Genomic DNA, 57,671 nt, shown 5'->3' on the forward strand with positions numbered 1-57,671 from the left:
TGGGGTCTCCCCATGCGAAAGTAGGTCATCGCCAAGCGCCTAATACGGAAAAACCCTGTAGACTCTGTCTACAGGGTTTTTTTCGTTTAGGGCCTTTGGTGGTGATGTCCTGCTGAGCAGGGGATAAATAAAGCGCCACGCAGTGGCTTCCTTCAGCGCGATAGATAGGGGCGAATGATGCGACAGCATCGTTTTATGAGCGGGCTAAGCTCTGCGTGCCCTGGTGATATCGCGACAACGATGGGTCATGAGCAATGTTCACCCATCGACAAGCTTGCATAGTATTTAGAACAATCCCTGTTGACTGACGTCAGCAGGGATTTTTTCGTTTAGGGCTTTTGGTGGCCAGTACTTTAAATTTTCAAACGTTTCGCGACGTTTTTCTATCGCCAACAGCTTAATCAGCGCTATTCCAATGATACGAATATTAACAATCTGTATACGCGTTCAGGAAAATCGCGATCAAATACCTATAAGTCTTAACATCAAAGAACATTGACCATTGGCTAAATGCCAGTATCAATTGCATTAATTAACTGAACAAGGCTAGAGAATTTATGCTTTAACTCGAACTTTGACGCATTATCAAATATTTCTCTGGATCATTGTTTTGTTTTTGATAGCATAAAAACTCCCTTTGTTAGAGAAAATATCATGTCCAAAAAAATTATCCGTATTGCAACTCGTCATAGTCCATTAGCAATGTGGCAGGCTAATTTTGTTAAAGCCGAATTATTGAAGCACCATCAAGATTTAACTGTTGAATTATTACCAATGAAAACAAAGGGCGATATCATTTTAGATACGCCATTAGCTAAAGTCGGTGGGAAAGGTTTATTTGTTAAAGAGTTAGAAGTCGCTATGCTTGAAAAGCGTGCTGATATTGCAGTGCATTCGATGAAAGATGTTCCTGTAGATTTTCCAGAAGGTTTGGGGTTAAGTACTATTTGTGAGCGTGAAGACCCACGTGATGCATTTGTTTCTAATAACTACAAACAATTATCTGATTTACCCGAAGGAGCTGTCGTTGGTACTTGTAGTCTAAGACGTCAATGTCAAATAAGTGAATTACGACCAGATATAAAAATTAAAGACTTACGAGGTAATGTCAACACTCGTTTGCGCAAGTTAGATGACGGTGAATATGATGCGATTATTCTTGCTGCCGCTGGTTTAATCCGTTTAGAGATGGCATCGCGCATTGCTAGTTATATAGAGCCAGAAGTTAGCTTGCCAGCTGTTGGCCAAGGTGCCGTTGGTATTGAATGTCGACTAGATGATGCAGACACCATTGCTTTACTTGCCCCATTAGAACATCGTGATACTCGTATTCGAGTGACTGCTGAGCGAGCAATGAATTTAGCACTTGAGGGTGGCTGCCAAGTCCCTATTGGTAGTTTTGCTTTGTTACAAGAAGATGACCAAGTGTTTTTACGTGGTTTAGTTGGGAGTGTTGATGGTAAGCATATTATTAGAAAAGAATTAATTGGTCATATTGATGATGCACATCAGTTAGGTGAGCAATTAGCACAGCAATTATTAGACGCAGGTGCAAAAGAAATTTTAAGTGAAGTTTATAAGTGAAACTTGCTCCACGACTATTAGTGACTCGTTTTGCGCCTCATGCACAGGAGTTGGTTGAACATTTAAGTCATGTTGATTGCTTTGCGATTGCTCAACCTCTATTAATGACAACACTATTAAAGGAGCGTCAGGCTCTCGATATGTTTTTAAGTGGTTATTATGACTTGGTGATTGTCGTCAGTGGTAATGCTGTTAAATATGCACAACAACAAATTAATGGTGACTGGCCAAGAGCAACTTATTTGGCTGTAGGTAAATCGACACAAATACAATTAAGCGAAGTGACTAAGCAAGATGTTATGTGTCCTTTAACAAGATTTGATAGTGAAGGTTTATTAGAGCTTGCAGCACTACAATCAATTAAAAATAAGCATGTTTTAATCTTACGCGGTGAAGGCGGAAGAGACTTATTAGAAAATGCATTGATTGAACGTGGCGCAAAAGTAGATTTCTTACAAACATATAAACGTGTCAAGATTGTCTTGGATGGTCACGAATTAGCTAATAATTGGCAACAAGCCTCTATAAATGGTGTTATTATCAGTAGCGTAGAGATCTTAAATCAATTATTTGCTTTGGTACCAATGAATGATAAAAATTGGTTATGTGGTTTGGTTTTTTATGTTCCAAGCCAACGAGTCGCTAAGGAAGCTACTTTGTTAGGGGTGAAAGATGTTGTTCTCTTACCAAGTTTACGTACCGAGCAGCTAGTAGAATTTTTCAAAGCAGATGATGGCAACTGTATAGCCCATTAGTTTTTAAATAGGAAAGTTATGACTGATACTAATACTGAAAATCAAAATATATCGGCGACTGTTGAGCCTGAAGTTGTCAATGATAAACCCAAAAAGTCTTCTCGACTTGTTGCGATCCTCGTTGTTATTTCTATTTTACTGTCTTTATTTATCATTGTATTCGGTTGGTATCTCTATAAGAACAACTCAGTGAATAACAATATATACAAAGAAAAAATTGAAGTGTTAGCTAGTCAATTAGCAGAGCAAGTGGAACAGCAAGAGAAGCAATTCCAACAAAGCAAATCATTAAATAACAGCTTTAAAACACAAGTTGAACAATTAAATATTCAGTTGTTAGATGCACAAAATAAAAGCAAATTGTTTAGTTCGGACATGCAAGCGTTGCAACGTAATATGGCGGAAACGAATATTCGTCATCCAAGTGATTGGATTTTGTCTGAAGTGGAATACTTGATCAATTTAGCTGGGCGAAAATTATGGCTAGAGCATGATTTGACTACTGCTACATCTTTATTGAGTGCTGCTGATCAACGTATTGTTGAAATGGGTGATCCAAGCCTGAATCCATTACGACGTGCGGTACTTGAAGATATTAATATGCTGGAAGCTTTACCTCAACGCGATCCTGATAGTGTTGTATTAGCTTTATCAAGTTTAGAGCGACGTATTGACCAACTTGTAATGGTTGGTTTGGATATGCCTGAAGTAAATAAAGCAACAGATGGTGCTGTATCTTCAGATATCGCTGATTGGGAGCAAAATATTAACAAGTCTTGGGATGATTTTGTTGCTAGTTTTATCGTTATATCTCATCGAGATAAACCCGTTGAAGCTTTATTAGCGCCTGAGCAAGCTTGGTATTTACAAGAAAATTTAAGAAACCATCTTGCTAAAGCTGAGTTCGCAGTTTATAGAGAGCAGCAAGACATTTACGATTTGTCCATGACAAATGCAATGAAGCTAATCGAGCTTTATTATGATATGGAAGATAAAGGAACTGAACAATTCCACACTTCGATCAAAAGACTTAGTAAGCAAAAAGTTGCTATTACTTACCCAGATCAATTCAAAAGTGCGCCGTTGCTTTCTCGTATTCTTAAACAACGCATTAGCAAGTCATTTACTATTGAAAGTGCGGAGTAATTATTATGATACGAGTTTTAATTATTGTTCTTATCTTATTAGCCGCATTAATCTTTGCGCCTGAAATAAGTGCCTACAAAGGTTATATTTTAATTTCATTTGATAGCTATACCACCTATGAAACAACAATAATCAATGCAGCACTTATTGCGGTTATTTTTTACTTTTTATTACTTTTTGTAGAATGGGTATTACGTAAATTACTGTCTATGAGTAGTGTTACTCGTGGGTGGTTTGGGCAGCGTAAAACACGTAAAGCACAGAGAAATAGTTTATTAGGTATGCTTGCTTTGTTAGAAGGAAATACCAAACAAGCTCAAAAATTATTATCTAAATCTGCCTCTCGAAGTGAAGCTCCTGCATTGACTTATATTGCAGCAGCTCGAGCATCGCATAAAAATGGTGACTTTAACCAGCGTGATGATTATCTGCAATCAGCTAATCATCACCCTGGTTGTAAACTAGCTGTTGGACTTGTTTGGGCTGAGTTACAACTTGATGCACAGCAATATGAAAATGCATCTGCAACATTAAACGAGTTAAATCAAAATTTTCCTAAAAATAAGCAAGTTTTACAACATTATATGACGCTATATCCAGCGCTTAATCAATGGCAAGAGTTGATCACATTAATTAATGCTCAACGAAAATTAACAGGCTTAAATGATCAACAGTTTGCTGAGTTAGAGCTTCATGCACATCAACAATTATTTAAACAATTAGCACAGGAAAGTGGTCAGCTGCTTAATGATTATTGGCATAAAGATGTTGCTCGTTGGATGCGTAAAGAATTGAGCTATCAGGAAGCGATGCTAGCCGCATTAGTTGAACATGATCGAGGAAAAGTCGCGCAAGAATTTTTGTTAGATAAATTACACCGTCAATTCTCATTGCCACTATTACCTTATTTACAAAAAATACAAGTAACCGATTATTATCCTATTATTATGTTTCTAGAGAAGCAGCTAAAGAAATCAGCACATGTCGATTATATCCATCAGGCTTTAGCGCACTTAAAACTGAAAGAAGGTCAGAATGAAGCTGCTATTGAACATTTGACTGAAAGTCTTAAAACGCTACCCAATATTGCTGATTATAAATTACTGGCTTCGCTATTAGAGCAAGAAGGTAAGCAGGAGCAAGCTAACCTTTGTTATCGAGAAGGGCTAACCTTTGCTGCTAAACCAACCTCTACAAATTTAATACATATCGATAGCTGATAGGTCATAATTTCGTCATTATTAGCGAGTATATTTTAAAAGTAAGTTTCGGCTTACTTTTTTTATTTTTGCTTTTTATAGTAATTATTTTAATAAGCTTAATCACTATATTTGATATTAGTAGGTAGTTTAATGAGTTTACACCCCATCTTTCCTCTTAGTGTTGAACACAGTAATGCTAAGTTGTTATTAACTCCATGCCCCGGCACTAAAGAACTTCCATTGAAATCCGCTTTACAGGCTTTAAAAGAATATGGTGCTAATGCGGTGATCACCTTGATGACTGAAAAAGAGTTACAAGCACTGGTATTAAATGATGTTGGCATAGCAGTCAAATCCTTAGGTATGTCATGGTTTCATTTACCGATCTGTGATGATCAAACCCCAGATAAAGATTTTAGTACCTTGTGAGAAACTGCTGGTCCAGCTATCCATCGCCTATTAGAAAATGAAAAGAGTATTGCGATCCATTGTAAAGGAGGCTCGGGGCGGACGGGTATGATCGCCGCTCAAATATTACTAGAGCGAGGAGAGGTACTTCATAAAGTGGTGAAGAAAATTCAAGTATTAAGACCTAATGCTTTGAATCTAGCGGAGCAGCGTGAATATATTGAATCAATCGAAATTAGATTAGCAAAACAATAAAAATTGTTTTTATTACGCTATTTTTATAGCGAGTTATTTCTGGCTGTTATAGTATAACATCTTTTGCTAGCTGGTTTTTTTATGTTACTCACTCTAAGCATTTTGGCCTTATTTTTAGGTCCTGTCACTTATCGTCTATTACAACGTCAACCTGGTTGGTTAGATTTATTGGATGCTTTCATTTTTGTGAGTATTTCAGGGTTAGTACTCTTCCACATTTTGCCTGAGCTGCTTTTTGAAGGAGGCTTATTAGTTTTAGTACTAACCAGTCTCGGTTTGTTAATGCCTTCGTTAATCGAGAAGTACTTTCATAAAGCCGCCAATAAAGCACACAACACAACCTTACTGCTTGGTGTCTTAGGATTAGTATTGCATGCCAGTATTGATGGTGCCGTATTATTAGTAGATCAAGCCGATCACACTGGCTGGTTATTAGCATTGGGAGTATTACTGCATCGTTTTCCTGTAGGGTTAACTATCTGGTGGTTATTACGCCCTCAATATGGTGTTATTTTACCCTTTGTAGTGTTGATTAGTATGGCGACTGCGACTCTAGTTGGAGCGTCCTATGCTGAATTCTCAATGGCACAGTTAGACGGACAATATTTAGCTTGGTTCCAAGCCTTTGTTATGGGCTCTATTATGCATGTTGTAGTACATAGACCTTATTTACATCACCATAAAAAGCATCAAACAGGCGACCTGAAAGAACATAAGTATGCCGCTGGTATTGGTAGTTTTATTGGCTTAGTTGTCCTAGGGTTTGTATTGCTACCGCATTGGTTGGGCTATATTCAGCACAATCATGATCATGGAGTAGAAACAAACTCTATGACTGAGTTGCATATGGAACATGCAGGACATGCACATGATGAATTAGTGGATGAACATGCAGGTCATGCACATGATGAATTAGACGATGAACATGCAGGACATGCACATGATGAATTAGTGGATGAACATGCAGGTCATGCACATGATGAATTAGACGATGAACATGCAGGACATGCACATGATGAATTAGTGGATGAGCATGTAGGCCATGAACACGATGAATTATTGGATGAACATGCAGGGCATCAACATGATGCTGAAAATGAGGTTAGCCACCAACAACATAATACAGCGTTAACATTAGTAAATTTCACTAAGTTAGCTTTATATAGCGCGCCTATGCTGCTACTCGCTTATCTTTTAAGTGGCTTAATGCATTACTTTAAACCGACCTTAAACGTATTACCAACACTGCATAATAAAGCCTACTTTAAAGATGCGATCAAAGGTGTTGTTTATGGTTTACCACTACCTATTTGCTCTCCGGCGGCAAGTAAAATGCATCAGCAATTATTAGGTTTGGGTGCGAATCAAACCTTTGCGACTGCTTTCTTAATTGCAACGCCAATTATTGGCTTTGATGCGATTTTAATTTCTATTCCATTATTAGGCGAACAGCTAGTTTTATTACGCATTGTTTTTGCAGTGGTATTTGCTACTGTCATTGCATGGTTATTAGGGCGTCATTTTAAAAATCCAATTTCAGCTGTTGTCGCACAAAAGTGTGAAGGCGGAAAACCTACTTCTCGCTTTATCACTGCGATTAAGCAGGGTTATCAACATCAATTAGATCATACTGCACCTTGGGTTATATTCGGCTGGGCTTTAGCTGCAACCTTATCTGCAACACCCGCATGGGCATTCTTTGAACAAGCATTATGGTTGCAAGTATTAGTAATGGTAGTCATCGCATTTCCTTTTGCATTATGTGCAACTGGAATGACACCCGTTATTGCGGTGATGTTAATTGCAGGTTTATCTCCTGGTGCCGCGATTGCTTGTTTATTGATTGGGCCGAGCATTAGTTTAGATTTGTTGAAACAGTTGCGATTACAACAGGGGTATTTTGCCGCTTTTGCTTTTGCAATGGTGATGTTAGTAGGGGCTTTCTTAATAGGATTATCGTTAAACCAATATATAGATGCCTTTCCTCTGCCATGGTTAGCTGAGTTAGATTCAGATTTTTCTTGGTGGCATATACTAAGCTTAACAGTTATTTTGGTGTTGTACTTTGCTTCATTATTACGCAGAGGTGCGCGCGCTTTTATTGCGGAGTTATTGCCTAAGAGTTTATTAGAACACCGCCATGATCACGGGCATCATCATTAATATACCCATTACCAATCAGATGTGAAAATTATCAAACCATTATCTGAATAAGCTGAAAGTATAAAAATGAAGATATGACGGGTTAAAGCGATACTTTAAATAAATATTAACAACCTCTTTTAACGCATTAAAAGAGGTTGTTTACTAGGCAAACCTGTTATCTAAATAAGCAATGATATCTGAAGATTCATACATCCAAGTGACTTTGTTGCCTTCTTCAATACGTAAACAAGGTACTTTAACCTTACCACCTTGCTCTGCGAGTTGTTGTTGATTATCTGTTTGCTTTGCATCGACAAGTTGAATATTGAGCGCATTACGGCGCATTGCTCGACGTACTTTGACGCAAAAAGGACAAGCTTGAAATTGATATAATTGTAAGCTTTGTGTTTCTTGGTCAACGGTTTGTTGTTGCTCCAGTGTACGCTTTCGTTTTTTCGGTGCAAAAATGAAATTCAACGTTAAAATTAAACGACCTAATAGCCAGCGAATTATTTTCATTTAGTTCTCTTTGTTATTAAACTGATAAGACAAAATTGTAACTGATCCGTACGCTACAGAAAAGAAATGTTAAAGCGACATATGATCAATTAAGGAAAAAAGATGCAAACTCCCGCTTCTCCCTGTGTTAGTAACTGCTGTTTAAATGAGAAAGATATTTGTACAGGATGCTTTCGTAGTTTATCTGAAATTAAAGAATGGTCTCAAGCTTCAGCTGTGCGTAAAGAAAGTATTATTATTAGTACTAAGCAACGTCGTGCACAACCACTTTAATGCAACCTTTGTTTTTATGTTTACAGCTTATTAATAAGGAAAAAATGTGAATAATACAACAAGTACTATCAGTATTTTAGGTAGCGGCTGGCTAGGTTTACCATTGGCTAAAAGCTTGCAACAAGATGGCCAACAGATCCGCTTATCCACGCGATCATTAGAGAAAGCCAAACAGTTAAGCGAGCAAAACTTAAAATCATATGTTGTTGATATTGAAAAAGAGTTAACTAACGTACCTGATTTTTTGCAAGCAGACACATTAATTATTAATATTACTAGTAAACAACTCAGTGGCTATCAGGCTTTATTGACTGAAATAGAAAATAGCCCTATTCAACATGTGTTGTTTATTAGCTCCACCTCTGTTTATGGTAATGATCAAGGCTTATGTAAAGAGAGTGACTCGTTAACTCAAGAAACAAACTTACGGTGTATTGAGAAGTTATTCACTGACAGTCCTAATTTTGAGTGTTCGGTGATCCGTTTTGCTGGCTTAATTGGCCCAAAGCGTCACCCAGGACGTTTCTTTACAAACGGTAAAAGCATTAAAGATGGCCATGCTAAGGTTAACCTTATTCATCAGCTAGATTGTATTAAACTGATTAAAACGGTAATAAAGCAAGGTGCTTGGGGTGAGATTTTTAACGGTTGTGCAGATAACCATCCCAGTAAAAGTGCCTATTATTCTACAATGGCAAAATCATTGGGTTATCCTGAACCAAGTTGTCAATTTTCTGATAACGCTGTTAGTAAAGTTGTATGTAATGAAAAAGTTAAAGCGCAGTTAAACTATCAATTTATCTTTCCAGATATTTATAAAGTCACCTGTTAGCTTCCTATTGTTAATAACCTTAGCCATGGCATGATCATGGCTAATTGTTTAATTCCCTCCTCATTCACTATAAAAATACGACAAAAGCCACAATAACCTTAAAATAATAATGGTTTTTGTTGATTTTTGTAAAAAAATTACTTTTAAATTTTCATTTTTAACACTTATGCAACTTCTCTTGATATCTATCAAGTTCCATTTATGAAGTTAGGTTATCTTTCACTGGAATTTAGTTTTAGCTGGTGAATGAGGAAATTATGAGTAAACAAAAATTAGTAATTATTGGTAACGGAATGGTTGGTCACCGTTTTATTGAAGACTTTGTTGAAAAGGCTGATCTTGAAAAATTTTCTATTACAGCTTTTTGTGAAGAACCACGCGTTGCCTATGATCGCGTGCATTTATCTTCTTACTTTTCTCATCATACAGCCGAAGAACTTTCTTTAGTGAAAGAAGGTTTCTACGAAAAACATAATATTGAAGTTTTAATTGGTGAACGCGCTTTAACCATTGATCGTCAGAAAAAAATAGTCCTTTCTCAAACTGGGCGTGAAGTTGCTTACGATAAATTAGTAATGGCAACGGGCTCTTACCCTTGGGTACCTACGATTAAAGGTAATGAAAGCCAAGATTGTTTTGTTTATCGTACCATTGAAGATCTAAATGCCATTGAAGCAACTGCAAAACGTAGTAAAAGCGGTGTTGTTGTCGGTGGTGGTTTATTAGGTTTAGAAGCTGCAGGTGCATTAAAAGCACTTGGCGTAGAAACGCATGTTATCGAATTTGCGCCTGTACTGATGGCTGAGCAACTCGATCAACAAGGCGGACAGATGTTACGCCAGAAAATCGAAAGTATTGGCGTTAATGTCCATACGGGCAAAAATACGCAGGAGATTATTGCATCGGGTGAAACGGCGCGTAACACGCTAAAATTTGCCGATGGCACTTCATTAGAAGTTGATTTTATAGTTTTCTCAACGGGTATTCGTCCACAGGATAGACTTTCTAGACAATGTGGTTTTGAAATTGGACCGCGCGGCGGGATAGCTATCAATAACCAGTGTATGACTTCTGATCCGGATGTTTATGCTATTGGTGAATGTGCTTCTTGGAATGACAAATTCTTTGGGTTAGTAGCGCCAGGTTACAATATGGCAAAAGTCGCTGTAGATAATATTCTTGGTCGCGAAAATGAATTCGAAGGCGCTGATATGAGCGCGAAACTAAAATTACTAGGTGTAGATGTAGGTAGTATTGGTGACGCAAATGGACGTACTCCAAACTGTAAAAGCTATGTTTACGTTGATGAAAACGCATCGGTTTATAAACGCATTATTGTTTCTGAAGATGGCAAATCATTATTAGGTGCAGTACTGGTTGGCGATACAGAAAGCTATAGTGATTTACTGCAATACAAACTTAATGGAATTGAGCTACCGAAACACCCTGACACGTTGATTTTACCTGCTCATGCAGGTGGTGAAAAAGTATCACTGGGTGTTGATTCATTACCTGATACAGCACAAATTTGTTCATGTTTTGATGTTAAGAAAAGTGATATTGCTGATGCAGTTGCAGCGGGTCACCACACGCTTGATGCAATAAAAATGGAAACCAGTGCAGGTACAGGTTGTGGTGGCTGTATTCCTTTAGTTACTCAACTATTAAACTCTGAATTGTCGAAACTCGGTGTGGAAGTTAATGATTATGTTTGTGAACATTTTGCTTATTCTCGTCAAGAGTTATTCCACCTGATCCGCGTTGAAGGCATTAAAACATTCTCTGAGTTATTATCAAAATACGGTAGCGGTTACGGCTGTGAAATCTGTAAACCAACGGTAGGATCTATTCTTGCGTCTTGTTGGAGTGAGTATATTCTTTCTAGCGATAATAATGGTCTGCATGATACCCATGATATTTTCCTCGGTAATATGCAAAAAGATGGTACGTATTCTGTTATCCCACGTATGCCCGGTGGTGAAGTAACGCCTAAAGCTTTGTCTGCTTTGGCAAGTGTGGCGGATCAGTATGAGCTTTATACTAAAGTAACAGGCGCACAACGTATTGCTTTATTCGGTGCGCATAAAGGTGATTTACCTGATATTTGGTCGCAATTAATTGCAGCTGGTTTTGAAACGGGGCAAGCCTATGCCAAAGCACTACGCATGGTTAAAAGCTGTGTGGGTAATACTTGGTGTCGTTTTGGTGTGCAGGACAGCATCGGTCTCGGTGTTGAACTGGAAAACCGTTATAAAGGCTTACGTATGCCGCATAAAATGAAATTTGGTGTATCAGGTTGTACACGAGAGTGTTCAGAAGCACAGGGGAAAGATGTTGGTTTTATCGCAACCGATAGTGGTTGGAATATGTACGTGTGTGGTAATGGTGGTATGAAGCCGCGCCACGGAGATCTATTCGCCACTGACCTTGATAAAGAAACAATGCTTAAATACCTAGACCGTTTTGTCATGTTCTATGTACGTACTGCAGATAAAGCAACACGTACTTCAGTTTGGTTAGAGAACCTAGATGGCGGTATAGATTATCTGAAAAAAGTGATTATCGATAATAAACTAGGTATTAATGATCAACTTGAAATGGATATGGCTGCAGCAATTGGTCGCTATAAGTGTGAGTGGACAGAAACACTCTCTGATAATAATCAATTAAAACGTTTTGCGCATTTTATTAACAGTGATTTACACGATGAAAATGTTGTATTTACGCCGATACGCGATCAAAAACGTCCTGCATTCATTGAAGAAAAAGCCCCAACATACAAAATCAATTTGGAGGAAGTGTAATGAGTAAATGGATCCCAGTTTGTGCGTTTAACGACATCTATATAGGAACCGGTGTTTGTGCATTAATTGAAGGTAAGCAAATTGCCATATTTCGTCCAAGCGAAAAAGAACAGGTCTTTGCCATTGATAATATGGACCCATTTTCTCGCTCAAATGTATTATCTCGCGGCATTGTATGCGAGCACAAAGAGCAGTTGTGGGTTGCTTCTCCACTTAAAAAACAACGTTTTAATCTAGCTGATGGATCATGTTTAGAAAATGAAGATGTCTCCGTCGCAACTTATAAAACGCGTGTTAAAGAAGGCAACATAGAAGTTCAGCTTTAAAGATTAAATAGCTTAAATGCTTCTTACTTATGGACGTGATGATCGTTATTCATAAGGTAAGTAGGGAGCCTTTCACTATTCAATTTTAACTTTAAACTTTAACCTATAGGGACAATATTATGTCTTACATTAAACCTACTGACTTCGTACAAACGATGATCGACGCTGGCGAAGCTAAAACAAAAACAAGCACTGGTGATCTGCTTTTACGTGGCACCATGGCAGGCATTATTTTGTCACTTGCCGTTGTTGTTGCTATCACAGCTATTGTACAAACAGGCGTTGGTCTTGTTGGTGCACTTGTCTTTCCTGTTGGCTTTTGTATTTTAAGCCTGATGGGGTTTGACTTAGTAACAGGTGCTTTTGGTTTAGCGCCGTTGGCTAAATTTGATAACCGCCCTGGAGTTTCATGGGCGAGTATTTTTCGTTGTTGGGGACTGATTGGATTAGGTAATTTAATTGGTTCATTAATAGTGGCTTACTTGGTTGCTATTTCATTAACGATGAATTTTTCAATTGACCCTAATGCTGTGGCACAGAAATTTATCGCAGTCTCAACAGCACGTACCGTTGGTTTTGAAAACCTAGGCATGGATGGCTGGATAACTTGTTTTGTACGCGCTATTTTTTGTAACCTGATGGTCTGTTTAGGTGTTATTGGTGGTATGACTTCACGCTCTGTTGCAGGTAAAGTGGTCGCGATGTGGTTACCTATCTTTATCTTCTTCGCGTTAGTATTTGAACATACAGTGGTAAACATGTTCCTTTTCCCTCTCGGTATGATTTTAGGTGCTGATTTTGGTATTGCAACATGGTTAAACTTTAACTTGATCCCTACCATTTTGGGTAACATTGTAGGTGGAGTAGTCTTTGCAACTATCCCACTTTATTTAACACATAGAAAAAATACAGCACCAGTAAATGTTGCATCTGAAGTGAAGGCAAAAAATGAAGCTTTTTCAGAAGAAGTATTAAACGCAAAATAAAACTTAATTTTTATTTCGGAATAAAGAGCCTAGTATTAACACGCTGGGCTTTTTTATACCTGCTACCTAAATGATAGCAGCCCTTATAAACACCAGATCAATATTGCTGATTAAAATTAATGAAAACTTCTTTGTTCTCAATCCCAATAGCTAACTATTACTCAATCAAACGCCTTGCCCTCATTGATTTTTTCTTCGCAATTTTTGGCCATTTAATTAAGTGGAATGGTATGAATAATAAAAATGCACCACAATCGGGTTGAGTCATTATTAGCTATACACCGCAATTATTGATTGAGGGATTCAAAATGGGCTTAGCAAGTTTTACACGGCTAGACCCTGTAAATAATGTTGGCTGCTATTTTGGGAAGATCATTCTGATTTATACATCTCGACGCCAGAACACTTGGACTTATTGGCTTATTAATAGAAGGGTGGGTACTTTTTGCAGCTTGGCGCTGCTTAGTCATTATGTACTTCAATGTTGAATCGGCTAAGTACTTTATTAACCATGGACAATTTTATTGTCATTTTTGGCTTTTACTTTTTAAAGCAAAAAAGGCGCTAAAATATATCTTTAGCGCTTTTAAATTTTAATTTTTTGTTTGAATTAAATTAACACTAAACAACCGTTTCAATTAGCTCAGTGTATAACCAAAACATATAGCCGATATAACCGGCTAATAATAAACCACCTTCAACGCGCGCTAAAACGCCAGTAGTTCCTCTACGCCAAGCAATAGAGAATATCAGTAAGGCGATCGTTAAACCTAACATCACTGGATAGTCTCGGGTTAATACTGCGCTATCAAATGTGCCAGGACGAATAAGCCCTGGTAATGCCATTACACCGAGTATATTGAAGATATTAGACCCAATAATATTACCCAGTGCGAGATCATATTCTTTTTTACGCGCAGCTGTGATGGTTGCAGCCAATTCAGGCAAACTGGTTCCAATGGCAACGATCGTTAAGCCAATAATTAAATCACTGACTTGGTAATACTCTGCAATCTCAACGGCTCCCCAAACTAAAATGCGTGAAGATGCAATCAAAATAAGGATGCCTATCAGCAACCATTTAATGGCTTCTCCTTTACTAACTTGTTCAGGTAATTCCTCTAATATTTCCTGTGAGAGGGCATCATCAGGTTGATTTTTAGCTTCCCAAATAGTGAAAGCTAACATCAATAACATTAGTGTTAGCAATAATAAACCATTCGCAAAACTGAGTTCCATATCCCAGAGAATAAAATAGCTTAAGCCAATAATAGCGAGCAAGATTGGCATTTCACGTTGCAGCAGTTTTGAGTGAATTTGCAATGGATAAAGCATTGCAGTGATCCCTAACATTAAACCAATATTAGTGATATTAGAACCGATAGCATTACCAATTGATAAACCGGTATTGCCATCAGCGGCTGCCATTGCAGAGACTAGCATCTCAGGGGCAGAGGTGCCTAAGCCAACAATAACAACACCGACTATGAGAGGAGAGATAGAAAAGCTGCGTGCAGTATTAGACGCGCCTAAGACAAACTTATCAGCACTCCATATAAGCAACACAAAACCAATAATAATAGCGAGAGCGGGGAGTAATAAAGTAAACAAAATTTTTTCCTGATTATACTAATTACATCAATTAGAATAATTAAGTGAATTATTTCGCGGGTTAAAATCAGGTATTTTTTATTGTAAGTTCGTTAAAGGAAATAACATTTACATCAATCTATGCTTCAACCTAATTCATTTCCAGCAGTAAATTTAAGCCACCTATTTAATACAATCGATAGTATTTTTTTAGCCATAAAAAAACGCTGAACATTTACATGATCAGCGCTTCTTCATTTTATAAGGTCAGTTAGTATTTAACCACGACCTTCAGCAATTGCAGCAACAGCAGCTAATTCAGCAGCTTGTTTTTCATGTCTTTCTTGACGATCTTGAATATCCATTAACTCATTAGTAATTAAGTTTTCTTCAATTTCACGTAAAGCAATCACGGTTGGTTTGTCATTCTCTGGATCAACTAAAGGTGTTTTACCTCCAGTAGCAAGCTGACGAGCTCGGCGAGAAGCCATTAAGATTAGATCAAAACGGTTGCCTACTACATTTACTGCATCTTCAACGGTTACTCGTGCCATTGTTGAACTCCAAAAGTTAATTACATAAAAAAGGGCGGTTATTATATGTGCAAAATAGGAATTGATCCAGCACCTTAGTATAGAGTTTATACTTCTAATAACTCTTTGATGGTTTTACTGTGTTTTATCGCTTGTTTTTCTTGCTCATTACGCAGTGCGCGTACAATAGCAGAAAACTCACGTATAGCTGTATCAAAATCGTCATTGACGATTAAATAATCATATTCATTATAGTGTGACATTTCTGATTGTGCTTTTTCCATACGCTGTGCAATCACTTCTGCACTATCTTGGCCACGCTTGTTCAAACGTGCTTCTAACTCAGCGCGGCTTGGAGGTAAGATGAAAATACCTTTAGCGTTTGGCATTACTTGATGTACCTGCCGAGCACCTTGCCAATCAATATCTAGCATGATGTCGATGCCTTGTTGCAAGGACTCTTCAATGGTGATGCGAGAGGTTCCGTAATAATTACCAAACACTTCAGCCCATTCAAAAAATGCATTTTCAGAAATTAACTGTTCAAACTCTGCTTTACTAACAAAATGGTAATGCTCGCCATCTACTTCACCTGGACGCGGCAAACGTGTGGTATGTGAAATTGATACTTGAGCAGGGTGATCGCTGTTTTCTGCTAATAAAGCCTTAATAAGGCTAGATTTCCCTGCGCCACTTGGGGCAGATACAATAAAAAGAGTGCCAACTTGGGACATAAATAAATTTCCTGAAGCTATATTTTTATAAATGGATGCTAGATTGGTGGATTTTTGAGCACCTGAAATTTTGTAAGCGCGGATTATCGCCTATTTTGTTCATGAAGTCTGTTTATTGATCGATTATTTTTTAAATAATAACCTCCTTTAACAAGCTTTATCGTTAGCACTGAAAGGTGCTATCGCTTATCAAAAGACTTTCATTATCTAATCTTTCCAGCGATTTTTTATCTCTACAATTTTGTTTAGCTTACTTACAAATAAGTCAACTAGCTCTGGGTCAAAGTGTTTATTTTTTTGCGAAGTAATAAACTCAACGGCTTTTTCAACCGTCCAAGCCTCTTTATAAGGGCGTACACTGGTTAACGCATCAAAAACATCTGCTAGGGCGACGATACGTCCTTCGATAGGAATATTTTCTCCCTTTAATTGCTTAGGGTAGCCTGTACCATCCCATTTCTCATGGTGTGTCATAGAGACAATTTTAGCTAACTCAATCAAATCAGAGTCAGACTCTCCGAGTATTTCAGCCCCTATTTCCGGATGCTTTTGCATGATACTGAACTCTTCACTAGTTAACTTGCCCGGCTTAAGCATGATGCTGTCAGGAATACCTATTTTCCCAATATCATGCATCGGTGCAGCATGAAATAAAGCATCCGCTTCTTTCATTGAATGACCATAAGCTAAAGAAATTATTTTAGAGTAATGGCTCATCCGCATTACATGCATACCCGTTTCATTATCTTTGTATTCTGCTGCTCGACCTAGACGTTGTATTATTTGTAATCGAGTACGCTTTAATTCATTAACATCAACTAATGATAGGTGTGTTTTTACGCGAGCTTTCACTACAGCGGGTGTGACTGGTTTTGAAATATAGTCTACGGCGCCCATATTCAAACCTTTAGCTTCATCTACTGCATCATTTAAAGCAGTGACAAAGATAATAGGAATAGACTTATATAAAGTAGTTTTTTTTAAGTGTTCACATACCTGATAGCCTGTCATTTCTGGCATCATTACATCAAGTAATATTAAATCAGGTTGTTCTTTTTCAATTAAGCGTAAGGCTTCCTCACCACTTTTTGCAAAAGTCAGTTTATAGGTATCCTTAAGAATATTGTTCAACACTTTTAAGTTAATAGGCTCGTCATCGATAATAAGCACATTTTGTTTACTATTTGGCATTCAATTCACCTGTTAATCATTTAACCATTGGAGCGTAACGTGTCGATAAATGTCTTGATACGGCTTGAAGCTAATTCAAAATCAAAGTCATTACATGCAGTAATGATAGGTGTAACTTGGTTATCGTAACCCGCAGCATTGGCTTGAAGTGTATCTAATAAGTCATCATCGAATTCATTATTGGTAACATATTTCTGTAAAGCTAACAAAGTGTTAAGCAACTGTTCTTTAGAGGTCGCATTAAGTTTACTTTGTATTTTTTTATGTGTTTTACTACTCATCTTTTGTGCGCATTTACTAATAGCATCAACTTCATTTTGAATCGTTTCAATCAATAATAAAGCATCGCTTTGTTTGTGTTTACGGGTTATTTGCTCTAATTCAGTAAACGTGAGCATCAGTTGGTTCAGTGCTAAATTGCCAGCAACCCCTTTATATTTATGTGCGATATTTTCTAGCGTGGCCCATTCATTACTTTGTACTAATGACACGAGTGAACAGAGTTCCTGATCTGATTTGTTTAAAAAGTTTATGACTTCATTGAATAAAGTCGTTTTAGATCCCCACAAATCAATACCCTTCTCAAGGTCAATCGTTGCTTTTTGTGTTGAAACTGAATCTTTAGGTAGAGTGTCTACTTGATCAATAATAATAATATTTGCAATTTCACCGATTAACTGTCGAATATCGATCGGTTTATTAGCGAAACCATCCATACCTGCAAGTTGTGCAGATTTTTTATCTTGAGGTAATACGCTCGCTGTTAAGGCAATGATCGGTAATCGTGGCAGCCCATTTTCTGTTTCATAGATTCGTCTTTTTTTGGTCGCTGTTAAACCGTCCATAACTGGCATTTGTATATCCATTAATACGACATCAAATCCTTCACTTTCCATTTTCAATAACGCTTGCTCACCATTTCTTGCAACGGAAATTACATGCCCGTGTCGTTTTAAGATCAAGCTTAATAAATCAATATTTTGCTCGATATCATCGACAATCAACACACTTAATTGCGGTAGCACAACTTGATCTTGTTTTTTGTCTAGGCTTGCAGATGCTGTCGTAATTTTTACAGGAAGAGTAAATGTAAAAGTAGAGCCTTTATCAAATTCGCTGCTTGCCGAAATTGTGCCTCCCATCAGTTCAACTAGTTGTTTACTGATAGTAGTACCTAACCCTGTGCCTCCAAAACGACGACTCATGGATTCATCTGCTTGTGAAAATGCATCAAAAATAGCTGCTAGTTGTTGCTGAGTCATACCGATGCCAGTGTCTGAAATAACAAAGGTTAAAAAACCATCCGCTTCACTTTTTATAGTAATATCAACGTGTCCCTTTTCGGTGAATTTGATTGCATTTCCAACTAGGTTAGTAAGTACTTGCCTTAATCGATCAGGTACACCATGGTAGAAGCGTTGAATATTTTTCTCTATATTAAGATTAATATCTAAATTTTTATGTTGTGCTTGCAACCATAATGTTGATACCACTGAATCTACTTCTTCGACTAGCGAAAAATCCCGATATTCAAGCTGAAATTTACCTTTATCCAATTTTGCGCTATCCAAAATATCATTTAAAATATGTAATAAGGACTTGGCTGATTGGTTAATGGTACTTAGTTGTTTTCTTTGATGAGTACTTAATTCTTCATCCAATAAAATATCACTAAAACCAATAATCGCATTCATTGGAGTGCGAATTTCATGGCTCATATTTGCGAGAAAAGCTGCTCTAGTTGCTGCTGCTTGCTCAGCTTTTTCTTTTTCTGCAATTAAGGCGGATTCCATTTTTTTACGGTCGGTAATGTCCATGATGAAACCATCAAGGAAATAATCCTCTGAGTTTTCATCCTTTGTTGAGCGACCGTAACCCAGTACCCATTTTATTTTGTTGTTACGGTCAATGACTCTAAATTCAAGCTGAAAGCCGTTTGCGTGACGAAAATTAGTCTGTGCGATAGTTGGCATATCTTCAGGATGTACAAAGTCTGCAATACTACGTTTAGGGTGAGGTAGTAAGAAGTCTTCAGCTGGGTAACCCAACATTTTTTCAACTTCGTCATTAATGAAAATATTTGGCCAACCCGGTCTATCGATACAACGATAAGCAATACCGGGAATATTAGTGACCAAGGAACGGATCTTAGATTCTTTTTTACGCAGAGTGTTTTCCATCGCTTTACGCTCACGTAAGTCAGAAATAAAGGCTACGAACATATGTTGGTTATTAAGTTCTACATGCCCAATTCCCAAGCGTACTGGAATTTTTTCACCGTTTTTACAAAGCGCTTCTACTTCTCGGCCTTTGCCGATTATTTTTGCTTCTCTAGTTTGTAGATAATTATTCACATATTGATCATGATTATGCTGGAAAGGCACAGGCACTAACATTTTGACATTATTGCCAATTAACTCTTCTGGTTGCCATCCTAATAATGTTGATACTGCATTGTTGACGCTAATAATAATACGCTCTGCATCAATCGTAATAATGCCATCAATAGCGGTGTCCATAGTGGCAAGCAGTCGTCTTTCATTATTAGTTGCAGTGGCTGAAATATCTTTATAGCGAATAATTAAGTTAATACCTAACACTAGAAAGATGATGACCACAGTAATGGTTGTGACACCCAGCGCTAACAACGTGGATACATTGCTGGTTTGTTGTGATAGTTCGATGCCAGGTGGTAATACAAAGCGCGCTGCAAGCATTCCTGTGTAATGCATACCAGCAATGGCCGCTCCCATAACACAACTTGAGATGGCTAGTTTTGTATTTTTACTGAATGGTAGCGATGTCTTTTTATCTAAACCAAAGCTTATCCACAGTGCTAATATTGCCAAGGTAACGGCGATAATAATAGAAACGATAAACAAAGGTAGGTCATAACGAAGCAAAGGGGCCATCTCCATTGCCGACATACCCACATAATGCATAGTCCCTATGCCTGAGCCAACCAGAACACCGCTATAAACTAACTGTTTTCTTTGTATTTTCTTGTTGGTGAGTAAATTAAGAGCCACCCAAGAAGCAGCTACTGCAGGTAAAATAGAGAGTGTCGTTAATTCAAACTGATAGGAAATACTGGTGCACAGCTCTAGAGCGAGCATACCAATGAAGTGCATTGACCATACTCCTCCACCTAAAGCAATACTGCCAATTAATAGTAATAAATTTTTACGGGCAGGCGTTGCATGCTTTGCTTGAGAAGCAACTTGAAACCCCATAAAAGAAGCAAGAATCGCAATCAATATTGATAAAATAACTAATACTGGGTTGTGCGTAGAAACAATGAATAAATTATAATCACTATATTCAAAAAAATTTGAAATTTGTTGTTGCATATCTATTAAACACTGCTTTTGAAGAGGGTAAATATCGTACTTTTAAAGTACAGGTTGATTTATCTGTATCGGCAAGTGTTAATTAAAGTTTAATTATTTTGCTGATAGTTAATGATTTTTACATTAACAGTAATGATGATGTATCTTTTTGATTTTATATTGTTTGTTAGTTGCTCAATAAAATACTCGTTTAACCTTAGCACCTTTCAATAATTTAGTAGGACCTTTGTGTATTTTTTTGTTCCTTAACTAATTCTAAGGTCTGTCTAACTCTTTTATTACTTATTAATTCCACCCAGTGGACAGGGTTTATTGAAAAAAAATAAGTAGTATCAAGTAAAAGGGTACGAGTGGTCTTAACTCAAAGATCAACTTTGTTTACTGGAGTAGGCTCTTTTCTTATGGATATTCAATTAAAACGTAGTTTTTAAGCGAAACCTGTTAAAAAGAAAGTGATTGAGTGATTGCGGGAAGGGCTCATTAAATTTGAATAAGTTGATATCAACAGCGATCACTCGCCGTTGATATTTTTGATCGTATAATTTATACGCTGGTGCGTTGCTGCATTTTTACTGCTTGTTTTTTTGCTCTATTTTCTTCTAATTGTGTTAAAGCATCTGAGCCAATATGCGCTTGACCACGTTCCTGTGAAAGGCGGATTTGCTTTTCACGCTCTAAAAAACGTAATTTTTGTTGCTCAGACAAACTGTCATGACATTGATGACAGCTTACGCCTTGCATATACTTTTCAGATTTTTTGTCTTCTTCAGTAATTGGTAAACGACAACCATGACATTGGTCATATTGACCTTTTTCAAGCTGGTGGTTAACTGATACGCGATTATCAAAGACAAAGCACTCACCTTCCCACATGGTTTCTGATTCTGGCACTTCTTCAAGATATTTAAGTACACCACCTTCAAGGTGATAAACTTCACCAAAACCTTGCTCTTTTAAGTAAGCAGTTGATTTTTCACAACGAATTCCACCAGTACAAAACATAGCTATTTTTTTATGTTTTTTAGGGTCTAAATTTTCTTTAACGTATTGTGGAAATTCACGGAAATTAGTTGTTTTTGGATCAACAGCATTTTTAAAAGTACCAATGCTAATTTCATAATCATTTCGAGTATCGACCAATAATACCTCTGGATCACTGATTAGGGCATTCCAATCTTTAGGTTTAACGTAAGTCCCGACGACACGATTCGGATCAATACCTTCAACACCCAAAGTTACAATTTCTTTTTTTAGTTTTACTTTTGTGCGGTAAAATGGATTTTCTGTATCAAATGAAAATTTTGCTGTTAAATCGGTTAAAGAAGGGTTTGATTTTAACCAATTAAGTACATTATCAATACCCTCTTGATCACCAGCAATAGTGCCGTTAATACCTTCGCTTGCTAATAACAAAGTACCTTTTACTTGATTGGCATTCATGATGTTAAGTAAAGGTGTTTGGATCTCTTCATAATTTACTAGATCAACGAATCGGTATAGCGCACAAACCACTGTATTTTGCATATTTTTATTCCTCTGTTTGCTAACTGAAACGTAAATTCAGCGCATTAATTGTGCGGGGCATTATACGAATAGAAATCATTTAAGCAATTTTTATATTCCTTAATAGTTAGCAATTACTATGCCCTGTAAGCTTGTTGTTTGTAGCCTACATGTATTAACGCTTGAAACGTAAGATATTTTCAATATAAAAGGTAGCCTGTTGAGCGCTAAATTTTTGTTGGAAAATTTGTTCATTTGCGATTACACCTTCTTTTAATAAGGTCAACAAATCAACAATCAAACAATTTTTTTGAGCATCTTTTTCGAAATCATTAACCTGTATTTTAAAAATATTCTGAATAGTTTGTTTATGGTGCAAGCACGAGGCAACTATCTCGGGATTTAGCATAGAAAATTCTTTATGTGCTTGGGTGAAGTAACAACCATTGAAAGTCGGTAATTGAATCACTTTCCCATTAAGCCAAGCGTCTAATTGCTCAAAAATAACCAAGATACTATCTTTGCCCGGTACCGCTAAGGCAATACTTTTTTGTAAGTGCTCTATGATCTGTTGATGATGCCATTCTAACGTAGCAAGGATCAGCGCATCCTTATTTTTAAAATGATTATAGAGCGTCTTTTTTGCAACCTGTGATTGTTTAATAATTTCATTGATACCAACGGCATGGAATCCCTTTTGATAAAAAAGTGTAAAGGCAGCTTCGATTATTTGTTGTTGTTTCATATTGCTCATTTTTCTACACACCCTTACAAAAAATACAAATTATCATACATGAAGACCAATCGGTCTCATTAGTTTTGTAAAAACTTTGAATTAAATACTCTTTTTGAGGTATTTTTTAGCGCATAAATTTTATATGTGCATATACTATTTTGATTACTTTAGGTTTAGTTATTAAAAGTAAATACATCATTTTATCAATATGAGGTGTTATATATGCCCACAACCTTACATTTAATTAGAGCAAGTCACTTAAATGCAGTGATTGAAAACCTGCATGCATTATCGCTTCCCGTTGAATCTTTATTGGAAAAAGCAGGGTTATATTTTGCTACTCCAATACAACCGAACCAACTTATTATAGAAAAGAAAATTTGGCTCTTTTTAAAGCTTGCTGCTGATTATAGCAACATGCCGCATTTAGCTACTTGGTTAACAGAGCAAAGCGATTTATCACACTATGGCGAATTTACTAAACATTTGGTGAGTGCTGATAATCTTCATCAAGCTTTACTGCTATTAACTCGTTATACGAGCTTTCACAATAGCAATAACATTTTTTTATTAAAGGAAGACAAGCAAAATATTTGGATCTGCCAGCCGCATTCACGACATGTCAAACAAGGAAGCTGGCAAGTTGAACAGCATGTAATAACGTTTATCTGCATGTTAATTGAGCATTATTTAGGACATGGCTGGCAACCTAAACAGATTAAATTAAAAGATGCACAGGCAGTTGGTATTGAACACTCTCGATTTTTTAAAGATACAGATATTAAATTAGGACACAGCTATTCGGCGATCGCGATAGAAAGACGTTTATTAAGTAAACACTGCCTAGTTATTGATTTACCACAGTTAGCTGGGATTGACCCTATACCTAATGATTTTTTACAAGGCTTCAAGCTATTATTAAAGCAGGGGTATTTTGGTCAGGATTGGTTAGCGGAGAATATTGCCGCTTCATTAGAGATAAGTGTTCGTACTTTAAAAAGAAAACTGCAAGCGCAGGGCACGTCTTTGCGCCAGGTCTTCGATGAGGTCCGTTTTCAGCAGGCTTGTGAACTTATTGATCAAGATGTGCATGAATATGAAATATTAGCGGAAAAACTGATGTATACGCATCCTAATAACTTTGTACGTGCTTTTAAGCGTTGGAGTGGCATTACGCCGCGAGAATTTATTCGCCTTCGTAATCGTGAATTGTCATAGTTACGGGGGGATATTCATCTACTATAACAAGCAATGATCTTTGTTTACTTTAATGGCGTATAATTCCAGACTGTTTTATGTGGCTCATCCTTAGTCATAAAATGAGAGTAAATGAGGGATCAAAATGAAAATTTTATTAATACTGACAGCTATTTTGTTACAAACTGCATGTACTGGTGTACCGGAAGGTATGCAGGCAGTTAAACACTTCGAAAGTGATCGTTATTTAGGTACTTGGTATGAAATAGCGCGTTTAGACCATTCTTTTGAGCGAGGTCTGGAGCAAGTTTCTGCCACTTACTCAATGCGTGAAGATGGTGGTATTAAAGTCATTAATAGAGGTTATTCCAAAGAAGATAATGAATGGCAAGAAGCGGTTGGAAAAGCTTATTTTGTTGATGATAAAAATACAGGTCATTTAAAAGTTTCTTTTTTTGGTCCATTTTATGGGTCTTATATTATTTTTAAGATGGATCAAGTGGACTATCAATATGCTTTTATCAGTAGTTATAACCATGATTACTTATGGTTGTTGTCACGAACTCCACAGGTCAGTGATGCCGTGAAGCAGGATTTTATTAATACGGCTGCTAAATATAGTTTTGCCACTCAAGATCTTATCTTTGTAGATCAAAAATAGCTGTTGATTAAAAGGTACGGCACATCAATCAAGTTTGATGTGCGTTAACAAAAAAGTTAAGTATTTACTTGTTCTTTATGTTGTTTAAGGTGCGTTAATACATGATCTAGTGAAGGCTCTATATGGTGGCCTAATGCAATCATTTGTTGATCTGGAATAACCAGATCAGGCACTTGAAATACTTGCATTTTTGCGGCCATTGCAGAGATAACACCATTACTTGAATCTTCAAAGGCTAAACATTGCTCAGGGGCAACATTTAAGCGTTGTGCCGCGAGTAAGAATATCTCGGGGTCAGGTTTACCTCGAGTAACTTCGCAACCACTACTAATATGTTGAAAATAATGATCAAGTCCCGCCAACTTTAATTTTGTTGTCGCCAATTTATTATGTGTTGATGTGGCGACGGCAACCGGAATATGTTGTGATTTAAACCATTCAAGTAAATTGATCACTCCAGATTTAACCGGAATCGCTTGATTCTCAACAATTGGCCAATAACCATCCATCCAAGCCTTACGTAATGGAGCATACTCAATATACTGTGCATAATGCGACATGATCGCTTCTTCAATACCTTGAGCATTACGGCCAATAATTTTTAAGTAAGCGCTTTTTACAAAAGGCAGTGATAATTGTTGGCAGGCCTTTTCGAAGGCTTGCATGCAAACTCGTTCAGTATCCAGTAATAGACCATCCATATCGAAAATAGCAGCTTGGTAGGGCATAAAGTATCTCTGTGATATTAATAAGGTGATAAAGCGGATCTAGTTTACCTGTTTTTTATAGTAAATCCGTTAATTCTTTAATGCTCGAGGCTTTGTTAAAATCTTATCAACAGGTCGTTTATTTTAGTCAGTGAAATGCTTCAATATAATGTTTCAGCTGAAGTGACTTAAATATATCGCGATTTCAGTTTAGTGAGCATTTTAGTATTCACAAAACCAATCAAAATTCCGCTGATCACACATAAACAAGCAATCAACTTAATCAGACCTACCGTCTCTTGGTAAAACAATACACCTCCTAATAATCCAAACACCGGCACTAATAAAGTGAGAGGAGCAACCGTTGTTAATGGATAAGTCACTAATAAACGATTCCAAATCCAATACCCTAATAAAGTAACCGGATACGCTTGAAATAATACAGAGAAAATGACCCGCTCATTGAGTTGTTCTGGCAATTGTAAATAAACATCGCTACCTGATTGTAAATAGACGATAAGAAACAAAGGAATAGGTGCAAAAGCCATCGCCCATAAACTAAAGGCAAAGATTTGTTTAGTTGCTGCTTTCTTGACTGTGATACTCGCTAAACTCCACGATATAGCTGCGAATAATATTAACATTAACCCTAGCTGAGTTACTGAACCGTCAGTGACGGTTAAGCTTAATAATAACCCTGCTAAAGCAATACCACTACCAATGACTTTATTAATTGGCAGTTGTTCTTTTAGTAAAAAATAACCTAAGAATAAACCGAATACTACATTCATTTGTAGCAATACTGATGCCATGCCTGCACTTAAGCCCGCTTCGATTGACCATGTCGCCATACCCCAAATACCAATTGCGAATAACCATCCATAGATGATCAGATACCACCATGAAACATTTGGTTTTTTAACAAAAAATATAGCCGGTAATGTTGCGAGTGTGAACCTTAATGCTGTTAACAATAAAGGATCAATTTCGCTGACACCCAATTTGATGACAGAGAAGTTTAATCCCCAGACAATCATTACTAAGATACCTAGTATCAAATCATTCTTTTTCATCATCTACCCTTTATTTTAAATGTGGTGCGCTTGTGAGTATTATCAAACAAACTAAAAAAGATAACAGATACAAAATTTAACTTTATGGGCGGTACAGTTTTATGCGTTATATACAATTAGCGGCACAGTGTGTGCAACAGATCGAATCTGGGCAATTAGAATTACATGCTAAAATGCCGTCATTACGTAAATTTAAACAATTACACAATGTCAGTATGACGACGGCTTTAAACTGTTACCAACATCTTGAATCATTAGGTTGGTTGGTTGCTAAACCTCAATCGGGATATTACGTTGCGCAACAATCTCCATTAATGAACCCGTCATCTAGGCCGAGTTTTGTCTCTTTTACGAGTAGCATTACTAAACCGCAGTTACCTGCTATCTATAATCCTTTTGTTGATCCTTGCCCTTTAGGTATTGCACGTTACGATCCTGCGTTAATTCCTGTCGGTAAATTACAGGGATCTTTTCGGCGAGCGATGAAACGTCAAGGTAATCATCTCAGTCACTATCCTGCTCCGCAGGGAGAACCAGTATTGAGAGAAAGCTTAAGTGATCATTTCAAAAGAATCGATTTTCATTTTTCTGCTGAAGATTGTGTGATCACTCACGGTTGTATGGATGCAATACGTAGTGCAATTGAAATAACCACTGAAGAGGGGGATGCCGTCGCAATTAGTTCGCCTTGTTTCTCTGGTTTATTGGAGCTATTAGGTGTTATGAAGCGTCGAGTGGTTGAAATCCCTTCTGTGCAAGAGGGGATTGACCTTGATCAGTTACAGAAACAAATGCATTTAGGGTCAATAAAGGCGGGGTTATTTTGCACTTCACATATGAATCCGCAGGGAACCTCAATGACACCATTGCAAAAGCAAAGGTTAGTTGAGCTGGCAACTCATTATAAAATCCCTATTATTGAAGATGATGTGTATCTCGAATTAGGTTATAAAAAAGTCCTTCCTTTACCTGCAAAGCATTGGGACACAAAGGGTTATATCCTATGGTGTGGATCTATCTCTAAAACTATTGCTGCTGGTTATCGGTTAGGATGGTGTTTACCAGGTCGTTATTTACAAGCTTATTTACAACAACGATTATTTGCAAATCAAGGTATTACTTCACCTTTACAATTTGCAATAGCAGATTTTATTCAACGTGGTGATTACCTTAACCATCTCAAAAAGATACGTTTACACCTCGATCAACAAACATTACAGTTTACTACCTATTTGCAAAAAAATTTACCGCTTAATAGTAAGATAAGCCAACCGGCTGGTGGGTTTGTTTTATGGATTGAAGTGGATAATTTAAATACGTTTAGACTAAGAAAGCTAGCGGTTGAAAAACAATTAGATGTACGCATTGGTGAAAGCTTTAGTACGTTGGGTTTATATAAGCATTGCTTTCGCCTAAATATTGGCTTTAAGATCAGTGCTTCAGAGATTGAATTAAAATTAAAACAACTCATTACCTTAGTCAACACCTGCTCAAAGGAATAATATGTTAGATAACCCTAGTGCATTAAGCGATGCAATTAATCAAACCATGCCATTTGGTAAATACGCAGGCCGTAAGTTAATTCATTTACCTGAGCCTTATTTAGTGTGGTTTCACGGTAAAGGCTTTCCAGAAGGTAAATTAGGTGAGCAGTTGGCGTTAATGTACGAAGTAAAATTAAATGGATTAGAGAAAATGCTTGCCCCACTAATCAAATAATTTGCTCATGATCTTGTTTGGCTTCTTTAAAGCAGAGAAAAATAACGAATATTAAAAAGTATTACGTATTCGTTTTATTGCTACAGGTAAACATATTAATAAAGCAGTACAGTAAGCAAAAACTTCAATAGGGATAAAGATGATGTTAAAAGCAATAGGCGGTTTAACCGCGGGTATTTTGATAAGTTGTTCTGTTGTCGCTCAACCACTCACTAAAGAAGCGGGCTGGGAGTTTACATTAAGCGTTAATGCCGGCTACAGCGGAGGAGAATCACAATTTGATACTGACCATGATAATGAAATCACTAACGATTTAAATAATAGTGGCCAATCTAACTCATCAGTACTTGTATATCCATTAGGGCGGATCCAATACACCTTAGAAAACCTTAACACCCAATTCTATCTAGGTAATAGCCGCGAACAAGTTAGTACTGCAAAATTTCAATACGAACTTGGCATGATCCATCAGTTTGAGGATCAAAGTAAATTAACGGTTGCCGTTTTTCCTAAATTATCTTTATTCAATGAAACTTGGGAAGACCCTTTTGTTACTAATGCAAAAAGGCAAACCACTGATCAAAAAGTCGGTGGGGCTCGAATTGCTGTCGATAATATTTTTGGTACTGGATTAACTTTCAAATACGCGATAGCTAGCAGTAGTATCGACGATGAATTAAGTGGTCAGAGCCAATTAAGTGATACCTCTGAAATAGCCTTGTTAAAACGTGATAGCTTATATCAACGAGTTGAGGTTGGAAGCTCATTTCCTATTTCTCAAGGTGTATTGCTGAAGCCCGCTTTTCAATATACCAATCGCAATGCCGATGGTGATGCAAATAGTTATGATCAATATACGGGGCAACTGTCGCTTTTATTATTCAAACAAAGACATACTTTAATCACCACTATTAATGCCGGTGTACGTCTTTATAAACAAGAAAATCCTCTTTTTAATGATAAACAAGATTTAACACATGCAGGTATTTTCAGTATTTATTCCTATCAGCGTCCATTTGATTGGCAGCATTGGAGCTGGACCATGATGCTTGGATATAACCAAGAAAATTCAGATATAGCTTTCTATGATAGCAAAGGCGTTATTATTTCAACTGGAATGGTTTATCGCTATTAATGTGCTTGTTTTTCAAGCATGTGGTTTAATTTGATAAAGAAATGCTTTAATAAATTATTTTATATGATGTGCGGTAGATCACAAAAAAACTTTACAACGAGCTGATTTACACTTAAATCTGATTTTAAATCCGCTAAAGTAAATTATTCACAGGCTAATTTGTTAAGGTATTGTTATAAACAACATTTAAGGAATGATTGTTGTTTGGAAATACAAATTATCACAGGAAGTGTTAAGGAGTTTAAATCTTATGATAGAACAAAATTTTGCAGTGATTGGAACCTTCATCCTTTATTTAGCGATGATGATGGGGATTGGTTATTGGGCTTTTCGAAAAACAGTGAATTCTTCGGATTATTTTTTAGGTGGACGTCAACTCGGACCTTGGCCAACGGCAATATCTGCTGGCGCATCTGACATGAGTGGTTGGTTGTTATTAGGTTTACCTGGGTATGCATTAGTTGCTGGTTATGGCTCTCTTTGGTTAGCTGGTGGTTTATTAGTGGGTAGTTGGTTAAATTGGATTATTTGTTCAAAGCGTTTACGTACTTATACCATTATTACTAATGATTCATTAACCTTGCCTGATTATTTTGCGCGTCGCTTTGAAGATAAAAGTAAATTATTACAAACGATGTCTGCGTTCTTTATTCTGCTATTTTTCCTTTTTTACACCAGCGCAGGTTTAGTAGCTGGCGGTAAATTATTCCAAACTGTTTTTGATCTCAACTATCAATTAGCTGTGATTATCGGCACAGTTTGTGTTGTTTCTTATACCTTGTTTGGTGGTTTCTTAGCGGTATCTTGGACTGATTTAGTGCAAGGTCTATTGATGGCTGCAGCATTGCTACTGGTGCCTATTCTTGCACTTGATGGTTCTGTGAGTGATTTAGCGGCAACATTAACGGCTAAAAATCCTGAATTATTAGATGCTTTTACTAACAATGACGGTACGCCTATGAGTGCAATAGCTATCATTTCATTGGTAGCATGGGGCTTAGGTTACTTTGGACAACCGCATATTTTAGCGCGTTTCCAAGCTGCGAGTAGTAATAAATCGTTAACTACCGCTCGTCGTATTGCAGTGATCTGGACTGCTCTTTCAATTATGGGAGCTATTGCTGTTGGTCTGATTGGTATCACCTATGTGGATGCTAATTTAGGCGGTGTATTGGAAGATAGCGAAACTATCTTTATGATTCTAGTGAATGGTATGTTCCACCCAGTGATCGCAGGTATTTTATTAGCAGCAATCCTAGCTGCTATCATGAGTACAGCGGATTCACAGTTACTTGTTTCTTCTTCTGCATTAGCCGAGGATTTCTATAAGCAACATATTAACCCTGAAGCTAGCTCTGAAAAAATAGTATTAGTTGGACGCCTAGGTGTAGTTGGTTTATCACTTGTTGCATTAGCTTTAGCTTTTAATCCTGAAAGTTCAGTACTTGGTTTAGTGTCATATGCATGGGCTGGTTTTGGTGCCGCATTTGGTCCAGTAATTGTGTTAAGTTTATTCTGGTCTCGCATGAATCGTTTGGGTGCGCTAGCAGGTATTGTTGTAGGTGGCGTAACAATTGTTGTCTGGAAACAATTAAGTGGCGGTTGGTTTGACGTTTACGAGATTGTCCCTGGTATTATTTTCGCTACTATTTCAATCGTAGTAGCTAGTTTAATGACAGCAGCGCCAAGCACAACGATGTTAGCTAAACACCAAGAAATGAAAGATAAATTATCAGTGTTATAAGTGTAAGGTTAGTTTACACATAACATAACGCTTATGATTCAAAGCCCACTTAATTAAGTGGGCTTTTTTTTGCCTGTTACTTTTAGAAAAGTTATTGATTGTAGTTTTTCGCATTAACACATTGATTAGTATATTTATTAATACCTAGAGTTAACCAAATGAGTGTTTGAAAAAGTCATTAACTTTTATCTTTTCATACATGTCATTTATATAATTTGTATTTTTTTAATAAAAGAAGCAATAAAATTAGGGTCTTTCAGGTCTTGTAGATTATATTATTTTAAAATGGGTGGAACTGAACATGAAAAAAATACTCTCAATCCTACAAGTCGTTGCATTAATGAGCTTTGCACTTTTTCAAAGTGCGAATGCCGCTGATGCAATTCATACAAGCTTCTTTAGTAATAAAGCGGTTTCAGGATACGATGTTGTTGCTTATTTTACTGAGCAAAAACCAGTACAAGGCAACAGTAAGTACCAGCTTGAATACAAAGGTGCCGATTGGTATTTTTCAAGCCAAGAAAATTTAGCTTTGTTCAAAGGTGATCCGGAAAAGTATGCACCACAATATGGTGGTTACTGTGCATGGGCGATAGCAGGCAATGAAACTGCACCTGGTAATCCGCCATTTTGGACAGTTTATAATGATAAACTTTACTTAAACTATGATCAGTCTGTGCAAGATACTTGGACTGCTGATAAAGACAAATTTATTAAACAAGCCGATCTTAACTGGGCTAAATTGGACAAGGAATAACCATGAGAATATTACCTATTTTTAGCTGGATAGTGGTGCTGTGGACGGCAAAAGTTTTTTTACTATCGCTACCTTATAAGTTTACATTGCATCCTGATACGCAGCATATATTTGGTATGATTGGCGAATGGATGAAAGGTATTTTAGGTGATTCAATGGGATCGTGGTTTGCTAATTACGGGTCTTATGCTGTAGGTGGTGTTGAACTAGTTACTTCACTTATTTTGTTATCACCAGCCGCCTTTTGGTTACTTAAAAAAATGAACCTATTACAATCTGCTCCAAGCCGAAGTGTAATGCATGCCATTGGTGGTTTAATGGCTTCAGGTGTGATGGTTGGCGCTGCTTTCTTTCATCTTGCCACACCGTTAGGTATTGAAGTTATTCATGAAGGGAAAAGTGATGGTGGAAGTTTATTTTATGCTGCTGTCTCCATTGCTATATTAGGTTTTGTTCTGTTTATTGTTAACTACCGAGCTTACAAAAGTACTGTAACTCAATAAGGACTGACATTGTTAATACGTATACTGCTGGTACTTTCTTATATTGTATGGTGTTGTCGATTTTTGATCGCGCCATGGAAGTATTTCCAACTTAATGCAAATTATTTTAATGAGCATCGTCATCTCTTTTCTAAGCTAGATATGGATTTGCTGATACCTGAAAAATGGCGTCTCACGCAGTTTGTTGACCAAGGTGCAGGGCAAGGGCATAAACAGCCTGAACATTTTCCTGTATTCCTTAAGCCTGAGTGGGGGCAGAACTCTCAGGGAGTTTGTCGTATTGATAGCCTACAGGCTTTGCAGGAACATCGTAAACAGCGAACTGCTAATGGTCCACGTTATTTAATCCAAGCGGCTGCAAAAGCTAAGCGTGAGTTTGAAATATTTTATATACCTGGTGCTAAAAGCAATCAATCAACTGCGATTATCTCGGTAACGGAAACTTGCAATAATAGCGATGACGAGATGCCAGTAAATGGTATTTATAATCAAAATACTTATTATCAGTCCTGTATGTCGTTATTAAGTACAGAGCAAATACAAAAAATAGAAGCGATGTTTGCATCAATAGGGCCCTTTAGAATTGCCCGCTATTGTGCTCGAGCAGATTCGCTTGAAGCGTTACTTGAAGAGCAGTTTTCTATTGTTGAAATTAATGTCTATGTGCCAATGCCACTAATATTGTTGACTCCAGACATGAGTTTTAAAGCACAGTTAAAATTTGTATTTTCAAGCATGAAACAATTGGCTTTAGTGACCAAAGATATCCCGGCTTCTCAAGCGGTTAAATCTGTTTTCTTTCAAAAATTACAATGTGCTCGGTTATTAAAATCAATCACAAAAAAAGAGCTTTCTTAATGAAATTTAAAAAAATGATATATGCATGGATCAGCAAAAAATTCATGGGCGGTTGCAGTAATTATAATAGCTTAGAAGTGCGAAGAAGCTGTCGCAGTAAAGAGCAAGCACGCGATAAATTTAAACAAGGTAATATTCCACATGCGCAGGGGTTAATCTTTTTCAATCCTTTCAGCGCGATACGTTTTGCTAAACAGCATGGTTTCCCACTCGTTATCAAACCAAATGTGAGTGGTTTTTCGCGTGGTAGTCATTTCCCTATTCGCAACTATAAAGAGTTATGGAAAGCTATTTTTTTTGCTAAATGCTGGTGGCCATTTACTGTTGTAGAGCAGTTTCTTGAAGGTAATAATTATCGAGTTGTTGTCGCCAATGGTGAAATAGTATCGGTACTACAGCGTTATGCGCCAAGCGTAAAAGGTGATGGTATTTTAACTATTCGTGAATTAATGCAAAAAGAAAATGCAATTCGTGAAGATATGAAATTATATCCTGTTATCTATCCACTAAAAGAGAGCGCACAAACTCGATCATTTCTAGCTAAACAACGTTTAGACTTTGATTCTGTGCCTGCTGCTGAGCAACGTATTACTTTATTTTATCGTATTTCCCTGGCCCCTGGTGGTGTGGTGGAAGTGATTAATAAACAGTTACTACCTGAAGCTAATAATCAGTTATTTAAACAAGTACTGACGTTATTTGATGCGAATATTTTAGGTATCGATGTAATTTTAGAAAAGGGCATTGAATACGATTATCGCGAACAGAAGTGTATTTTCCTTGAAGTCAATTCGCGCCCTTATTTAAAAATGCATGCTTATCCTCGTTATGGCGAGGCTGAAGATTTAAGTGAACAATTCTCTCAATTAGATGCGCTAGATATTAAACAGTCTGATACCTTTTAAATGTCGCCTTTAGCACGCACATTTTATCTTTTTACTGGGTTTCACTCTTTTCTATTAGGGCTATTGCCCTTGTTTATCCCTGTTATTTTATGGGATAAAGGGTTAAACATTAGTGATATTGCCTATTTTGTGGTGCTGACTTCGGTGGGCTTTTTATGCGCATTATACTGTTGGGATAGGTTACGTGCCCAGCAACAGTGGCGTAAGTTAATAAGCTGCTCGTTTATTTTTCAGGGGTGTTTTGTTGCGCTACTGGTATGGGAACAACAACATATACTGGTGACGTTGGGAGCATTTATTAATGGAATGGCGGGTTGCTTTTATTGGTCCACTCAGCGTCTTTTATTTCAAGCGATCACTGAAGATAAAAACACAGGTAATACGTTTGGTAACTTTCAAATACTTGTCGTTTTTGCACTAAAAATTGGCGTGTTAGTAGGAAGTTATTTGCTCGGTATGGCCTATTTTTCTGGTTTGCTGACTCTGTCTTTTGTCTTGTCATTAATAGGCTTTTATTGGGTTAATAAAAGTTTACAAAGTAACCGCCAGTTATATGCCTTAAAGCAAGTTCCTGCATTTACGTTAAAACAAATAATCCAATTTAAAGACAAGAATAAATCGACACTTATTTTTGTCGTTGATGGTTTATTTCTGTTTTTAGAAAGTTATTTTTGGGTATTAACGATTTATTTGCTGACGCAAGCTAATGTGATGAGATTAGGTTTAATTATTGTGGCGCTGAGTTTGTTATTAGCACTCATTTTTTTCTTTATAAAAAAACATATTGATCGTGTAAATGCTCAGCTAATCTATAGTTTTGCCGTTATTGGTTATGCCTGTTCCTGGTTTATTAGAGCAGAGCTAAGCCAAGATATAAATAATGTTATGTTATACACAGGCTTATTATTAGTGGCTTTTTTGAGTAACTTTTTCCGACTTGCCTTTAATAAACGCTTTTATGATATTGCTCGTCAACATCAACCCACTCGTTACATCATTTGTAAAAGTTATTACTCGCAATTTATGTTGGTTTTATTTTTCAGCTTAATTGCGTTATTTGTTCCTCTTGAAAATACTGCAGTAAATCAATTACAAATACTTTATTACTTATCTATTCCTCTGGTCTTTATCTATTTCGTATATGGCCGCCATAAAGCAATATCAGGGCTTAAGATTCAATAAAATAAAAATCTGAATAGCTGTTGTTCATGCAATGATTAATTTTCAGCATTTTGATTTAAATAGACTATCCTGATAGTTGGAAATTATTTTTATCTATTTAAGGAATGAACATGCCTATTAAATATCGACTGATATTAAGCCACTCAATGATTCTTATTTTTATGTTAGGCATGTTGATATTTTCTGGTTTACGCTTTGACCACACGGCTTCTCAAGTGCGTAATATTGTTGAAGGTGATGTGTTACGTGCTGAGTTAGCTGGAGAAGTTAATATACAGGCAGAGAGCGTTGCTGGCAGCTTGTTACTATTGTTTATATTAGAAGAGCAGGTACAGCGAACAGAAGTATATAAAGAGATTGATAGGAAAAATAAAAAAATAGATGAAGTAATACTAAAAATTGAAGCATTATTAATTTCAGAAGCTGATAAAACCTCACTCAGCACCATTATGGGCTTGAGAAAAAAATACCATGATCAGTTTTTTGCCACGGTAGATGAAATTGAATTTGGCGATCCAGAACAAGCTCGTTCTATGATGGCAGGGTCAACACGTGATGCGCTTAATGCCTTATTGTCAGCAATGTCATCGTTTAAACAAAAACAACAACAATCGATGAATGACCGCCAAGAGAGCATTTTAACAATGACTGAGAATGCGCTATTTATTATGTTGCTATTAGGCGGTGCAGCATTATTTGTAGGTGTGTTGATGACTTACAAAATAATCAGAAGCGTTACCTTACCTTTAAATCAATCGGTAACTGCTATTGCCAGTATTGCTGCTGGAGACCTTTCAAAGTTGATTCCACGAGGAGATAACAATGAATTTGGTCGTTTATTATCAAGTATGTCGCATATGCAAAATCAGCTCAAAGCAATGATCTCTAATGTTGATAGTGATGCAAAATCGGTGCATGAAAATGCTAACGATATTTTGTTACAAGCTGCCGATATGAAAAGTGCCCTGACTGAACAATATCAGCGTTCAGGCCACATCAACGACAGTATTGTTTCTTTGTCCGTAGGTATTAAACAAACCTCTGAAGATGTGAAACACATCGAATCACAAGCCGTTAAAACACAGCAACTCTCTGAACAAGGTGTCAAATCTATCACTGAGGCGAGTCATTCTATTAAAGATATTGCCGTTTCTATTTCTCAGTCTACCGCTTCAGTTGCTCGTCTTAGCGAGAGTTCACTACAAGTTTCTAATGCGATTAACCATATTCGAGAAATTGCCGACCAAACTAATCTACTTGCGTTAAATGCTTCTATTGAAGCCGCGCGAGCGGGAGAGTTTGGTCGAGGTTTCTCGGTTGTGGCTGACGAAGTACGTGTGCTCGCTAGCCGTACTGCTGAAGTGACGATGAATATTGATGAAGTGATCAGCACCATGAAGAAACAAACCAACCAAGTGGAAACTGAAATCACTGAAAGTGAAACGCGGATTGAAAAAGGTGTGTTATTAATTGAAAGTATTATCGTTCCTTTAGAAAATATGCAGCAAGAAGCAGAACAGTCGAAGCAAAGTTTACGCTCATTAGCAGACCTAACTATCCATCAGTCACAGGAAAGTGATTTGGTTGCTAACAATGCGACTGAGATAATGAATATTGCACGTCAGAACGAACTTGCGAGTGATCGCCTAATGGCCAAGAGTGATGAGTTACTAGCAACTGCAAAACGTGTTGATCAAACGCTATCAGTATTTCAACACTAGAAACTTTTATACTGGTTTAAAGCGGATCTAGGAATCAAATACGCGTTACTTTGAAACATAAAAAATGCCCTTTAAACATCTAGCTTAAAGGGCATTTTGCTATTAGTTACTTTACTAATATTAGTTATTTTGCTTATATGACTGGTTTCCGCTATTTCACATTCGAATAGCATAAGTCAGACGCTATCATGTAGTGACTTTAGTCCATTAAATATTCTAAGCCATAAACCAACTCTGAACGTTTAACGACTTCTTTACAGGCTAAACAAATACCTGGCATAAAAGATTCGCGATGCTGAGAGTTATGTTCAATTTTTAGGGTCTCGCTTAATCCGCCAAAAAACACAGTTTGTTGTGCAACCACACCAGGTAAGCGAATTGAATGTAATTTAACACCATTTAATTCAGCTCCACGAGCACCTTCAAGTAACTCTTTATCACTACAAGGTGTCGCTGCTTTGGTGCGCGCCGCTGCAATTAACTCAGCAGTACGAATACCTGTGCCAGATGGGCTTTCTTCTTTTTGTGGACTATGCGCTTCAATAACTTCTACATCAGGTAAATACTTAGCGGCTTGTACGGCAAACTTCATCATTAAGACTGCACCTAGTGAAAAATTAGGTGCAATCAATCCACCTAATTGCTTTTCTTTTGCAAGTGCTTGTAATTCTTCTACTTGATGCTCAAGGAAACCACTGGTACCAATAACCGGACAAGCACCCGCATTAAGAATCGTTTGGGTATTATTAAACCCTGCAGAAGCTGCTGTTAAATCAACAACAACCTGTGCGCCTGTTTGTTTAATCAATGCTGCTAAGTCATCACCAAAGTCACACGAAGCGACTAATTCTAATTCGCTGTCATTATTAACGGCTTTAACTGCTTCGCCACCCATACGACCTTTTGCGCCGTTTACAATTACTTTAACCATGATTCTTCCTTTACTACATTTATAGTTTTAAAAAATGATAACTAACAAACCCAACCCAACTTAGTGTCAATAAAGCCCAAGGTAACCAAGAGGTCGTTGACCTATCATCATTGCTACCGATATCAGACTCTGTCTCATTGCTGAGGACTTTTTTCTTTTTAGCTTTATCCGCTTCACGTTGCTTACTTTTGGCAAGCTTTTTATATTCAGCGATGCCTTTTTGGATCCCTAACGCAATTAATTTAGTTTGCTCTTTTGTTTGTCCTGGCTTCTGAACTTTCTTTGCCATCGCAAGCGCTTCATCTTGGGTTTCTGGTGAGACCTGATGTTTATGCTTTTTAACCATTATTTTCTTCTTTGATTTTTGTAGAGCGTTTGATTGCTTTATTTTTAATATTCTCTAAAAAATTTTCAGGATCGTCATAGTCGTATTTGACTAAATGCTCGACTAATAATTTTGTGATTGCTTGTGTTTCACGTATTTCATCGCGGCTTCTACCACATCCGTAGCATTGGTCTTCGTCAGTAGTGCAGTCGCTGGTGCATGGGCTAAATTTCATTCTTTGTATCCTGTCTCTAGCTATTGGTAGATGGTTTAACCTCGATATTCGCGGAAATCGCTGTGTTATACTACTCTGCTTATCCAAAACTGAGGTTATTTAGCATTGATAATCTACCGATCTGTCTAGTCGATCGAATAATTGCTAACATCGGTTTTGATCAATTAATGACACATACTAACAATTTTAGAGAACGTATTCATGACTTTTAAAGTATTAATTATCCTACTGACTAGCGTTCTTGTGAGTGCTTGTTCCGATGCCTCGGATCAGCTCGAAAAAGATTACGGTAGCGATAAAACAAGACCGAGACAATTACCCGTTGAGGATACTTTAGCCCAGCAATATCGTGAACAAGTCATGCCTATTCTTGAAAGTCGATGTGTTGTTTGTCATGGTTGTTATGATGCTCCTTGCCAATTAAAATTGTCATCGCCTGAAGGTATTGATCGCGGAGCCAGTAAGCATGAGGTATACAACGGCGAGCGCCTATTGGGAGCACAACCTTCGCGTTTATTTGTAGATGCCCATGAGACAGATGAATGGAGAAAACAAGGTTTTAGTTCCGTATTAAATGAACGAGATCAAACACTACTTGCTAACCTTCAAGGTAGTGTTATGTACAAATTATTATTGCAAAAAGAACAGCATCCACAGCCTCAAGGTATTTTACCCGCAGAATTTAATTACGCATTAAATCGTCAAGACCAGTGTCCTGATATCAATCAAGTAGAGGACTATAAAGAAGACCTTCCATTAGCAGGGATGCCTTATGGTTTACCTAATCTAACTAGGGATGAATTTAAAACACTCGAACAATGGATTGGGCGAGGTGCGCCAATGTCAGCTCCATTACCGCTCTCAGCGCAGCACCTTGCATTAGTTGAGCATTGGGAGAGAAAGTTAAATGGCAATTCGTTGAAAGAACAGCTAATCGCGCGTTATATTTATGAGCATCTCTTTTTAGCGCATGTTTATTTTGATGCACAATCGATTAGTGTACAAAGGCCTCCACGTTTCTTTAAATTAATCCGTTCATATACGCCTTCTGGTGAACCGATAAAAATTATTCCCACACGACGTCCCTATGACGATCCAAAAGTTGAACGTGTTTATTATCGCTTGGTATTGGATAGAGCAACTACATTAGCTAAAACTAATTTACCCTATGCTTTTAATGAAAAACTAGAAAAAAAATGGGATAAATTATTCTATAACGCGAAATTTACAGTGAAAACGTTACCTGATTATCAAGACTTTAATCCATTTTTAGTGTTTAAAGATATCCCTGTTAGCGCGCGTTATGAATTTATGCTTAAAAAAGCTCATTTCACGATTAGCGGGTTTATAAAAGGGCCTGTTTGTCGTGGTCAAGTTGCGGTAAATGTGATTAATGATAAATTCTGGGTGTTCTTTGTTAACCCTGATATAAATGAAAACGCGCGAATAGATAATTTTGTTTATGAACAAGCTGGGAATTTAAGGTTACCCGCGGAATCAAGTAGTACCAATTTATCACTCACAGAATGGTTATCTTATGCAAAAGGAAACACTGCGTATTTTAAAGCCAAGAGTAACTATATTCACCAAAATATGGATCATGAAAAAGGCCTGACTTTAGATGATATTTGGTCAGGCGATGAGAACGCGGCATTGACTATTTTTAGGCATATCGACAGTGCTACGGTATTAAAAGGCGCGGTTGGCAAACAACCTAAAACAGCTTGGATAATTGATTATCCTATTTTAGAACGTATTCACTATTTATTAGTGGCTGGTTTTGACGTTTATGGCAATGTTGGCCATCAATTGACCACGCGTTTGTATATGGACTTTTTACGTATCGAATCCGAAACAAACTTTATCTCTTTCATCCCCACTGAATTTAGAAAGTCGACCTTAGCAAGCTGGTATTTAGGTTCGACCAAGGAGTTGAGTGATTATTTAGAAGATAAAAACTTATTTAACAATCGTCCTTCAGGTATCGATTTTGAAACACAATTTCCAAAGGAAGAGTTGTTAACTCGTCTTAAGCAGTATGTATATGAAGCTCCGATGCTACAGCAAAAAAATCAACAATATAGGATTCCAGAAGACGATATTGAATTAAAAAGATTGAGCATGTTGGGCAATGAAGTGGTATTAGCACTACCTCAAGTTTCCTTTGTTCTCATTGAAGATCAAGAACAGGGCGATAGGGTGTATACATTATTACGTCATAATGAACATAAAAATGTTTCTAGCTTATTGAATGAAAAAGGAAATCGCTTACCTTTGCAAGATACCGCTGAGTTAATAAAAGGCTTTTTGGGTACTTATCCAGGTTTAATATTTAAAGTATCTGCACGTGATAAAAGCCATTTTGTTAGCGCATTTATTCAAGCTAATACTATTCAGAAATTTCAAGCGCTAATGACCCGTTATGGCGTGCGTCGAAGTAATCCCGCATTCTGGTCTGTGAGTGACCGATTACATCAATTATATTTACAACAAGATCCAGTTGAATATGGTCTTTTTGATTATAATAGACTAATTAATAAGTGATTTTTAATTATTATTTTCATTTTAAATGGACTGAAGAACTTTATTAAATAAAGTTCTTCATATTATGAGTTACGTGTTTGAAGTGTCTGTAGTTGCTATTATTGGTATTTGGTATGTGAAACTAAACGCCCTAAAACTATTACTTTTGAAGTAATTTAAGAAACAAGCTGTTAGGATTTGATTTTATAATAATCCAAACTATGTTTGGTAGTCTAACAATCAATATATAAGGGTGGTTTATGCTCGAAATTAAACAACTTTTTAATGAAGCAAAAAAATTACCTGTTTTACCTGTTTTATTACTTGAGTTAATGGAAAGTTTTTCAGATCAAGAAGCAAGAGTGGAAGACATTGCTAAAAAAGTGTCAATGGATCAATCAATTAGTGCAAAAGTCATTCGAATGGCTAACTCTGTCGCTTATCGTCGTGGTAAAGAAGTAGAATCAATTGAGCAAGCAGTTATTCGTTTAGGACTTAACCAAGTTAGAAGCATTGTTGTTGCTGCAACTTTGTCTAATACTTTTCCTGATATTCCTGGGTTTGATAAAAATAAATTTTGGACCGATACCTTTACCACTGCCAGTATTGCAAAAGCCTTGGCTAAACATACTAAAGTGAATGTTGAAACCGCCTTTACCTGTGCAATGATGCACAATATCGGTGAACTCTTATTACAAATTTTAAAACCTGATGAATGTGCCTTGGTGGCATTAGCGGTTGAGTCTGGTGACCCTCGTTTGTCAGTACAGCGTGAAATATTTGGTTTTGACTACACCCAAGTGGGGGCTGAGTTAGCAAAACATTGGGACTTCTCTACAGTATTTTGTGATGCTATTGAACAGCAATTAGACCCGTTATCTTTCGAGCATCCGTCCGAAGGCGCTATTCTGATCCGTTTATCGGTATTCGCGGGTTTTGCATGGGGTGCAAACTTATCGCCAGAAATGATCGTTGGGCGCTTCCCTGAACCTTTAGTCGCTGCAATACAGCTGAATAAAGATGGTTTAGTTGAAGAGTTTCAAGGCATGATTGAAGATGGACAAGAGTTAGGTCGTTTAATCGCTAATTAACCGATTTCAATATCTGCAAAGGGCTCTTAAATTAAAATGCCCTGTGAGTAAGCAGCTCTTATCAGAGTTCTACGAATAAGAGCCTATTAACAAATGAGCATCTTGCCTATTACCTTGTAAAACAGTTAATGGCTTGGCATAGCGTTTAGCTACCTCTTTAGCCTTAATAAGAACGGCATGTTCGTAATACGAATAATAGGTTTGTAAAACTATCCTTGTAAGAATGTTTTAATGTTATCTAAATGACCTGTTCCATGCGTAATCTTATTGGCCTACCTTATTAATTAAAATAACTCTGCGTTCACCAACCGGTTTGTAACTGACTAACTGTTAACTTAAATGTATTTTTTCAGAGCCTAAAAACCTGCTATTAAGTGACAAATTATTTTTTGTTGCATTAAAAAAGACTCCAAATTGACTCACACCGTAGCATGTTTAGTATGGAGTCAGTTATACTCTGGACTCTAATTTAAAGGGGAAAATATGATTTACAGCATGACGGCGTTTGCACGCAAACAATTAAAAGGTGATTGGGGTACAGCAGTATGGGAAATCCGCTCTGTGAACCAGCGTTATCTTGAGACATATTTTCGTTTACCAGAACAATTTCGTGGTTTAGAAACTAAATTAAAAGAAGCATTCCGTAAACGTTTAGAGCGTGGAAAAATTGAATGTAGTCTGCGTTTTGAAGCAAATTCGACATGTAGTACCTCATTATGTATGAACCAAGAGCTAGCAACACAATTGATGCAGAATGCACAATGGGTAGTAGAGCAAATGGGTTCTGGACAAGTGAACCCTGTGGATATTTTAAAGTGGCCGGGTGTAATGCAAGCACCAGAACAAGACGTTGATGCTCTTAGTGCAGAATTAATGGCAGGTTTTCAAATAACATTAAATGAGTTTGTTGATTCACGTGCTGCCGAGGGCGCAAATCTTGCTGTATTTATTGAGCAACGTTTAGGTAGTATTGCCGAACAAACAGCTAAAGTGCGTGAGTTCATGCCTGCCGTACATGCTTGGCAAAAAGCACGCATTATTAAAAAATTCGAAGATGCCAAAGTTGACCTAGACAGTACACGTGTAGAGCAAGAGTTAGTATTACTTGCACAAAAATCAGATGTAGCAGAAGAGTTAGATCGCTTAGATTCGCATATTGCAGAGGCGCGTAACGTGCTTAAAAAAGGTGGTGCAATCGGCCGTCGTTTAGATTTTATGATGCAAGAGTTTAACCGTGAAGCTAACACTTTAGGTTCAAAAGCGATTAATACTGATATCACTGCCGCAGCCGTTGAGTGTAAGGTGTTAATTGAGCAAATGCGTGAGCAGGTACAAAATATTGAATGATGTTTTAGTTCGTTTCTAGTCGTTCATTAAATCTTATTAAGCCCCGTATATCGGGGCTTTCTTGTTTTTATTGGTTCTGGAACTATCGTGGTAGTTCATGGTAGAGGGATGACACAAATGATGGCACGATTTCGTTCCATCATCATGGATGTAAAATGATGAACAATAAGTTGATGCCCTGATGAGGTGAGTGATTGGTCATTTATCTTGAGTGGTTAAAGACTTGCTGACTTAACAAACATAGTCAAAGTGCATTACCTGAAGCCTAACTTCATTGTACGATTATTCATCAAAAAATAGCTCTGGAAATTCGTTATCAAGTGAATACGAGGGGAAACCCTAAATCAAAATCTGCACGCTAGCCCTCAAGTCGTCCTCAATTGAAAATGCTATTAAGGCTATCTAATACCCTATATGGTATTAAGAGGTTGGCTGTTATATTCACTGCATCATTCAATTTATTCATGAAACAAAAAATCCTCAATCTTGTATAAGATTGAGGATTTTTAATGACTAATCAGTCTATTTAGTTTAACTATTTACTGACTAATCGCTTAGGCGCTTGCTATCGAATATCATTTTACATTTAATAGCATAACGTCATTCTTCTAAACAGTTAAGCGAGTACCAGGAAGAAGACCACTGAAATTGCCGCTGCAATCAAGGTATACGGTAGCTGTGTTAAGGCATGATTCATAGGGCTAATGCCACATGCTTTAGCTGATAGCACAGTTGAGTCACCATAGAAACAAGCATGTGAGCCAAAAGCAGATGCAGATATTAGTGCGCCAACAACCAATGGTAAATTAGCGTCTAAAGTTGTCGCTAGCGGAATAACAATTGGCATTCCAACTACAAATATTCCCCAGAAAGAGGCGGTTGCAAATGCTAAAGCGGCCATCGTTATGAAAACAACTGCTGGCAGGTATTGTACCGTCATGAAATTAGAAGCAGCATCTATCACATAATTTGTTGTTCCAAGTGAGTCATTCACTTCTGCCAACATGAAACCACAGAATAATGTACCTAATGGTGCAATCATACCAATAAAGCCGCTCATAATAGCATCAAACATTTTGCTCATCGGCATTAAGTTCTGCACTGCATAGAATATAACAGTAAAGAAAATCGCAGCCATCGCGCCGGCCATGATATCTATATCAAATATCCACGTGAAAAATATAAGTGATCCAATTGGAACAAAGAAGTTAAACATATTGCTATTGGCTACTACTGGTTCTACTTCTTCATCAAATTTAGCATCTTCTTCATGAACCAGTTCTCCTGTTTTAGCTACTCGTTCTTCAGCTTCTCGCATTTTTCCAAACAAAGGGATATTACGATTAATAACTAAAGCCACCACTCCCAGACATACCCACGCATAAATCATGTAAGGAATAGAGCTAATGAATAAATCCATACCTTTACCTTCACCTGCTGCACCTGTTTCTTCCAACAAACCAGAGAAAAAGACAGCCCAAGTAGAGAAAGGCAGGATAATACAAACGGGCGCGGCTGTTGAGTCCACTACATAGGCAAGAAACTCTCGGGACACTTTGACCTTATCTGTTGCTTTACGCATAGATGATCCAATGGTGAGAGCATTTAAGTAGTCATCTATAAAGATAGCTAACCCCAGTCCCATGGTAGCGAATAATGTCCCTTTACGGCTTTTTACTTTTTCTGATATCCAATGACCAAAAGCATCAGCACCGCCGGCACAACTAACGAGAGCAATGATACTGCCCATTAAACCACAGGCTATAAATATCCATGCAACGATATCATTCTGGAAAACAGTTAAGAAAATACCGCTTAATGAGGGAATGAAATCCGCTGGAGATTCAGTCATTAAAAGACCGACAATCACACCTACAAAGAGCGATTCAACCGTTCGTTTAGTATAAATTGCCATGGTAACGACTACTGCCGCAGGCAATAAACTCCAGATCCCATAACTGGCTTCATTAAGGCCAAAAACGTTATAGCAAAAAATAGAAATCACTATGATAGCGAGTGACACTAATGCTACCTTTTTATCGATATAAGACTTTTCTCCGTGACTGAGATCAATCGCCCGTGATTGTTTAATCATAATTAACTTCTTCCCTTTGTTATTATTAAGAATAATGAATTGAGCATTAACGTTTCAATAAACTATTAATCTCCATTCACAAATAAAACCGAGTATTGCTTCATTGCAGCTAGTCTGTTTTGTAAATATTTATTTTGTGTTTTTTACTGTAGGTTGTTGTTGCGTGATGCAATGGATATTGCCGCCACCAAGTAATATTTCACGGGCAGGTACACCTATTATCTCTCGGTCTGGAAATTGCTCAGCTAAAATAGCAGCAGCTTTATCATCTTTTTCCGGGTCTAACTTTGGAAATACGATATGTTTATTGGCAATATAAAAATTAGCATAAGAGCCTGCTAAGCGTTGGCCTTCTTCTCGGGGTTGGCTATCTTCGTTATCATCAATACCTGTTGCTTCTTCTTTACTAATAAAGAGAGGGCCTGGGTGGGGTAATTTAACGACCTTTAGTTGGCGGCCTCGCGCATCAGTACTGTTGCTTAGTATACGGTAGGCATCTTCCGATATTGCATGTTGTGGATCGTTAGGATCTTCACAATAGTGAAGTGCGACAACACCTGGTTTAATAAAGCAGCAAAGGTTATCAATGTGGCCGTCAGTTTCATCTTCAACTGTGCCTTGATCTAACCAGATAATACGTTCGACATTCAAATAATCGCGTAATAGTTGCTCTATCTGGTGTTGGTTAAGGTCCGGGTTACGGTTGCGGTTAAGTAAACACTCTTTAGTGGTAATTAACGTGCCTTGCCCATCAACATGGATAGAGCCACCCTCTAATACTAGAGGAGCATCAAACCGTGTTGCATCGGTTATTTCACAAACCTTTTGTGCGACTCGACTATCTTTAGACCAGTCAGGGTAAAGACCGCCATCTTCCCCGCCCCATGCATTAAAGTCCCAATCGACAGCGGCAAGTTCACCGCTATCATTGGTTAAAAAGCTTGGACCAATATCGCGCATCCAAGCGTCATTACTGCTCATTTCGACGACTTTGATATGCTCAGGTAACATAGTGCGAGCATTATCATATTGCTGATCGCTAACGGCTACGGTGACTTCTTCACTTTTAGAGATAGCACAAGCAACCTCAACAAATGCCTTCTGTGCAGGTGCGGCGTTTAATCGCCACACATCTTTACGTTCAGGCCAAAGCATCCAGCAACCATCGTGAGGTTCAAACTCACCCGGCATACGAAAACCTTCTTCAGCCACATTATTCGTATTATCTGTCATGGTCGTTGCCTATAAGTATTTATCTGTTTTTAAATCTTCAATCGTCGATAAAATGGCTGAACGTAGAATAGAGACAACTTCATCTACCGTATCGCGTGTCCAAATAAGCGGTGGCGAAAGTACATTTAAATGTGCGATAGGTCTTACAATTAGCCCACGTTTTTGGCAATGAGCAGCAATACGCTTACCTACATTTGCTTCATAAGGAATAAGTTCTTTTGTTTCTTTATTAGCAACGCTTTCAATACACATCATAAAGTGACTACCACGTACATCACCTACAATCGGTAAATCTTTTAGTGTTCTAAGTTGTTGTTCTAAATAAGGACCGACTGCTAATACGTTTTCACATATTTTTTCGCGTTCCATTATTTCAATGTTTTTTAAGGCTACTGCACAGGCAACAGGGTGACCAGAGTAAGTGAAACCAGTACTGAAAACGGCACCTTTTGCTTGTGGTTTTTTGATCACATCGTAAATTTCATCACTTAATAGTGTTGCACCTAACGGAATGTAACCAGACGTTAAGCCTTTTGCACAAATGATAATATCTGGTTTAATACCAAAAACAGCTTCACTTGCAAAGAAGTGGCCTAATCGTCCAAATGCCGTCACAACTTCATCTGAAATGAATAGAATGTCATTGGCTTTACATAAATCAAAAATTCTTTTGTGGTAACCATCTGGTGCAACCAAAACACCACCTGCGCCCATAATTGGTTCTGCGATAAAGGCTGCAACTTGATCTGCTCCGCCCATTTCAGAGAGATTTGTTTCAAAGTCTTTTACTAGGTAATCACAGTATTCTGCTTCATTCATACCTTTTGGCATACGGTAACAATTAGCTTCACTAATGTGCGTGACTAAATTATTTACAACGTCAAAACCTTCGTTATTACCAACGGTACCGGTTAGAGTTGATGCCATGTAAGTTGTGCCATGGTAACCACTGTGACGAGAGATGATCTTCTTTTTACTTGCCTTGCCAATTTGATTGAAGTAATAATGCACAATACGTATAGCTTGATCATTGGCAACTGAGCCACCACAACTGTAAAACACATGGTTTAGGTTGTCTGGTGCGAGTGAAGCGAGTTTTGCAGAGAGTTGAATGGCTGGAATGTTAGATAAGTTATTGAAAGGAGAGTAATAAGCCATTTTAGTTGCTTGCTCGGCCATTACCTGACCTAGTTCAGCTCGCCCATGCCCTATATTAACGCACCATAGGCCAGCAATGCCATCTAGATATTTATTCTCTTTTATATCATAGATGTATGCGCCTTCACTGTGTGCGATGATGTCGCAACCAGACTGATGAAAGTCTGAAAAATCAGTAAATGGATGCACGAAGTGGTCTTTATCTTGTTGCCATAGTGTTTCGATATCATATTGCATACTTATAACCCTTTGTTTATTATGATTTTAGTTTGTTTTTTTCAAAATAAATATCATATTTGTTACATGATTGTTAATAAATTTCATGTTTTTAAATTACTATCAGTCTTGAGTTGTTGGATATACCGCTAGGGGGGTAAATAGCGATATATTTTGATAATAAACACGTACTATGGGGTGAATTGCATGCTATTTTACAATTTACACGGTTGAGGGAAATAATGGATTGGAATAAATCGATCGCCAACATGATCAACCACATGTCACTGCCCAGTTGGCCTGGGGTGATGATAGAGAGTTTACAAAGCTTAGCGCATTTTGATACTTGTCTTGTTGCCACTTATAAGCAGCAGTTCAAGCCGATTATTGTGCACACCTCTTATCAACTGGAGTCACAAAAAAATATTCGAAGTTTTGTGAATAAAGCCTACTTGTTAGATCCACTCTACAACGCTATTGACCACGGGATCGCTAGCGGCTTATATCGCTTGCGAGATTTAGCACCAGACTCTTTTGAGCACACAGAGCAATATAAAAGTTGCTATAGTGATTTTGACCTCAAAGACGAAATAATTTTTGTTACTCACTTAAATAATGATGTTGTATTTTCTATTTCTCTCGGTAGAACTTCTCGATTGGGGGGTATTAGTAGAGATGAGTTGAATCGTTTGAAGAGTGTACAGCCTATTATACAAGCAATGAGTCTACAATTTTGGCAAGCACAGTCTTCGCAGTATGTGCATGATGAAAAGTCTCGTTATTCTCTAGAACACGCCATTGATACTTTTGACAGTAATGTACTTACACCGCGAGAAAAAGAGATCACTGGGTTAGTGCTACAAGGTTACTCTTCAAAAGCCATTGCTGATCATTTAAGTATTAGTGTTGGTACAATCAAAGTGCATCGTAAGAGTATCTATTTGAAGCTCAATATATCAAGAGAATCAGAATTATTTTCACAATTTATTAACCACCTACGCACCATTTCTTAATTTTTACATCATAAATTCTCATCTCAGATAAGAAAACTTATACCTGTAGGGGTATAGGTTTTGTCACTGCATGCCCCTTAATATCAAAAGATACTAAAAAGGAGGCTTAATGAATAACCAAGCAATTAACCAAAGTAGACTGTGGGATAGCCTGATGGAAATGGCTAAAATAGGCGCGACTGAAAAGGGCGGATGTTGTCGCCTTGCATTGACTGACATTGATAAACAAGGGCGCGATCTTTTCATTAGCTGGTGTGTTGAAGCAGGTTGTTCGATACATATTGATAAAATGGGCAATATTTTTGCTCGTCGAGAAGGCCGTGATGCTAATGCTGCAGCCATTGGGACAGGTAGTCATTTAGATACGCAGCCTACAGGTGGAAAATTTGATGGTATTTATGGTTGCCTTGCTGGATTAGAAGTAATTCGTAGTTTAAATGAACAAAATATAACCACAAACAGACCTATTGAAGTCTCAGTATGGACAAATGAAGAAGGTTCTCGTTTTGCACCTGCAATGGTTTCTTCTGGTGTTTACAGTGGAAAATTCGATTTAGATTATGCACACCAGCAAACGGATAGTGAAGGTATTACTATTGGTGAAGCATTAAATGCCATTGGTTATATGGGTGATGAAGAAGTGGGTAATCGCAACTTGCATAAATTCTTTGAGTTACATATCGAGCAAGGTCCCGTATTAGAACAAGAAGAAAAACAAGTAGGTATCGTGACCGGTGTACTAGGGATGCGTTGGTACGATGTTACGCTAGAAGGGACATCTGCACATGCAGGCCCAACACCAATGAGTTATCGAAAAGATGCACTTTATGCTGCAACGCAAGTGTTTAGTGAGCTTTACCAAATAGCAGAAGCAGGCGAAGCTGGTAGTGCTCGTTGTACTGTCGGTGAGCTTAATATCATTAAAGGATCTCGAAATGTTATCCCTGGTGAAGTCACATTCACGTTAGATTTACGTCATGCAGAATTAGCGGGCCTCGCTGATTTAGAAGATAAAGCACAGCAAGTGATTGCAAAAGTCGCTGAAAGTACGGGTGTCACCATCAAACTAAACAATATCTGGGATAGTCCTCCACTTGCATTCAATGCTGATTGTGTTGCTGCTGTTGCTAAAGCAGTTGAAAATTCTGGTTTAACTTACCAACGCTTAGTCAGTGGTGCAGGGCATGATGCCGTTAATATTTCAACCGTGGTACCGACGTCTATGATCTTTATTCCTTCGATTGGCGGTATTAGCCACAATGAAGCTGAATATTCTAGTCCAGATCAAGTAGGTGATGGCTGTCAGATTTTATTTGATCTGTTAGTCAATGAAGCAAATACCTAATAAACACTTAATAAAAAACATCAGTCGTCATTTGACAATGGAGCATGAAATGAAAAGTTATCAGCAATGGCAAGAAATGGCCAAATCAATTAAATTTAACACTAACGCATTCATTAATGGAGAGTTTGTTCCTGCACAATCAGGTGAAATATTTACTTCTATTAACCCTGCAACAGGGGAAGTTTTAGCTGAAGTGGCAAGTTGTGATAGTGAAGATGCTGACTTAGCCGTTAGTGCTGCCAAGCAAGTTTTTCAATCTGGTGTTTGGTCGCGTCGTCCAGCATTAGAGCGTAAAAAAACCTTATTAAAATTTGCAGACTTGATTGAACAGAATAGTGATACGTTGTCGTTAATTGATACCCTTGATATGGGTAAGCCTATTGCTGATTGTGTTGGTTTTGATATACCCAATACAATAGAAACATTCCGTTGGACTGCAGAAGCTATTGATAAAATTTATGGTGAGATCTCTCCAACGAATACCACTAGTATGGCATTAATGACCCATGAGCCAATTGGTGTGGTTGCTGCCATTGTACCGTGGAACTATCCATTAATGATGGCGAGTTGGAAAATTGCACCTGCATTAGCTGCGGGTAATAGTGTTATTTTAAAGCCTTCTGAAAAATCACCATTGAGTGCCTTGTTCTTAGCGACCTTAGCAAAAGAAGCAGGTATTCCTGATGGCGTGTTCAATGTTTTACCTGGCTTTGGCCATACGGTAGGTAAAGCGCTGTCGTTACATAATGACGTTGATGTCATTACCTTTACTGGTTCAACTAGAGTCGCTGGTCAATTGATGGCTTATGCTGGTCAATCAAACTTGAAACGAACTTGGCTTGAAGCGGGTGGCAAATCACCTTGTATCGTTTTTGCAGATTGTGACGATTTAGAAGCTGCTGCTTTTGGTGCTGCTTTTGGTATTTTCTCTAATCAAGGTGAAGTGTGTATTGCAACTTCTCGATTATTGATTGAAGAATCCATTAAAGATAAATTCATGAGTTTATTAGTGGAACAAGCGAAAAAATTTATTCCTGGTGACCCACTTGATCCTGAAACGAATATGGGCGCTATTGTCGACCAACAACACCTCGATAATATTTTAAGCTTTATTGAATCTGGTGTTAGTGAAGGCGCTAACTTGTTATACGGCGGTAAACAAACCTCTGTTAATGAAAAAGGCTGTTATATAGAACCCACTATTTTTACCGATACAAAACAAGACATGAATATTGTTGAGAATGAAATCTTTGGTCCTGTTGTGGCTGTGAATACCTTTACGACATGGGAGGAAGCGGTGAGTTTAGCCAACGATAGTAAATATGGTTTGGCAGCAGGTGTGTGGACTAGCAACTTGAAAAAAGCACATAAAACGGCTCGTGAACTACAAGCTGGCATGGTATGGATTAACAATTGGGCTGGTAGTGATTCTACAACCCCTTTTGGTGGTGTTAAGCAGTCTGGTAATGCACGTGATAAATCACTTCACTCTATTGATAAATACACAGAACTTAAAACAACGTGGATCGACTTAGGTTAAGTCATTATTAATTTTTAAAATTATTTCAATATTGTTAATTCGACTAAGGTAACTGCATCTTAAACGGAGCTTGTATATGCTCATCAATAGCACGTTGCCTTATTCAAATTCAGCCTTATATAATCGAGTAGCCCCATGGATAAAATATTATTAAATTCCATTCTAGCGGCTGTTGAAAAACGCCGTATTCATGTAATCGATGAGTTAACTGACTTGGTTGCTGCTGATAGCACGCTAGGCAATGAGCAACAAGCGCAAGCGATTATTAAACGTGTTTTCGAAGGGTTAGGTACAGAAGTAAATGAGGTCACTATTGATCTTGATAAATTATCTGTATTACCTGGTTTCTCTCCTCCTGTTATTAATAATACCGATGGTCGCGTTAATATTATTGGCCTTCATACTCCCAAACAAATAATCGGCAAATCACTTATTTTAAATGGTCATATGGATGTTGTGCCGACTGGCCCATCACTCTTATGGGAACACCCTCCTTTTGAGCCTTATGTTGACGGTGATTGGTTTTATGGTCGAGGTAGCGGTGATATGAAAGCAGGGATTGTAGCCTATTGTAATGCCTTCGCCGCTTTAAAAGATTTAGGATATCAACCTGCAGCAAAAGTTATTCTGCAAAGTGTTATCGAAGAGGAGTGTACAGGCAATGGTGCATTGGCTTGTTTAGATGCTGGTTACACTGCAGACGCAGCTATTATTCCAGAACCTTTTGGTCAGTCTTGTCTTATTGCTCAATTAGGGGTGATGTGGTTTCAGTTAAAACTAACCGGTAAACCTGCACACGTTCTTGATACTTCTAGTGGCAGTAACGTATTCGATTCGCTGTATGTATTGACCAATAAATTGAAAGAATTAGAAACAGAATGGAATAAACAAGAACATCGCCATCAGTGTTATAGCGGACATGATCATCCCATCAATTTTAATCTCGGTAAAGTACATGGGGGGGATTGGGCTTCAACGGTTGCTTGTTATTGTGAAGCTGATTTTCGTGTTGGATTTTATCCGGGAATGACGCTTGAATACGTTAAAGAAAAATTACAACAAACCATTAACGAAGCCGATATAGTAAGTGATATTGAAGTTGAGCTTTGTTATACAGGCTTCCAAGCAGAAGGCTGTGCAATTGAAGAAGAAGCCCCATTAATTGAATCAATCAAAGAAGCACACCGTATTGTCGCGAACAGTGATTGTGAAACACTGGCTGTTACTTGTACAACTGATGCCCGTTTTTTTCAGTTGTATGGCAATACACCTGCTACTTGTTATGGCCCTATTGCTGAAAATATTCATGGTTTTAATGAAAGAGTCTCCATTAACAGCACAGTACAAGTGGCACAAGTGTTGGCTGTCTTTATCGCTAATTGGTGTGGCTTAGAAAAAATATAATAGGTGAGCCCTTATCAATTACACAGGTGGTAAGGTGTGATTGGTATAGGGGGGATCTATAAAAATAGGTAAAACAACATGTTAGTATTTGAAAGAATTGAAGATAAAGCGCATCCTTATTTTGAGGAAGCTTTTTCGCTATATGAGAAAAGCTTTCCTATTTTTGAACGAAGAGCTAAGTACGACCAAATATCTGCACTAACCGATAGTGAATACCACTTTATTATTATTAAAAAAGAAACGGGCGAGCTGTTAGGTATTTTACTAACCTGGCATAAAGATGATTTTACTTATGTAGAGCACTTTGCCATTACGCCGCTTGCAAGGGGCAAAAGCATTGGTACTCGTACTTTAAAATATTTAAAAAAAGTGTCTGATAAAACAATCCTTTTAGAGATAGATCCACCTGTTGATAAGATTTCAATAAAAAGAAAAGTCTTTTATCAACGAATTGGTTTTATACAGAGTAGCAAAATCTATATCCACCCATCATATCGAGAAAAAACAGAACCTCATCAATTAATGATCATGTCATATCCTGCCTTAACAGAGGATGTTTATTCAAGCTTTCAGGAGAGTTTGAGCAATCAAATCATGCAACATTCTGAAGTTGATTACTGAGAGCATAGTATAAAGCTTAAGGTGTAGAGAGGCAGAGTAAGGTATATAATAGTAGTTATTAAAAAGCCCTATTAAGTTATTAATAGGGCTTTCTTTAAGCCGCTTTTTATTAAAACTAGTTTATTAACTGACTTTTAAGTTTTCCACTGACTCTACTACTAGGCTTTCAAACAGCGCTGTAAAGTTATCTAAACCTTCATTGGCGATGTCGTCTGAAATAGTTAATGCAGGTAAGAAACGGATAACGTTGCCGTAAAAACCACAGGCAAGAAGTACTAAACCGTGTTGAGCGGCATTAGCAATAATATCTTGTGTTAGCTGTGTATTTGCTTGCTCAGGATCGCCATTTTTAACAAATTCAATCGCAATCATTGCTCCTTGATTTCTCACTTCTAAGATAGTGTCAGGATACTGTTGCTGTAATTGGCTGAGGCGTTTATTAAATAACTCACCAATCTCTACAGAGCGTTGTACTAGATTTTCTTCTTCAATCACTTCTAGTACTGCTAACGCTGCTGCACAAGCGACAGGAGAGCCACCATAAGTACCACCTAAACCACCTGGTAAAGGCGCATCCATTATTTCACTTTTACCAACAACCGCTGAAATAGGAAAGCCACCTGCAATACCTTTTGCCATAGTCATTAAATCAGCTTCCACACCAGAGTGTTCAAAAGCAAACATTTTTCCGGTACGGCCAAAACCTGATTGAATTTCATCGGCAATTAATACGATGCCATGTTGGTCGCAGATTTCACGTAGTGCTTGTAAAAACTCAGTTGGGGCAGCGTAAAATCCACCTTCGCCTTGTACTGGCTCAATAATAATAGCAGCCACATCTGTTGGGCAGATATCAACTTTAAATAAGTTTTGTAATGCTTTTAATGAATCTTTTACAGATACATCATGGCGTTCCATTGGGAACGGGGCATGAAAGATATCAGCAGGGAAAGGACCAAATAAATTTTTATAAGGCGTTACTTTACCCGTTAAAGCCATGGTTAAATTAGTACGACCGTGGAAACCGCCATTAAAAGCAATAACACCTCGGCGTCCGGTATGGGCACGTGCGATTTTTACACAGTTTTCAACTGCTTCTGCACCTGTGGTGACAAAAATAGCTTTTTTAGGTGAGTTACCTGGCGCAGCTGCTGTTAATTTTTCAGCTAATGTTACAGCTACTTCATAAGGGTTGACCATGACGCAAGTATGGCTAAATTTATCTATTTGCGCTTTGGCTGCAGCAACAACTTTAGGATGGCTATGACCAGTATTACAAACGGCGATCCCAGTACCAAAATCAATATAACGTTTACCTTCAACATCCCAGATCTCTGCATTTTTTGCATGCTCAACATAGACAGGATAAATATTGCCTTGGCCACGAGCGAAGACTTGTGCTTTTCTGCTTTGTAAACTTTGATTTGTCATAATAATTCCTAATATTTGCTATCAGCTTAATGGTTATAACCAAGCCACTTTAAGTGGTTTGGTGTATATAAATGAGAGTTAATAAATACTTTATTTATTTAAACCACCCATGCATAAATATTTTATTTCTAAGTAGTCATCTAATCCGTATTTAGAACCTTCACGACCACTGCCTGATTGTTTGATACCACCAAAAGGTGCAGCTGCATTTGATATCATCGCTTCGTTAATACCAACCATGCCATACTCTAAGCCTTCGGCTACGCGCCAAACTCGACCTATATCGCGAGAATAAAAGTAAGCGGCTAAACCCACTTCACAATCATTTGCCATTTCAAGTACTTGATCTTCATCGTCAAAGGCAATAATTGGAGAAACAGGGCCAAATATTTCATCTCGTGCAATGGGCATATCATTACTTACATTAGTTAATACCGTCGGCTGATAGAAAGTATTGCCAGCACTGTCACGCTGCCCACCTAATAATACTTTTGCACCTAATGCGACAGAGTCAGTTACTAATTTATCAACACCATCAACAGCATTTGATGAAATCATTGGACCAATTTGAACACCATCAGTCATGCCATCGCCAATTGTTAGGCTAGCCACTGCTGTTTTGAACTTTTCAGTAAACTCTTCAAGCACACCGTTTTGTACAAAAATACGGTTTGTACAAACACAAGTTTGACCCGCATTGCGATATTTAGATGCCATTGCACCTTCTACGGCGGCATCGATATCAGCATCGTCAAATACGATGAAAGGGGCGTTACCACCTAATTCCATAGAAACTTTTTTAACGGTTGAAGCACACTGTTCAATTAATAGTTTTCCAATCGCTGTGGAACCTGTAAAAGTAAACTTTGCAATATCTGGGTGTTGAGTTAAGACTTTACCCATACCTGCAGCGTCCTCCCCAACAACTACATTGAATACGCCAGCGGGAATACCTGCTCTTTCAGCAAGCTCTGCCATCGCTAATGCTGACAGCGGTGTTAATGTTGCAGGGCGAACCACAAACGTACAACCTGCCGCCAATGCTGCCGCTGCTTTTCTTGCGATCATTGCATTAGGGAAGTTCCAAGGTGTAATAGAAGCAACAACGCCAACGGGCTGTTTTACGACAACAATGCGTTTATCGCCTGAAGGAGCAGGGATAGTATCGCCATAAACACGCTTACCTTCTTCAGCAAACCATTCAACAAATGCCGCGCCGTAACCAATTTCGCCCTTTGCTTCTGCAAATGGTTTACCTTGTTCTAAAGTTAAAATTCGTGCTAAATCATCTTGATGTTGGATCATTAAATTGAACCAATTACGCATCAAAGTACCGCGTTCATTAGCTGACTTTGCAGACCATTTTTTTAGTGCATTCTTTGCCGCTTTAACGGCCAACTCTGTTTCAGCGATACCTGCATTACAAACTTGAGTTAATACTTCACCAGTGGCTGGGTTCGAAACATTAAAAAATGATTCACTGCTATGCCAACTACCATCGATATATGAAAAGGTTTTGAGTAATTGATTGTCTTTTATCTGCTGCATGATTATCTCCAATTTGATGACACATTTTGAAAGCGTTTTATAAGTTTGAGCACATCTTTATTGAGGCTATTGAATAACAATTTTATTTGATGTTAAATACAAAACATTAAACAATAAGTTTGGGGCTGGTAAAACTTTGAATAAGACTTCTATAATTCCTAAAACCATCGCAGAGTATGATTTACGCTTATTACGGATTTTTGTTGCTGTGGTTGAAAATGGGGGATTTGCAGCAGCTGAGTCCGCACTCGGTATCACTCGATCAACTATTAGTGTGCATATGTCTTCTTTAGAAGAACGAATGAAACTCAAGCTTTGTTTACGTGGTCGAGGTGGGTTTTCACTGACAGAGGATGGTTTGGTTGTGTACCGGGCTGTTATAAATTTATTTGAATCGTTAAATGATTTCTCTTTGTTAGTGGGTACCTTGAGCCGTGAATTAAGCGGTGAGCTAGTGATTTTATGTGCAGATCAGTTAAACCAATCTAGGCAGGATAAACTGGCTGAAGTGGTGCAACTTATTCATAAAAACTCTCCTAATTTACATCTTGTTTTAGACAGTGAACCGATCGCTAATATTG

Annotated in this window: 51 protein-coding genes (1 of these 51 running past the window's edge); 33 read left to right on the forward strand and 18 right to left on the reverse strand. The window is 37.6% G+C overall.

The window, feature by feature from the left end; all coding sequences use genetic code 11:
* Nucleotides 1-654 precede the first annotated feature (654 nt).
* The 7 genes from hemC (at nucleotide 655) to GQR44_RS16675 (ending at nucleotide 7,513) form a co-directional block, all read left to right on the forward strand.
* Nucleotides 655-1,584: a hydroxymethylbilane synthase gene (gene hemC / locus GQR44_RS16650; protein ID WP_166372822.1), complete on the forward strand. Its 930-nt coding sequence runs from the start codon at nucleotides 655-657 to the stop codon at nucleotides 1,582-1,584.
* Entirely contained in the window at nucleotides 1,581-2,339 is a 759-nt protein-coding gene (locus GQR44_RS16655; protein ID WP_166372823.1) for a uroporphyrinogen-III synthase, read from the forward strand. Before hemC ends, GQR44_RS16655 begins: the two co-directional genes overlap by 4 nt.
* 18 nt (nucleotides 2,340-2,357) lie before the next feature.
* A complete protein-coding gene (locus GQR44_RS16660; protein WP_166372824.1) occupies nucleotides 2,358-3,485 on the forward strand; it encodes a uroporphyrinogen-III C-methyltransferase in 1,128 nt (375 codons plus the stop codon).
* Nucleotides 3,486-3,490: 5 nt separating this feature from the next.
* The gene (locus GQR44_RS16665) at nucleotides 3,491-4,705 is read left to right on the forward strand and encodes a heme biosynthesis HemY N-terminal domain-containing protein (protein ID WP_166372825.1); all 1,215 of its coding nucleotides are present in this window, start codon (nucleotides 3,491-3,493) and stop codon (nucleotides 4,703-4,705) included.
* Nucleotides 4,706-4,837: 132 nt separating this feature from the next.
* Entirely contained in the window at nucleotides 4,838-5,116 is a 279-nt protein-coding gene (locus GQR44_RS19905) for a hypothetical protein (protein WP_240923710.1), read from the forward strand.
* An 87-nt stretch (nucleotides 5,117-5,203) separates the two neighbouring features.
* Nucleotides 5,204-5,350, forward strand: coding sequence for a hypothetical protein (locus tag GQR44_RS19910; RefSeq protein ID WP_240923711.1), 147 nt, complete (start codon nucleotides 5,204-5,206; stop codon nucleotides 5,348-5,350).
* Nucleotides 5,351-5,431: 81 nt separating this feature from the next.
* Complete coding sequence (locus tag GQR44_RS16675; protein WP_166372826.1) at nucleotides 5,432-7,513, forward strand: permease; 2,082 nt, start codon at nucleotides 5,432-5,434, stop codon at nucleotides 7,511-7,513.
* 144 nt (nucleotides 7,514-7,657) lie between these two features.
* Here the strand turns inward: GQR44_RS16675 and GQR44_RS16680 are convergent, their stop codons facing one another.
* On the reverse strand, nucleotides 7,658-8,014 hold the full coding sequence (locus GQR44_RS16680) for a glutathione S-transferase N-terminal domain-containing protein (RefSeq protein WP_166372827.1): 357 nt from the start codon (nucleotides 8,012-8,014) through the stop codon (nucleotides 7,658-7,660).
* A 102-nt stretch (nucleotides 8,015-8,116) separates the two neighbouring features.
* Between GQR44_RS16680 and GQR44_RS16685 the strand changes: the two genes are divergently transcribed.
* The 5 genes from GQR44_RS16685 (at nucleotide 8,117) to GQR44_RS16705 (ending at nucleotide 13,235) form a co-directional block, all read left to right on the forward strand.
* On the forward strand, nucleotides 8,117-8,287 hold the full coding sequence (locus GQR44_RS16685; protein WP_166372828.1) for a DUF1289 domain-containing protein: 171 nt from the start codon (nucleotides 8,117-8,119) through the stop codon (nucleotides 8,285-8,287).
* Nucleotides 8,288-8,333: 46 nt separating this feature from the next.
* A complete protein-coding gene (locus GQR44_RS16690) occupies nucleotides 8,334-9,119 on the forward strand; it encodes a dTDP-glucose 4,6-dehydratase (protein WP_166372829.1) in 786 nt (261 codons plus the stop codon).
* Between the two features lie 257 nt (nucleotides 9,120-9,376).
* Nucleotides 9,377-11,923 carry a nitrite reductase large subunit NirB gene (gene nirB, locus GQR44_RS16695; RefSeq protein ID WP_166372830.1) on the forward strand — a complete coding sequence of 849 codons (2,547 nt, stop codon included), beginning with the start codon at nucleotides 9,377-9,379 and terminating at the stop codon, nucleotides 11,921-11,923.
* Nucleotides 11,923-12,249 (forward strand): nitrite reductase small subunit NirD, encoded by a 327-nt coding sequence (gene nirD / locus GQR44_RS16700; RefSeq protein ID WP_166372831.1) that lies wholly within the window; start codon nucleotides 11,923-11,925, stop codon nucleotides 12,247-12,249. The genes nirB and nirD overlap by 1 nt, the downstream gene beginning before the upstream one ends.
* A 119-nt stretch (nucleotides 12,250-12,368) precedes the next feature.
* Nucleotides 12,369-13,235 (forward strand): formate/nitrite transporter family protein, encoded by an 867-nt coding sequence (locus GQR44_RS16705; protein WP_166372832.1) that lies wholly within the window; start codon nucleotides 12,369-12,371, stop codon nucleotides 13,233-13,235.
* A 621-nt stretch (nucleotides 13,236-13,856) separates the two neighbouring features.
* Here GQR44_RS16705 and GQR44_RS16710 read toward each other — a convergent pair.
* From GQR44_RS16710 to GQR44_RS16740, 7 genes are all read right to left on the reverse strand, one after another.
* Nucleotides 13,857-14,846 carry a calcium/sodium antiporter gene (locus tag GQR44_RS16710; protein WP_166372833.1) on the reverse strand — a complete coding sequence of 330 codons (990 nt, stop codon included), beginning with the start codon at nucleotides 14,844-14,846 and terminating at the stop codon, nucleotides 13,857-13,859.
* A 257-nt stretch (nucleotides 14,847-15,103) separates the two neighbouring features.
* The gene (rpoZ, locus tag GQR44_RS16715) at nucleotides 15,104-15,379 is read right to left on the reverse strand and encodes a DNA-directed RNA polymerase subunit omega (protein WP_025563521.1); all 276 of its coding nucleotides are present in this window, start codon (nucleotides 15,377-15,379) and stop codon (nucleotides 15,104-15,106) included.
* Nucleotides 15,380-15,465: 86 nt separating this feature from the next.
* Nucleotides 15,466-16,092 carry a guanylate kinase gene (gmk, locus tag GQR44_RS16720; protein WP_028868172.1) on the reverse strand — a complete coding sequence of 209 codons (627 nt, stop codon included), beginning with the start codon at nucleotides 16,090-16,092 and terminating at the stop codon, nucleotides 15,466-15,468.
* Between the two features lie 207 nt (nucleotides 16,093-16,299).
* Complete coding sequence (locus GQR44_RS16725) at nucleotides 16,300-17,283, reverse strand: two-component system response regulator (protein ID WP_166372834.1); 984 nt, start codon at nucleotides 17,281-17,283, stop codon at nucleotides 16,300-16,302.
* A gap of 20 nt (nucleotides 17,284-17,303) precedes the next feature.
* Nucleotides 17,304-20,633 (reverse strand): MHYT domain-containing protein, encoded by a 3,330-nt coding sequence (locus tag GQR44_RS16730; protein WP_166372835.1) that lies wholly within the window; start codon nucleotides 20,631-20,633, stop codon nucleotides 17,304-17,306.
* 543 nt (nucleotides 20,634-21,176) lie between these two features.
* On the reverse strand, nucleotides 21,177-22,157 hold the full coding sequence (locus GQR44_RS16735; protein ID WP_166372836.1) for a rhodanese-related sulfurtransferase: 981 nt from the start codon (nucleotides 22,155-22,157) through the stop codon (nucleotides 21,177-21,179).
* Between the two features lie 154 nt (nucleotides 22,158-22,311).
* Nucleotides 22,312-22,890 (reverse strand): TetR/AcrR family transcriptional regulator, encoded by a 579-nt coding sequence (locus GQR44_RS16740; protein WP_166372837.1) that lies wholly within the window; start codon nucleotides 22,888-22,890, stop codon nucleotides 22,312-22,314.
* Between the two features lie 204 nt (nucleotides 22,891-23,094).
* Between GQR44_RS16740 and GQR44_RS16745 the strand changes: the two genes are divergently transcribed.
* Both GQR44_RS16745 and GQR44_RS16750 read left to right on the forward strand, forming a co-directional pair.
* On the forward strand, nucleotides 23,095-24,090 hold the full coding sequence (locus GQR44_RS16745; RefSeq protein ID WP_166372838.1) for a helix-turn-helix transcriptional regulator: 996 nt from the start codon (nucleotides 23,095-23,097) through the stop codon (nucleotides 24,088-24,090).
* A 124-nt stretch (nucleotides 24,091-24,214) separates the two neighbouring features.
* Nucleotides 24,215-24,730, forward strand: a complete 516-nt coding sequence (locus GQR44_RS16750; RefSeq protein ID WP_166372839.1) for a lipocalin family protein — start codon at nucleotides 24,215-24,217, stop codon at nucleotides 24,728-24,730.
* Between the two features lie 56 nt (nucleotides 24,731-24,786).
* On the opposite strand, the gene GQR44_RS16755 is transcribed toward GQR44_RS16750, so the two are convergent.
* Together GQR44_RS16755 and GQR44_RS16760 are read right to left on the reverse strand one after the other, a co-directional pair.
* Nucleotides 24,787-25,458, reverse strand: coding sequence for an HAD family phosphatase (locus GQR44_RS16755; RefSeq protein ID WP_166372840.1), 672 nt, complete (start codon nucleotides 25,456-25,458; stop codon nucleotides 24,787-24,789).
* A gap of 167 nt (nucleotides 25,459-25,625) precedes the next feature.
* Nucleotides 25,626-26,510, reverse strand: coding sequence for an EamA family transporter (locus GQR44_RS16760; RefSeq protein WP_166372841.1), 885 nt, complete (start codon nucleotides 26,508-26,510; stop codon nucleotides 25,626-25,628).
* A gap of 101 nt (nucleotides 26,511-26,611) precedes the next feature.
* Between GQR44_RS16760 and GQR44_RS16765 the strand changes: the two genes are divergently transcribed.
* The 10 genes from GQR44_RS16765 (at nucleotide 26,612) to GQR44_RS16810 (ending at nucleotide 37,034) form a co-directional block, all read left to right on the forward strand.
* On the forward strand, nucleotides 26,612-28,012 hold the full coding sequence (locus tag GQR44_RS16765; protein ID WP_166372842.1) for a PLP-dependent aminotransferase family protein: 1,401 nt from the start codon (nucleotides 26,612-26,614) through the stop codon (nucleotides 28,010-28,012).
* Between the two features lies 1 nt (nucleotide 28,013).
* Nucleotides 28,014-28,229, forward strand: a complete 216-nt coding sequence (locus tag GQR44_RS16770; RefSeq protein ID WP_166372843.1) for a DUF3820 family protein — start codon at nucleotides 28,014-28,016, stop codon at nucleotides 28,227-28,229.
* 142 nt (nucleotides 28,230-28,371) lie between these two features.
* Nucleotides 28,372-29,364 (forward strand): DUF2860 domain-containing protein, encoded by a 993-nt coding sequence (locus tag GQR44_RS16775; protein WP_166372844.1) that lies wholly within the window; start codon nucleotides 28,372-28,374, stop codon nucleotides 29,362-29,364.
* A gap of 250 nt (nucleotides 29,365-29,614) precedes the next feature.
* Nucleotides 29,615-31,108, forward strand: coding sequence for a sodium/proline symporter PutP (gene putP, locus GQR44_RS16780; protein ID WP_166372845.1), 1,494 nt, complete (start codon nucleotides 29,615-29,617; stop codon nucleotides 31,106-31,108).
* 301 nt (nucleotides 31,109-31,409) lie between these two features.
* On the forward strand, nucleotides 31,410-31,865 hold the full coding sequence (locus GQR44_RS16785; protein WP_166372846.1) for a YHS domain-containing (seleno)protein: 456 nt from the start codon (nucleotides 31,410-31,412) through the stop codon (nucleotides 31,863-31,865).
* Nucleotides 31,866-31,867: 2 nt separating this feature from the next.
* The gene (locus GQR44_RS16790; RefSeq protein ID WP_166372847.1) at nucleotides 31,868-32,368 is read left to right on the forward strand and encodes a hypothetical protein; all 501 of its coding nucleotides are present in this window, start codon (nucleotides 31,868-31,870) and stop codon (nucleotides 32,366-32,368) included.
* A 9-nt stretch (nucleotides 32,369-32,377) separates the two neighbouring features.
* On the forward strand, nucleotides 32,378-33,226 hold the full coding sequence (locus GQR44_RS16795; protein WP_166372848.1) for a hypothetical protein: 849 nt from the start codon (nucleotides 32,378-32,380) through the stop codon (nucleotides 33,224-33,226).
* Nucleotides 33,226-34,131, forward strand: a complete 906-nt coding sequence (locus GQR44_RS16800) for a cyanophycin synthetase (protein WP_240923712.1) — start codon at nucleotides 33,226-33,228, stop codon at nucleotides 34,129-34,131. Before GQR44_RS16795 ends, GQR44_RS16800 begins: the two co-directional genes overlap by 1 nt.
* Entirely contained in the window at nucleotides 34,132-35,313 is a 1,182-nt protein-coding gene (locus GQR44_RS16805; protein ID WP_166372850.1) for an MFS transporter, read from the forward strand. It abuts the gene before it with no gap.
* Nucleotides 35,314-35,423: 110 nt separating this feature from the next.
* Nucleotides 35,424-37,034 (forward strand): methyl-accepting chemotaxis protein, encoded by a 1,611-nt coding sequence (locus GQR44_RS16810; RefSeq protein ID WP_166372851.1) that lies wholly within the window; start codon nucleotides 35,424-35,426, stop codon nucleotides 37,032-37,034.
* A gap of 199 nt (nucleotides 37,035-37,233) precedes the next feature.
* Here the strand turns inward: GQR44_RS16810 and dapB are convergent, their stop codons facing one another.
* The 3 genes from dapB to GQR44_RS16825 are packed head-to-tail and all read right to left on the reverse strand — an operon-like array spanning nucleotide 37,234 to nucleotide 38,525.
* Entirely contained in the window at nucleotides 37,234-37,965 is a 732-nt protein-coding gene (dapB, locus tag GQR44_RS16815) for a 4-hydroxy-tetrahydrodipicolinate reductase (protein ID WP_205963109.1), read from the reverse strand.
* A gap of 19 nt (nucleotides 37,966-37,984) precedes the next feature.
* Nucleotides 37,985-38,311: a DUF2956 domain-containing protein gene (locus GQR44_RS16820; RefSeq protein ID WP_166372852.1), complete on the reverse strand. Its 327-nt coding sequence runs from the start codon at nucleotides 38,309-38,311 to the stop codon at nucleotides 37,985-37,987.
* Nucleotides 38,304-38,525: a DUF1289 domain-containing protein gene (locus tag GQR44_RS16825; protein ID WP_166372853.1), complete on the reverse strand. Its 222-nt coding sequence runs from the start codon at nucleotides 38,523-38,525 to the stop codon at nucleotides 38,304-38,306. The genes GQR44_RS16820 and GQR44_RS16825 overlap by 8 nt, the downstream gene beginning before the upstream one ends.
* Nucleotides 38,526-38,726: 201 nt before the next feature.
* Between GQR44_RS16825 and GQR44_RS16830 the strand changes: the two genes are divergently transcribed.
* The 3 genes from GQR44_RS16830 to GQR44_RS16840 all read left to right on the forward strand — a co-directional run bounded on the left by GQR44_RS16830 (nucleotide 38,727) and on the right by GQR44_RS16840 (nucleotide 43,486).
* Nucleotides 38,727-41,069: a fatty acid cis/trans isomerase gene (locus GQR44_RS16830; RefSeq protein WP_166372854.1), complete on the forward strand. Its 2,343-nt coding sequence runs from the start codon at nucleotides 38,727-38,729 to the stop codon at nucleotides 41,067-41,069.
* Nucleotides 41,070-41,308: 239 nt separating this feature from the next.
* Entirely contained in the window at nucleotides 41,309-42,139 is an 831-nt protein-coding gene (locus tag GQR44_RS16835) for an HDOD domain-containing protein (RefSeq protein WP_166372855.1), read from the forward strand.
* 483 nt (nucleotides 42,140-42,622) lie between these two features.
* Nucleotides 42,623-43,486, forward strand: a complete 864-nt coding sequence (locus tag GQR44_RS16840) for a YicC/YloC family endoribonuclease (protein ID WP_166372856.1) — start codon at nucleotides 42,623-42,625, stop codon at nucleotides 43,484-43,486.
* 616 nt (nucleotides 43,487-44,102) lie between these two features.
* Here GQR44_RS16840 and GQR44_RS16845 read toward each other — a convergent pair.
* The 3 genes from GQR44_RS16845 to GQR44_RS16855 form a co-directional block, all read right to left on the reverse strand.
* On the reverse strand, nucleotides 44,103-45,581 hold the full coding sequence (locus tag GQR44_RS16845; RefSeq protein WP_166372857.1) for a Na+/H+ antiporter NhaC family protein: 1,479 nt from the start codon (nucleotides 45,579-45,581) through the stop codon (nucleotides 44,103-44,105).
* Between the two features lie 129 nt (nucleotides 45,582-45,710).
* Nucleotides 45,711-46,814: an agmatine deiminase gene (aguA, locus tag GQR44_RS16850; RefSeq protein ID WP_166372858.1), complete on the reverse strand. Its 1,104-nt coding sequence runs from the start codon at nucleotides 46,812-46,814 to the stop codon at nucleotides 45,711-45,713.
* Between the two features lie 9 nt (nucleotides 46,815-46,823).
* Complete coding sequence (locus GQR44_RS16855) at nucleotides 46,824-48,209, reverse strand: aminotransferase (RefSeq protein ID WP_166372859.1); 1,386 nt, start codon at nucleotides 48,207-48,209, stop codon at nucleotides 46,824-46,826.
* Between the two features lie 221 nt (nucleotides 48,210-48,430).
* Here GQR44_RS16855 and GQR44_RS16860 point away from each other — a divergent pair, with 221 nt between their 5' ends.
* The 5 genes from GQR44_RS16860 to GQR44_RS16880 all read left to right on the forward strand — a co-directional run bounded on the left by GQR44_RS16860 (nucleotide 48,431) and on the right by GQR44_RS16880 (nucleotide 54,111).
* Nucleotides 48,431-49,201: a LuxR C-terminal-related transcriptional regulator gene (locus GQR44_RS16860; RefSeq protein ID WP_166372860.1), complete on the forward strand. Its 771-nt coding sequence runs from the start codon at nucleotides 48,431-48,433 to the stop codon at nucleotides 49,199-49,201.
* A gap of 109 nt (nucleotides 49,202-49,310) precedes the next feature.
* Nucleotides 49,311-50,546 (forward strand): Zn-dependent hydrolase, encoded by a 1,236-nt coding sequence (locus tag GQR44_RS16865; protein WP_166372861.1) that lies wholly within the window; start codon nucleotides 49,311-49,313, stop codon nucleotides 50,544-50,546.
* A gap of 49 nt (nucleotides 50,547-50,595) precedes the next feature.
* Nucleotides 50,596-52,086 carry an aldehyde dehydrogenase gene (locus GQR44_RS16870; RefSeq protein WP_166372862.1) on the forward strand — a complete coding sequence of 497 codons (1,491 nt, stop codon included), beginning with the start codon at nucleotides 50,596-50,598 and terminating at the stop codon, nucleotides 52,084-52,086.
* A gap of 135 nt (nucleotides 52,087-52,221) precedes the next feature.
* The gene (locus GQR44_RS16875; protein ID WP_166372863.1) at nucleotides 52,222-53,490 is read left to right on the forward strand and encodes an ArgE/DapE family deacylase; all 1,269 of its coding nucleotides are present in this window, start codon (nucleotides 52,222-52,224) and stop codon (nucleotides 53,488-53,490) included.
* Nucleotides 53,491-53,568: 78 nt separating this feature from the next.
* Complete coding sequence (locus tag GQR44_RS16880) at nucleotides 53,569-54,111, forward strand: GNAT family N-acetyltransferase (RefSeq protein WP_166372864.1); 543 nt, start codon at nucleotides 53,569-53,571, stop codon at nucleotides 54,109-54,111.
* Nucleotides 54,112-54,234: 123 nt separating this feature from the next.
* Here the strand turns inward: GQR44_RS16880 and gabT are convergent, their stop codons facing one another.
* A complete protein-coding gene (gabT, locus tag GQR44_RS16885; protein WP_166372865.1) occupies nucleotides 54,235-55,542 on the reverse strand; it encodes a 4-aminobutyrate--2-oxoglutarate transaminase in 1,308 nt (435 codons plus the stop codon).
* 90 nt (nucleotides 55,543-55,632) lie between these two features.
* Nucleotides 55,633-57,090 carry an NAD-dependent succinate-semialdehyde dehydrogenase gene (locus GQR44_RS16890; protein WP_166372866.1) on the reverse strand — a complete coding sequence of 486 codons (1,458 nt, stop codon included), beginning with the start codon at nucleotides 57,088-57,090 and terminating at the stop codon, nucleotides 55,633-55,635.
* Nucleotides 57,091-57,226: 136 nt separating this feature from the next.
* On the opposite strand from GQR44_RS16890, the gene GQR44_RS16895 reads away from it, so the two are divergent.
* Nucleotides 57,227-57,671: the 5' portion of a LysR family transcriptional regulator gene (locus GQR44_RS16895; protein ID WP_166372867.1), read on the forward strand. It continues 473 nt past the right edge of the window; 445 of the gene's 918 nt are visible here — the first part of the coding sequence; its start codon is at nucleotides 57,227-57,229; its stop codon lies off the right edge, out of view.

It is taken from the genome of Psychromonas sp. SA13A (assembly GCF_011378715.1).
Classification (GTDB): domain Bacteria; phylum Pseudomonadota; class Gammaproteobacteria; order Enterobacterales; family Psychromonadaceae; genus Psychromonas.

What these genes read in the sequence shown, in the direction of transcription:
- GQR44_RS16810 (WP_166372851.1), top strand. Translation starts at nt 35,424, where the DNA reads ATGCCTATTAAATATCGACTGATATTAAGCCACTCAATGATTCTTATT.
- GQR44_RS16860 (WP_166372860.1), top strand. Translation starts at nt 48,431, where the DNA reads ATGGATTGGAATAAATCGATCGCCAACATGATCAACCACATGTCACTG.
- hemC (WP_166372822.1), top strand. Translation starts at nt 655, where the DNA reads ATGTCCAAAAAAATTATCCGTATTGCAACTCGTCATAGTCCATTAGCA.
- GQR44_RS16870 (WP_166372862.1), top strand. Translation starts at nt 50,596, where the DNA reads ATGAAAAGTTATCAGCAATGGCAAGAAATGGCCAAATCAATTAAATTT.
- GQR44_RS16820 (WP_166372852.1), bottom strand. Translation starts at nt 38,311, where the DNA reads ATGGTTAAAAAGCATAAACATCAGGTCTCACCAGAAACCCAAGATGAA.
- GQR44_RS16675 (WP_166372826.1), top strand. Translation starts at nt 5,432, where the DNA reads ATGTTACTCACTCTAAGCATTTTGGCCTTATTTTTAGGTCCTGTCACT.
- GQR44_RS16750 (WP_166372839.1), top strand. Translation starts at nt 24,215, where the DNA reads ATGAAAATTTTATTAATACTGACAGCTATTTTGTTACAAACTGCATGT.
- putP (WP_166372845.1), top strand. Translation starts at nt 29,615, where the DNA reads ATGATAGAACAAAATTTTGCAGTGATTGGAACCTTCATCCTTTATTTA.
- GQR44_RS16665 (WP_166372825.1), top strand. Translation starts at nt 3,491, where the DNA reads ATGATACGAGTTTTAATTATTGTTCTTATCTTATTAGCCGCATTAATC.
- GQR44_RS16705 (WP_166372832.1), top strand. Translation starts at nt 12,369, where the DNA reads ATGTCTTACATTAAACCTACTGACTTCGTACAAACGATGATCGACGCT.
- GQR44_RS16840 (WP_166372856.1), top strand. Translation starts at nt 42,623, where the DNA reads ATGATTTACAGCATGACGGCGTTTGCACGCAAACAATTAAAAGGTGAT.
- GQR44_RS16805 (WP_166372850.1), top strand. Translation starts at nt 34,132, where the DNA reads ATGTCGCCTTTAGCACGCACATTTTATCTTTTTACTGGGTTTCACTCT.
- GQR44_RS16770 (WP_166372843.1), top strand. Translation starts at nt 28,014, where the DNA reads ATGTTAGATAACCCTAGTGCATTAAGCGATGCAATTAATCAAACCATG.
- GQR44_RS16680 (WP_166372827.1), bottom strand. Translation starts at nt 8,014, where the DNA reads ATGAAAATAATTCGCTGGCTATTAGGTCGTTTAATTTTAACGTTGAAT.
- GQR44_RS16745 (WP_166372838.1), top strand. Translation starts at nt 23,095, where the DNA reads ATGCCCACAACCTTACATTTAATTAGAGCAAGTCACTTAAATGCAGTG.
- GQR44_RS16725 (WP_166372834.1), bottom strand. Translation starts at nt 17,283, where the DNA reads ATGCCAAATAGTAAACAAAATGTGCTTATTATCGATGACGAGCCTATT.
- GQR44_RS16730 (WP_166372835.1), bottom strand. Translation starts at nt 20,633, where the DNA reads ATGCAACAACAAATTTCAAATTTTTTTGAATATAGTGATTATAATTTA.
- GQR44_RS16660 (WP_166372824.1), top strand. Translation starts at nt 2,358, where the DNA reads ATGACTGATACTAATACTGAAAATCAAAATATATCGGCGACTGTTGAG.
- GQR44_RS16865 (WP_166372861.1), top strand. Translation starts at nt 49,311, where the DNA reads ATGAATAACCAAGCAATTAACCAAAGTAGACTGTGGGATAGCCTGATG.
- GQR44_RS16785 (WP_166372846.1), top strand. Translation starts at nt 31,410, where the DNA reads ATGAAAAAAATACTCTCAATCCTACAAGTCGTTGCATTAATGAGCTTT.
- GQR44_RS16890 (WP_166372866.1), bottom strand. Translation starts at nt 57,090, where the DNA reads ATGCAGCAGATAAAAGACAATCAATTACTCAAAACCTTTTCATATATC.
- gabT (WP_166372865.1), bottom strand. Translation starts at nt 55,542, where the DNA reads ATGACAAATCAAAGTTTACAAAGCAGAAAAGCACAAGTCTTCGCTCGT.
- GQR44_RS16735 (WP_166372836.1), bottom strand. Translation starts at nt 22,157, where the DNA reads ATGCAAAATACAGTGGTTTGTGCGCTATACCGATTCGTTGATCTAGTA.
- GQR44_RS16835 (WP_166372855.1), top strand. Translation starts at nt 41,309, where the DNA reads ATGCTCGAAATTAAACAACTTTTTAATGAAGCAAAAAAATTACCTGTT.
- GQR44_RS16740 (WP_166372837.1), bottom strand. Translation starts at nt 22,890, where the DNA reads ATGAGCAATATGAAACAACAACAAATAATCGAAGCTGCCTTTACACTT.
- GQR44_RS16790 (WP_166372847.1), top strand. Translation starts at nt 31,868, where the DNA reads ATGAGAATATTACCTATTTTTAGCTGGATAGTGGTGCTGTGGACGGCA.
- GQR44_RS16755 (WP_166372840.1), bottom strand. Translation starts at nt 25,458, where the DNA reads ATGCCCTACCAAGCTGCTATTTTCGATATGGATGGTCTATTACTGGAT.
- rpoZ (WP_025563521.1), bottom strand. Translation starts at nt 15,379, where the DNA reads ATGGCACGAGTAACCGTTGAAGATGCAGTAAATGTAGTAGGCAACCGT.
- GQR44_RS16830 (WP_166372854.1), top strand. Translation starts at nt 38,727, where the DNA reads ATGACTTTTAAAGTATTAATTATCCTACTGACTAGCGTTCTTGTGAGT.
- GQR44_RS16800 (WP_240923712.1), top strand. Translation starts at nt 33,226, where the DNA reads ATGAAATTTAAAAAAATGATATATGCATGGATCAGCAAAAAATTCATG.
- gmk (WP_028868172.1), bottom strand. Translation starts at nt 16,092, where the DNA reads ATGTCCCAAGTTGGCACTCTTTTTATTGTATCTGCCCCAAGTGGCGCA.
- GQR44_RS16855 (WP_166372859.1), bottom strand. Translation starts at nt 48,209, where the DNA reads ATGCAATATGATATCGAAACACTATGGCAACAAGATAAAGACCACTTC.
- GQR44_RS16685 (WP_166372828.1), top strand. Translation starts at nt 8,117, where the DNA reads ATGCAAACTCCCGCTTCTCCCTGTGTTAGTAACTGCTGTTTAAATGAG.
- nirD (WP_166372831.1), top strand. Translation starts at nt 11,923, where the DNA reads ATGAGTAAATGGATCCCAGTTTGTGCGTTTAACGACATCTATATAGGA.
- GQR44_RS19905 (WP_240923710.1), top strand. Translation starts at nt 4,838, where the DNA reads ATGAGTTTACACCCCATCTTTCCTCTTAGTGTTGAACACAGTAATGCT.
- GQR44_RS16880 (WP_166372864.1), top strand. Translation starts at nt 53,569, where the DNA reads ATGTTAGTATTTGAAAGAATTGAAGATAAAGCGCATCCTTATTTTGAG.
- GQR44_RS16765 (WP_166372842.1), top strand. Translation starts at nt 26,612, where the DNA reads ATGCGTTATATACAATTAGCGGCACAGTGTGTGCAACAGATCGAATCT.
- nirB (WP_166372830.1), top strand. Translation starts at nt 9,377, where the DNA reads ATGAGTAAACAAAAATTAGTAATTATTGGTAACGGAATGGTTGGTCAC.
- GQR44_RS16875 (WP_166372863.1), top strand. Translation starts at nt 52,222, where the DNA reads ATGGATAAAATATTATTAAATTCCATTCTAGCGGCTGTTGAAAAACGC.
- GQR44_RS19910 (WP_240923711.1), top strand. Translation starts at nt 5,204, where the DNA reads ATGATCGCCGCTCAAATATTACTAGAGCGAGGAGAGGTACTTCATAAA.
- GQR44_RS16845 (WP_166372857.1), bottom strand. Translation starts at nt 45,581, where the DNA reads ATGATTAAACAATCACGGGCGATTGATCTCAGTCACGGAGAAAAGTCT.
- dapB (WP_205963109.1), bottom strand. Translation starts at nt 37,965, where the DNA reads ATGGTTAAAGTAATTGTAAACGGCGCAAAAGGTCGTATGGGTGGCGAA.
- GQR44_RS16775 (WP_166372844.1), top strand. Translation starts at nt 28,372, where the DNA reads ATGTTAAAAGCAATAGGCGGTTTAACCGCGGGTATTTTGATAAGTTGT.
- GQR44_RS16825 (WP_166372853.1), bottom strand. Translation starts at nt 38,525, where the DNA reads ATGAAATTTAGCCCATGCACCAGCGACTGCACTACTGACGAAGACCAA.
- aguA (WP_166372858.1), bottom strand. Translation starts at nt 46,814, where the DNA reads ATGACAGATAATACGAATAATGTGGCTGAAGAAGGTTTTCGTATGCCG.
- GQR44_RS16760 (WP_166372841.1), bottom strand. Translation starts at nt 26,510, where the DNA reads ATGAAAAAGAATGATTTGATACTAGGTATCTTAGTAATGATTGTCTGG.